Origin of the sequence: Sphingorhabdus sp. Alg231-15, assembly GCF_900149705.1 — a bacterium.
In the GTDB taxonomy this organism is placed as follows: domain Bacteria; phylum Pseudomonadota; class Alphaproteobacteria; order Sphingomonadales; family Sphingomonadaceae; genus Parasphingorhabdus.
This window is the reverse complement of the sequence record NZ_LT703001.1, coordinates 57,672-115,170: the sequence shown is the minus strand read 5'-3', so window position 1 is coordinate 115,170 and position 57,499 is coordinate 57,672. Positions and strand designations below refer to the sequence as shown.

General features: G+C 52.3%; 56 protein-coding genes and 1 other RNA gene (1 of these 57 running past the window's edge). 33 read left to right on the top strand and 24 right to left on the bottom strand.

Features of this window, described 5'->3' with window-relative positions:
- The 3 genes in view from DG177_RS00560 to DG177_RS00550 are tightly spaced (each overlapping or abutting the next) and all read right to left on the bottom strand, a layout consistent with a single transcriptional unit that may run on beyond the window.
- On the bottom strand, nucleotides 1-750 hold the beginning of the coding sequence (locus tag DG177_RS00560; RefSeq protein WP_108809707.1) for an RNA degradosome polyphosphate kinase. It extends 1,437 nt beyond the left edge of the window; the window shows 750 of its 2,187 coding nt (coding positions 1-750); the start codon lies at nucleotides 748-750; its stop codon lies beyond the left edge, outside the window.
- A complete protein-coding gene (locus DG177_RS00555) occupies nucleotides 751-1,377 on the bottom strand; it encodes a DnaA ATPase domain-containing protein (RefSeq protein WP_108809706.1) in 627 nt (208 codons plus the stop codon). It abuts the gene before it with no gap.
- The gene (locus tag DG177_RS00550; protein WP_108809705.1) at nucleotides 1,374-2,711 is read right to left on the bottom strand and encodes a hypothetical protein; all 1,338 of its coding nucleotides are present in this window, start codon (nucleotides 2,709-2,711) and stop codon (nucleotides 1,374-1,376) included. Before DG177_RS00550 ends, DG177_RS00555 begins: the two co-directional genes overlap by 4 nt.
- 62 nt (nucleotides 2,712-2,773) lie before the next feature.
- Here DG177_RS00550 and purM point away from each other — a divergent pair, with 62 nt between their 5' ends.
- Nucleotides 2,774-3,892: a phosphoribosylformylglycinamidine cyclo-ligase gene (purM, locus tag DG177_RS00545; protein WP_108809704.1), complete on the top strand. Its 1,119-nt coding sequence runs from the start codon at nucleotides 2,774-2,776 to the stop codon at nucleotides 3,890-3,892.
- Between the two features lie 6 nt (nucleotides 3,893-3,898).
- Nucleotides 3,899-4,864: a phosphoribosylglycinamide formyltransferase gene (gene purN, locus DG177_RS00540; protein WP_108809703.1), complete on the top strand. Its 966-nt coding sequence runs from the start codon at nucleotides 3,899-3,901 to the stop codon at nucleotides 4,862-4,864.
- Nucleotides 4,865-5,031: 167 nt separating this feature from the next.
- On the opposite strand, the gene DG177_RS00535 is transcribed toward purN, so the two are convergent.
- Nucleotides 5,032-5,616, bottom strand: coding sequence for a LuxR C-terminal-related transcriptional regulator (locus DG177_RS00535; protein WP_108812692.1), 585 nt, complete (start codon nucleotides 5,614-5,616; stop codon nucleotides 5,032-5,034).
- A gap of 287 nt (nucleotides 5,617-5,903) precedes the next feature.
- A complete protein-coding gene (locus tag DG177_RS00530) occupies nucleotides 5,904-6,677 on the bottom strand; it encodes a glucose 1-dehydrogenase (RefSeq protein WP_108809702.1) in 774 nt (257 codons plus the stop codon).
- 84 nt (nucleotides 6,678-6,761) lie between these two features.
- Here DG177_RS00530 and DG177_RS00525 point away from each other — a divergent pair, with 84 nt between their 5' ends.
- Nucleotides 6,762-7,259 (top strand): nuclear transport factor 2 family protein, encoded by a 498-nt coding sequence (locus DG177_RS00525; protein WP_337658345.1) that lies wholly within the window; start codon nucleotides 6,762-6,764, stop codon nucleotides 7,257-7,259.
- Nucleotides 7,260-7,308: 49 nt separating this feature from the next.
- On the opposite strand, the gene ndk is transcribed toward DG177_RS00525, so the two are convergent.
- From ndk to DG177_RS00505, 4 genes are all read right to left on the bottom strand, one after another.
- The gene (gene ndk, locus DG177_RS00520) at nucleotides 7,309-7,731 is read right to left on the bottom strand and encodes a nucleoside-diphosphate kinase (RefSeq protein ID WP_108809700.1); all 423 of its coding nucleotides are present in this window, start codon (nucleotides 7,729-7,731) and stop codon (nucleotides 7,309-7,311) included.
- 102 nt (nucleotides 7,732-7,833) lie between these two features.
- Nucleotides 7,834-8,337, bottom strand: a complete 504-nt coding sequence (locus tag DG177_RS00515) for a hypothetical protein (RefSeq protein ID WP_108809699.1) — start codon at nucleotides 8,335-8,337, stop codon at nucleotides 7,834-7,836.
- Nucleotides 8,338-8,418: 81 nt separating this feature from the next.
- Nucleotides 8,419-8,856 (bottom strand): DNA polymerase III subunit chi, encoded by a 438-nt coding sequence (locus tag DG177_RS00510; protein ID WP_108809698.1) that lies wholly within the window; start codon nucleotides 8,854-8,856, stop codon nucleotides 8,419-8,421.
- A 24-nt stretch (nucleotides 8,857-8,880) separates the two neighbouring features.
- Entirely contained in the window at nucleotides 8,881-10,338 is a 1,458-nt protein-coding gene (locus DG177_RS00505) for a leucyl aminopeptidase (protein ID WP_108809697.1), read from the bottom strand.
- 251 nt (nucleotides 10,339-10,589) lie between these two features.
- Here DG177_RS00505 and DG177_RS00500 point away from each other — a divergent pair, with 251 nt between their 5' ends.
- The 4 genes from DG177_RS00500 (at nucleotide 10,590) to rsmA (ending at nucleotide 16,129) form a co-directional block, all read left to right on the top strand.
- On the top strand, nucleotides 10,590-12,815 hold the full coding sequence (locus DG177_RS00500) for an LPS assembly protein LptD (protein WP_108812691.1): 2,226 nt from the start codon (nucleotides 10,590-10,592) through the stop codon (nucleotides 12,813-12,815).
- A 108-nt stretch (nucleotides 12,816-12,923) separates the two neighbouring features.
- Complete coding sequence (locus DG177_RS00495; protein ID WP_108812690.1) at nucleotides 12,924-14,279, top strand: peptidylprolyl isomerase; 1,356 nt, start codon at nucleotides 12,924-12,926, stop codon at nucleotides 14,277-14,279.
- 3 nt (nucleotides 14,280-14,282) lie between these two features.
- Nucleotides 14,283-15,302 carry a 4-hydroxythreonine-4-phosphate dehydrogenase PdxA gene (pdxA, locus tag DG177_RS00490; protein WP_108809696.1) on the top strand — a complete coding sequence of 340 codons (1,020 nt, stop codon included), beginning with the start codon at nucleotides 14,283-14,285 and terminating at the stop codon, nucleotides 15,300-15,302.
- A 32-nt stretch (nucleotides 15,303-15,334) separates the two neighbouring features.
- Nucleotides 15,335-16,129: a 16S rRNA (adenine(1518)-N(6)/adenine(1519)-N(6))-dimethyltransferase RsmA gene (gene rsmA, locus DG177_RS00485; RefSeq protein WP_337658339.1), complete on the top strand. Its 795-nt coding sequence runs from the start codon at nucleotides 15,335-15,337 to the stop codon at nucleotides 16,127-16,129.
- Here the strand turns inward: rsmA and DG177_RS00480 are convergent.
- The gene (locus tag DG177_RS00480; protein ID WP_108809694.1) at nucleotides 16,126-18,240 is read right to left on the bottom strand and encodes a malate synthase G; all 2,115 of its coding nucleotides are present in this window, start codon (nucleotides 18,238-18,240) and stop codon (nucleotides 16,126-16,128) included. The genes rsmA and DG177_RS00480 overlap by 4 nt on opposite strands.
- A 156-nt stretch (nucleotides 18,241-18,396) precedes the next feature.
- Here DG177_RS00480 and DG177_RS00475 point away from each other — a divergent pair, with 156 nt between their 5' ends.
- From DG177_RS00475 to DG177_RS00455, 5 genes are all read left to right on the top strand, one after another.
- A complete protein-coding gene (locus DG177_RS00475) occupies nucleotides 18,397-18,840 on the top strand; it encodes a hypothetical protein (protein ID WP_337658337.1) in 444 nt (147 codons plus the stop codon).
- Nucleotides 18,841-18,900: 60 nt separating this feature from the next.
- Nucleotides 18,901-20,109, top strand: a complete 1,209-nt coding sequence (locus DG177_RS00470; protein ID WP_108812689.1) for a hydrolase — start codon at nucleotides 18,901-18,903, stop codon at nucleotides 20,107-20,109.
- Entirely contained in the window at nucleotides 20,106-21,122 is a 1,017-nt protein-coding gene (locus tag DG177_RS00465) for an arginine N-succinyltransferase (RefSeq protein WP_108809692.1), read from the top strand. Before DG177_RS00470 ends, DG177_RS00465 begins: the two co-directional genes overlap by 4 nt.
- 8 nt (nucleotides 21,123-21,130) lie before the next feature.
- Nucleotides 21,131-22,393 carry an N-succinylarginine dihydrolase gene (locus DG177_RS00460; protein ID WP_108809691.1) on the top strand — a complete coding sequence of 421 codons (1,263 nt, stop codon included), beginning with the start codon at nucleotides 21,131-21,133 and terminating at the stop codon, nucleotides 22,391-22,393.
- 101 nt (nucleotides 22,394-22,494) lie between these two features.
- Nucleotides 22,495-22,725, top strand: coding sequence for a hypothetical protein (locus DG177_RS00455; RefSeq protein WP_108809690.1), 231 nt, complete (start codon nucleotides 22,495-22,497; stop codon nucleotides 22,723-22,725).
- A 91-nt stretch (nucleotides 22,726-22,816) separates the two neighbouring features.
- Here DG177_RS00455 and ssrA read toward each other — a convergent pair.
- Both ssrA and mscL read right to left on the bottom strand, forming a co-directional pair.
- Nucleotides 22,817-23,160, bottom strand: a transfer-messenger RNA (tmRNA) gene (ssrA, locus tag DG177_RS00450).
- 74 nt (nucleotides 23,161-23,234) lie between these two features.
- Nucleotides 23,235-23,654, bottom strand: coding sequence for a large conductance mechanosensitive channel protein MscL (gene mscL / locus DG177_RS00445; protein WP_108809689.1), 420 nt, complete (start codon nucleotides 23,652-23,654; stop codon nucleotides 23,235-23,237).
- A gap of 142 nt (nucleotides 23,655-23,796) precedes the next feature.
- On the opposite strand from mscL, the gene DG177_RS00440 reads away from it, so the two are divergent.
- The 5 genes from DG177_RS00440 to DG177_RS00420 are packed head-to-tail and all read left to right on the top strand — an operon-like array spanning nucleotide 23,797 to nucleotide 26,988.
- Complete coding sequence (locus DG177_RS00440; RefSeq protein WP_108809688.1) at nucleotides 23,797-24,387, top strand: LemA family protein; 591 nt, start codon at nucleotides 23,797-23,799, stop codon at nucleotides 24,385-24,387.
- A gap of 3 nt (nucleotides 24,388-24,390) precedes the next feature.
- Nucleotides 24,391-24,978: a TPM domain-containing protein gene (locus DG177_RS00435; RefSeq protein ID WP_108809687.1), complete on the top strand. Its 588-nt coding sequence runs from the start codon at nucleotides 24,391-24,393 to the stop codon at nucleotides 24,976-24,978.
- Nucleotides 24,975-25,778: a TPM domain-containing protein gene (locus tag DG177_RS00430; protein ID WP_108809686.1), complete on the top strand. Its 804-nt coding sequence runs from the start codon at nucleotides 24,975-24,977 to the stop codon at nucleotides 25,776-25,778. Before DG177_RS00435 ends, DG177_RS00430 begins: the two co-directional genes overlap by 4 nt.
- Entirely contained in the window at nucleotides 25,778-26,464 is a 687-nt protein-coding gene (locus DG177_RS00425; protein WP_108809685.1) for a hypothetical protein, read from the top strand. The genes DG177_RS00430 and DG177_RS00425 overlap by 1 nt, the downstream gene beginning before the upstream one ends.
- A complete protein-coding gene (locus tag DG177_RS00420; RefSeq protein WP_443216403.1) occupies nucleotides 26,461-26,988 on the top strand; it encodes an NUDIX hydrolase in 528 nt (175 codons plus the stop codon). The genes DG177_RS00425 and DG177_RS00420 overlap by 4 nt, the downstream gene beginning before the upstream one ends.
- Nucleotides 26,989-26,997: 9 nt before the next feature.
- Here DG177_RS00420 and DG177_RS00415 read toward each other — a convergent pair whose 3' ends face one another.
- Both DG177_RS00415 and DG177_RS00410 read right to left on the bottom strand, forming a co-directional pair.
- Nucleotides 26,998-27,276 carry an NADH dehydrogenase ubiquinone Fe-S protein 4 gene (locus tag DG177_RS00415; RefSeq protein ID WP_108809684.1) on the bottom strand — a complete coding sequence of 93 codons (279 nt, stop codon included), beginning with the start codon at nucleotides 27,274-27,276 and terminating at the stop codon, nucleotides 26,998-27,000.
- Nucleotides 27,277-27,302: 26 nt separating this feature from the next.
- Entirely contained in the window at nucleotides 27,303-28,316 is a 1,014-nt protein-coding gene (locus DG177_RS00410) for a polyprenyl synthetase family protein (RefSeq protein WP_108809683.1), read from the bottom strand.
- Between the two features lie 142 nt (nucleotides 28,317-28,458).
- On the opposite strand from DG177_RS00410, the gene DG177_RS00405 reads away from it, so the two are divergent.
- On the top strand, nucleotides 28,459-28,743 hold the full coding sequence (locus DG177_RS00405) for a chorismate mutase (protein ID WP_108809682.1): 285 nt from the start codon (nucleotides 28,459-28,461) through the stop codon (nucleotides 28,741-28,743).
- Here the strand turns inward: DG177_RS00405 and DG177_RS00400 are convergent.
- The 4 genes from DG177_RS00400 to DG177_RS00385 all read right to left on the bottom strand — a co-directional run bounded on the left by DG177_RS00400 (nucleotide 28,740) and on the right by DG177_RS00385 (nucleotide 32,477).
- Nucleotides 28,740-29,942, bottom strand: coding sequence for an FAD-dependent monooxygenase (locus tag DG177_RS00400; protein ID WP_108809681.1), 1,203 nt, complete (start codon nucleotides 29,940-29,942; stop codon nucleotides 28,740-28,742). The two genes, DG177_RS00405 and DG177_RS00400, sit on opposite strands and share 4 nt — an antisense overlap.
- 34 nt (nucleotides 29,943-29,976) lie before the next feature.
- Nucleotides 29,977-31,293, bottom strand: coding sequence for an ATP-binding protein (locus tag DG177_RS00395; protein WP_108812687.1), 1,317 nt, complete (start codon nucleotides 31,291-31,293; stop codon nucleotides 29,977-29,979).
- A gap of 95 nt (nucleotides 31,294-31,388) precedes the next feature.
- On the bottom strand, nucleotides 31,389-32,054 hold the full coding sequence (locus DG177_RS00390) for a response regulator (protein ID WP_108809680.1): 666 nt from the start codon (nucleotides 32,052-32,054) through the stop codon (nucleotides 31,389-31,391).
- Between the two features lie 114 nt (nucleotides 32,055-32,168).
- A complete protein-coding gene (locus DG177_RS00385) occupies nucleotides 32,169-32,477 on the bottom strand; it encodes a hypothetical protein (RefSeq protein ID WP_108809679.1) in 309 nt (102 codons plus the stop codon).
- Nucleotides 32,478-32,728: 251 nt separating this feature from the next.
- Here DG177_RS00385 and DG177_RS00380 point away from each other — a divergent pair, with 251 nt between their 5' ends.
- Nucleotides 32,729-34,540 (top strand): ATP-binding cassette domain-containing protein, encoded by a 1,812-nt coding sequence (locus DG177_RS00380; RefSeq protein WP_108809678.1) that lies wholly within the window; start codon nucleotides 32,729-32,731, stop codon nucleotides 34,538-34,540.
- 7 nt (nucleotides 34,541-34,547) lie between these two features.
- Here the strand turns inward: DG177_RS00380 and DG177_RS00375 are convergent, their stop codons facing one another.
- From DG177_RS00375 to DG177_RS00365, 3 genes are read right to left on the bottom strand one after another with little or no spacing between them, the layout of a single operon-like run.
- Nucleotides 34,548-34,682: a DUF2474 family protein gene (locus DG177_RS00375; protein ID WP_108809677.1), complete on the bottom strand. Its 135-nt coding sequence runs from the start codon at nucleotides 34,680-34,682 to the stop codon at nucleotides 34,548-34,550.
- Entirely contained in the window at nucleotides 34,682-35,677 is a 996-nt protein-coding gene (cydB, locus tag DG177_RS00370; RefSeq protein WP_108809676.1) for a cytochrome d ubiquinol oxidase subunit II, read from the bottom strand. The genes DG177_RS00375 and cydB overlap by 1 nt, the downstream gene beginning before the upstream one ends.
- A 5-nt stretch (nucleotides 35,678-35,682) precedes the next feature.
- A complete protein-coding gene (locus DG177_RS00365; RefSeq protein ID WP_108809675.1) occupies nucleotides 35,683-37,116 on the bottom strand; it encodes a cytochrome ubiquinol oxidase subunit I in 1,434 nt (477 codons plus the stop codon).
- A 149-nt stretch (nucleotides 37,117-37,265) separates the two neighbouring features.
- Between DG177_RS00365 and DG177_RS00360 the strand changes: the two genes are divergently transcribed.
- Nucleotides 37,266-37,811 carry a DsrE family protein gene (locus DG177_RS00360; protein ID WP_108809674.1) on the top strand — a complete coding sequence of 182 codons (546 nt, stop codon included), beginning with the start codon at nucleotides 37,266-37,268 and terminating at the stop codon, nucleotides 37,809-37,811.
- On the opposite strand, the gene DG177_RS00355 is transcribed toward DG177_RS00360, so the two are convergent.
- Entirely contained in the window at nucleotides 37,808-38,812 is a 1,005-nt protein-coding gene (locus DG177_RS00355) for a TIR domain-containing protein (protein WP_108809673.1), read from the bottom strand. The genes DG177_RS00360 and DG177_RS00355 overlap by 4 nt on opposite strands.
- 358 nt (nucleotides 38,813-39,170) lie before the next feature.
- On the opposite strand from DG177_RS00355, the gene DG177_RS00350 reads away from it, so the two are divergent.
- From DG177_RS00350 to DG177_RS00330, 5 genes are all read left to right on the top strand, one after another.
- A complete protein-coding gene (locus DG177_RS00350; RefSeq protein WP_108809672.1) occupies nucleotides 39,171-39,452 on the top strand; it encodes a hypothetical protein in 282 nt (93 codons plus the stop codon).
- A 117-nt stretch (nucleotides 39,453-39,569) separates the two neighbouring features.
- Nucleotides 39,570-39,875: a hypothetical protein gene (locus DG177_RS00345; RefSeq protein ID WP_108809671.1), complete on the top strand. Its 306-nt coding sequence runs from the start codon at nucleotides 39,570-39,572 to the stop codon at nucleotides 39,873-39,875.
- A 97-nt stretch (nucleotides 39,876-39,972) separates the two neighbouring features.
- Complete coding sequence (locus DG177_RS00340; protein ID WP_108809670.1) at nucleotides 39,973-40,794, top strand: matrixin family metalloprotease; 822 nt, start codon at nucleotides 39,973-39,975, stop codon at nucleotides 40,792-40,794.
- A 147-nt stretch (nucleotides 40,795-40,941) separates the two neighbouring features.
- Complete coding sequence (locus DG177_RS00335) at nucleotides 40,942-41,865, top strand: tetratricopeptide repeat protein (protein ID WP_108809669.1); 924 nt, start codon at nucleotides 40,942-40,944, stop codon at nucleotides 41,863-41,865.
- Nucleotides 41,838-42,770 carry a hypothetical protein gene (locus DG177_RS00330; protein ID WP_108809668.1) on the top strand — a complete coding sequence of 311 codons (933 nt, stop codon included), beginning with the start codon at nucleotides 41,838-41,840 and terminating at the stop codon, nucleotides 42,768-42,770. The genes DG177_RS00335 and DG177_RS00330 overlap by 28 nt, the downstream gene beginning before the upstream one ends.
- A 76-nt stretch (nucleotides 42,771-42,846) precedes the next feature.
- On the opposite strand, the gene DG177_RS00325 is transcribed toward DG177_RS00330, so the two are convergent.
- A complete protein-coding gene (locus tag DG177_RS00325; protein ID WP_108809667.1) occupies nucleotides 42,847-44,439 on the bottom strand; it encodes an isocitrate lyase in 1,593 nt (530 codons plus the stop codon).
- A gap of 200 nt (nucleotides 44,440-44,639) precedes the next feature.
- Here DG177_RS00325 and DG177_RS00320 point away from each other — a divergent pair, with 200 nt between their 5' ends.
- The 4 genes from DG177_RS00320 to DG177_RS00305 all read left to right on the top strand — a co-directional run bounded on the left by DG177_RS00320 (nucleotide 44,640) and on the right by DG177_RS00305 (nucleotide 52,639).
- Nucleotides 44,640-46,061 carry a short-chain fatty acyl-CoA regulator family protein gene (locus DG177_RS00320; protein WP_108809666.1) on the top strand — a complete coding sequence of 474 codons (1,422 nt, stop codon included), beginning with the start codon at nucleotides 44,640-44,642 and terminating at the stop codon, nucleotides 46,059-46,061.
- 245 nt (nucleotides 46,062-46,306) lie between these two features.
- Nucleotides 46,307-48,934, top strand: a complete 2,628-nt coding sequence (locus DG177_RS00315) for a TonB-dependent receptor (protein WP_337658318.1) — start codon at nucleotides 46,307-46,309, stop codon at nucleotides 48,932-48,934.
- Nucleotides 48,935-49,010: 76 nt separating this feature from the next.
- Entirely contained in the window at nucleotides 49,011-51,008 is a 1,998-nt protein-coding gene (locus tag DG177_RS00310; RefSeq protein ID WP_108809664.1) for a sulfotransferase, read from the top strand.
- Complete coding sequence (locus DG177_RS00305) at nucleotides 51,005-52,639, top strand: BCCT family transporter (protein WP_337658316.1); 1,635 nt, start codon at nucleotides 51,005-51,007, stop codon at nucleotides 52,637-52,639. Before DG177_RS00310 ends, DG177_RS00305 begins: the two co-directional genes overlap by 4 nt.
- A gap of 98 nt (nucleotides 52,640-52,737) precedes the next feature.
- On the opposite strand, the gene DG177_RS00300 is transcribed toward DG177_RS00305, so the two are convergent.
- Nucleotides 52,738-54,237 carry a replicative DNA helicase gene (locus DG177_RS00300; RefSeq protein ID WP_108812685.1) on the bottom strand — a complete coding sequence of 500 codons (1,500 nt, stop codon included), beginning with the start codon at nucleotides 54,235-54,237 and terminating at the stop codon, nucleotides 52,738-52,740.
- A 156-nt stretch (nucleotides 54,238-54,393) separates the two neighbouring features.
- On the opposite strand from DG177_RS00300, the gene DG177_RS00295 reads away from it, so the two are divergent.
- From DG177_RS00295 to DG177_RS00280, 4 genes are all read left to right on the top strand, one after another.
- Nucleotides 54,394-54,876, top strand: a complete 483-nt coding sequence (locus DG177_RS00295) for a UPF0262 family protein (RefSeq protein ID WP_108809663.1) — start codon at nucleotides 54,394-54,396, stop codon at nucleotides 54,874-54,876.
- Nucleotides 54,877-54,941: 65 nt separating this feature from the next.
- Nucleotides 54,942-55,634: a glycoside hydrolase family 25 protein gene (locus DG177_RS00290; protein WP_337658313.1), complete on the top strand. Its 693-nt coding sequence runs from the start codon at nucleotides 54,942-54,944 to the stop codon at nucleotides 55,632-55,634.
- Between the two features lie 44 nt (nucleotides 55,635-55,678).
- Nucleotides 55,679-56,233: a dCTP deaminase gene (gene dcd / locus DG177_RS00285; RefSeq protein ID WP_108809662.1), complete on the top strand. Its 555-nt coding sequence runs from the start codon at nucleotides 55,679-55,681 to the stop codon at nucleotides 56,231-56,233.
- A gap of 46 nt (nucleotides 56,234-56,279) precedes the next feature.
- The gene (locus DG177_RS00280; protein WP_108809661.1) at nucleotides 56,280-57,461 is read left to right on the top strand and encodes a saccharopine dehydrogenase NADP-binding domain-containing protein; all 1,182 of its coding nucleotides are present in this window, start codon (nucleotides 56,280-56,282) and stop codon (nucleotides 57,459-57,461) included.
- The last annotated feature ends 38 nt before the right edge of the window (nucleotides 57,462-57,499 follow it).

Below are 57,499 nucleotides of genomic sequence, written 5' to 3'. Positions count from 1 at the left end.
ATCACTGTCGCGAATGATCCGGAAAAGGCCGCTGCTGGAGACATCATAGCCGGGGAAAAGTTGATCAGAGTAACACTGAATAACCGATTCAACCGAAACATAGGTTGCTGTTTCCCCAGGCACTCTAATGAACCGAGGCAGGCCCGACGGGATCATCACCAGTTCGCGGATACGCTGACTGTCCGATTGCCGGACGAGATCGAATACCAGACTCAACCCCTTGTTCGGAATAAAGGGAAAAGGATGTGCTGGGTCGAGAGCTTGCGGCGTCAACACCGGAAATATCTGATCGAGGAAATGCTGCTTAAGCCAATTGCCCGCTTCCCGATCCAGTTTGTCTGCGGTGAGTACAAAAATATCATCGCCCGCTAGCGCGTCAGTAAGCCCGTTCCAGACCTTCTGCTGATTGCCCATCAGCTTGTCACTATGGGCGGCAATAGCTTGCAACTGCTGTTTCACAGTTAAACCGTCGGCAGAGCGCTCTTCGATATTCTGACGGAATTGACCCACTAGTCCGGCGAAGCGGACCATGAAAAATTCATCCAGATTATTCCCCGAAATCGACAAAAATCGAAGCCGCTCAAGCAATGGGTGTGAGCTATTTTGTGCTTCTTCGATAACGCGATCATTAAAACCAAGCCAGCTCAGCTCGCGGTTAAAATAGCGTTCTGAACCGCCTTCATCAAAATGAGCGAGCTTCTCATTTTCCTCTTCATCGGTATCTGGTGCCTTGGGGATTAGACTGTCCATTCAACCTTCCTCAATTTCCGGTTTTGCAGATTCAGCTTCATGCTGCGCCAGCGCTGCCTTGGCGATGGCCCGTGTGATTGGCTTTTTCCTCTCTATAGCAAGAACATTCATTTTTTGTGCCAAAAGCTGAACATTTTGATAACTGCGTTCCATCCGTTTCCCCAGATATGACAAGGCATCTTCGGATATGGATAACCCGCGCAAAGCAAAGTATTTCTGGAACAAACCAATGATCATCGCTTCATCAGGTGGGCCGATTTCTATCAATATTGAGGCCGCTAAACGGGACTTAAGATCAGGCAACTGAATATCCCAACGCGACACGTCGCGGGATGATATCAATAGCAGCGGCTGCTTGTCCGACTGGGACTGATTCCAAAGATGAAAAAGTTTATCGTCGGCAACACCATGCGCATCTGCGACATATCGACCTCCGCTTTGGCTAACGAATTTCCGAGCCATGGCTTGTTTGCCAGCACCATGTGAACCGATCAATATCGCGGTTCCATTGGGCCAGCGGTCCCATTGCTCCAACTGTCGATGCGTCTGCAAGTTGCAGTCTGTCACCAGATAGCCCGTATCCTCATGAGCGGAACCAATATCTAAAGGAAGGGCGAACTGGCTCACTGATTTTGCTCATCACTCCCGGAATCGGATCCGTCAGCAGGCGGTGGATTTGCTGGGGTACCCCCGCCACGACTGATTCGGAGCGCACCTGCCCCTTGCTGAACCTGCCAGCCTTTCGCACGCAGCGCCGACGCCAGAGTAGTCAGATTGCCTGCATAGGAGACCTGCATGACTGAAACACCCCCAAGAGCCAGACTCGCCGTGGAAGCAGAAGATACGCCAGCCACAGACCGTACTGAAGACTCTCCACGACTAACTGCACTGACATCCGGCGTATCAAATTGCACCGAAACCGTTATCGTCGGCCCAGTAGGGGCGACAGCGGTGCTTGCCTCGCTCACGGCATCCGCTGCACCTGCGTTGGATGATTCGCTGCTTTCCGCGCTGCCTTCAGCGGCCAATTCTGCCTCTATTTCGAGTTCCAGCGCGGCCAAATCAAAATCATCTTCGATCACCAAAGATGTGTCCGTCTTTAAAATACCTCGCGACAATGCACGGGTATATATGGTGTCCAACCGAGCAATCGCCTGATCCATCATCGCGGGGATCGCGTCGGTCGATTTCGTTTTCAGTGAAAAGCTGTCGATAAACTTACTATCTGGACCATAGCGCGCTGAAAAATGTGCTGTCACCGGTCCTCCTGGATATTCTCGCTCCACACGCACAATCGGGATGATGACATCGGCAGCGCTGAATTGATCCAGAATCGTCCGCCACCATCTGCGATCGCGACGCTCTGCCTGCCCTGCGGTCAGCACCAAGGACTCGCTGTCAGTGCCATAAGGACGGACATAATCAATCGCACTGTCACCCGATCTAAAACGCGCCCATGCTTTTTGCCATTCGGTTTTATTTTCAAAGACCTGAGGAGAGCCACCGCTCCACATTATCGGCAAAACGAGCAATGGCGGTGACCGCAAACGTCGTCCGCTTACACCCAGAATCTGACCAGCGCGGGCGCGATCAAACATCACACCAAGCGTTGCGATATACCGTTTGGGTCCTATTTGCTCTTCTTCGACGATGATCGCGGAAACGATATTGTTGAGAGCGCCATCGGATAAGCCCCCTGTCTTGCCGCCCTGGGTCCGCGCATATAACATTTTCCAAGCCTTGCGCTGGGCTTCTTCCCAACCATTTTTCCGCGCCTCAAAAGCATTGCTGCCTTTGGTATCAACCTCAACACCGAAGACCTCAAAATCCCCGGTGCTTGCCAACGGCGCCACACCGCGATCACTGCCTTCCAATTGCGCATAGACAACGCCGGCCAAGGTCAGACCAAGCGCCGTAACAATTGCGATCAAATATGTTTTAAAACTGGTAAAAAATCTCATTTCCGCTCTTTTGACGATTATGACGTGGAAATCCACCCACGACTTGTCTAATCGCCTATTTTATGAATGATAAACAGAATCACGGCCGAAATGAACCGGAATCATACACCTATGCGAAAGCCGGTGTGTCGATTGAGGCAGGAAACGCTCTGGTCAAGGCGATTGCCCCACTTGCAAAAGCAACGGCACGGCCAGGGGCCAATGCTGAGCTCGGTGGGTTTGGTGGTTTTTTTGACCTGAAATCCGCTGGTTACAATGACCCCTTACTGGTTGCGGCCAATGATGGCGTTGGTACCAAACTAAAACTGGCTATCGATCATGACCGCCACGACAATGTCGGCATTGATTTGGTCGCGATGTGTGTGAACGACCTCATTGTTCAGGGCGCCGAACCATTATTTTTCCTCGACTATTTCGCGACCGGAAAACTTGAAAACGGTGTTGCCGAGAGAGTTGTTGCTGGCATTGCAGAAGGCTGCAAAATGGCAGGTTGCGCGTTGATAGGCGGCGAGACCGCCGAGATGCCTGGCATGTATGCCGATGGTGACTATGATTTGGCCGGTTTTTGTGTCGGTGCTGTTGAGCGCGACAAGGCGGTTACCGGGGCGCAGCTTGAAGATGGTGATATCCTTATAGGTCTATCATCATCGGGCATCCATTCGAATGGTTATTCCCTTGTCCGCCGTCTTGCCGAAGATAAAGAATGGAAGCTGGATCGCCCGGCTCTTTTTGATCCTGACATACTGTTGATCGAGGCCTTGATCGCGCCCACACGGATATATGTGAAGTCTTTACTGCCGCTGATGCAATCCGGCAGAATCAAAGCACTGGCGCATATAACGGGTGGTGGCCTGCTGGAAAATGTCCCCCGCGTGCTGCCAGAAGACCTTCATGCTCATGTGGATGCTACAAGCTGGCAGCAGCCACGCCTTATGGCATTCCTTCAGGCACAGGGGAATATTGAGCCCGAAGAAATGGCACGCACATTCAATTGCGGTATCGGAATGATAATAGCCGTGTCTCCGGATGAACTGGTGTCTGTTTCCCGCGACCTCGAGGCAGCCGGAGAAACCGTACATCAGGTGGGCGTGATTAGAACAGGAACCAAAGGCTGTACCGTTTCAGGCAACGCCGGAACATGGTCTGCGCGTAGCGATTGGACCGCCAGTCATGCAGGCTGACACCTGATGAAGGACCGGGTAAAAGTCGCTGTACTGATATCCGGCCGCGGGTCGAATATGGCTGCGCTTGTCTATGCTGCCAAAGCAGATGACTGCCCGTTCGAAGTGGCCCTTGTGGCTTCGAATGTACCCGATGCTCCTGGCCTTCTGCTCGCCAAAGCGGAAGGCATTGATATATTTACACATACGCATCATGGATTGAGCCGCGAAGAGCATGACCAGATCATGCACGATGCCATTGTTGAAGCCGGTGCCGACTATATCGTCTTGGCAGGATATATGCGGATCTTAAGCGATGAATTTGTCGGCAAATGGTGCGACCATATGCTCAACATTCATCCCAGCCTGCTGCCCAAATATAAAGGTTTGAATACGTATCAGCGCGCCTTGGACGCAGGTGACGAGCATGCCGGGTGCAGCGTACATCTCGTCACGCCCACACTGGATGACGGCCCCGTTCTGGCGCAGACAGAAGTTGCGATCTTGCCGGATGATGACGCTGAGGTTTTGGCTGATCGTGTACTGATCGCCGAGCATCAGCTTTATGCTTCTACCCTCGCACAATATATAACGCGGGAGGCCGACCCGGACTGGATATTGAACCAGGTTCGCAAACATGCGCTGGCTTTGGAAGAAACTTACGAGCGGCCGAGTTTCGGCACGCCGGGCTGGCGCGTTGGCAGCGAAAAAACCGGGAAATATTTTGCATATTTCTCGCTGCGTCATTTTGGTGAAAGTGGAACCTCTGTATTTGTTAAAACCAGTGGGTTGGACGAACAAAGCGCGCTTCTAGATGCCGACCCCGATCTCTATTTCGCACCGAAATTTTATGGCAAGTCCGGTTGGATTGCCATTCGACTGGATACCGGTCACACCGATTGGGACCATGTCGCCGACTGGCTCAAGAAAAGCTGGCGCATGGTTGCACCGAAAAAGCTCACCAAAATGATGGATATCGCGGAAGAATTTTAAGGATATTCGCATCGCGGGGCGGAACAACAAATTCGAGCGACAAGGAGGAGGGAGGATTTGTCGACCGTATTTTGAATCTGGGATGACAGTTCCGACCGCGATGCTTACAAACTTATTAGTCCAATTTCACAAGTTTACAGATACGGTATTTGGGCCGTAGTTTACTTTTACATGCCCGCTTCAACGGCAAGCCGCACCATATCGGCCGCACTGGGTGCATCCAATCGCTTCATTAATATTGCCCGATGCATTTTGATGGTGCGTTCACTAAGATTCAACTCGTGCGCAATTTGTTTATTTAACAAACCTTTGGCAATGTATTTTAAGACTTCACGTTGCCTTTTGGACAGATCCTTGACGATCTCCGTTGCACGCATACGCCTAGCTTTCGCGAGACTCGGGCCGTCACTATCAATCTCCACCTGGGATCCCAGAAAATATTCCAGTTCGCCATCGTCATCAAAAAATGGGGCAACCAAAACAGCATTTTGAAATGGCGTACCGTCTTTCTTGTAGTTTAGTATTTCCACTAGTACCGGCTTGCGTTCCCGCACACCGCGGCGGATCTCTTCGGTTAACCAGGGTTCGGTTGCTGGTCCTGCCAAAAACCGGCAGTTTCGCCCCATAATAAAGTCAGGATCATAGCCGGTAAGATCAGAAAAAGCCTGATTGGATGCAACGATGGGGTTATCCGGTAAACGCGGATTGCTGATGACCGACGCAATTGGACTGCTCTCAATGAGCGCTCTCATTGAGCTATTGGGCAAATCGACCCTGGGAACTGCCTGCTGTTCTGCGTTCTTATTCCCGTTGTCTACGTTCATGTGTTAAACTTAGTCTATCCCAACCCGTTATAGCAAGTGGAATGCCTTATCCATTTATAGCATACTTACCCCTGCGAGACCCTGAGCAAGGTTCGACATCACCAAAAGCTTCGCCCCTTTGTTCAGCGGGTAAAGGACCGATTGAGGCCCGACCAGATATTCCATCGAAAATGTCGGCTTAACAATTCCCATCGGACCGGCATCTGATACCGTTTCTATGGAACGACGCCCTCCACTACCGACTTGGCATTATCGACACGAATCGCCGCTCCGTTAATAAATTTCGACTCGTCGGAGGCCAGAAACAACACCGTGTTGGCAATATCGTCCGGTTCACCCAGCGCACTGGCCGCCGGTCCCTCGCTGGCCGGACGCAAATCGGTGCGGTCCATCATCTTGGGTCCAATTTCTTCCACCATGGGCGTCAAAATTCCTGCGGGATGAACACTATTGCAGCGGATATTATACTGGTTGTTGGCGCAATGGACCGCGATGCTGCGCGACAGGCTTTCCACAGCACCCTTTGCGGCTGCATAGGCCGCAACCACGGGCTCCCCCTGAACCGATGCGATTGACGCCATATTGATGATTGAACCGCCGCCGGAGGCTTTCATCGCTGGTACAGCATATTTACATCCAAAAAATGTGCCATCGGCGCTAACCGCCATCACAAACCGCCATTCGTCGGCCGTTTGCGTCTCGATAGTGCCTGGCTCCACGACGCCGGCATTATTGACCAGAATATCAAGCTTTCCATATCGCGACACGACATCGGCGATCAAGTCTTCCCATCCGGCTTCATCACGAACATCCTGCATCTGAAATTCGGCTGCATCACCAATTTCTGCGGCGACTCTGTTGCCATTGTCTTGATCCATATCCGTCAGAATGACCTTCGCACCCTCGCGCGCGAACATGCGGGCATCGGCCTCACCTAATCCCTTTGCTGCCCCAGTGATGATTGCTACTTTGCCGTCCAGCCTGCCCATTTTTATCCCTCTCTTTTTTGCCAACTATCCTTTGATTAGCAGCACATGCTACGCACTGGCCCTAACAATATGAGGGAGAGCAGGATGGACAAGGTCGAAGAGCTGTTGGCGCGAGAGGAAATTCGCGACATTCTGCATCGTTATTGCAAGGGCATCGACCGCCGCGATTGGAAACTGGTTCGATCCTGTTTTGCCGATGACCATATTCACAAGCATGGCGACTATTCGGGGCCGCCCGACGAGTTTATAGGTTTCGCAAGCGAAGTACTGGAAAAAGTGCCTGACACCCACCATTCCATCGCGAATGTGCACTTCACATTTGACGAGAATGGCACAAGTGTGTCGACCGAAGCGAATTTTGTCGCTTATCACTATGTTCAGGAGGGAACCCCTGAATTCGGCCCCGTACCGACAAATGGCAAGGCCACCGACTGGATCGTCGCTGGTCGCTATTGCGACAAATTTGAAAAGCGCAATGGTCAGTGGATTATTGTCCGACGCGAAGCATTCCACGATTGGGAACGCTATGACGAAGCCAATCCCGCACCAGCGGATATGATCGGAAAAGCGACCGACGAGTGAAATCAGAAAAGGGAGAAGGCCAGCAAAAGCCGGCCTTCCGGTTTTAGGATTACCCTACAATTTCGTCTTCGTTGAAGAAGTAAGCAATTTCGATTGCTGCATTTTCATCGCTGTCAGAACCGTGAACGGTGTTAGCTTCAATGCTTTCGGCCAACTCCTTGCGAATGGTGCCGGGAACAGCATCTGCAGGATTGGTTGCCCCCATGATGTCGCGGTTACGCTGCATGGCATTTTCGCCTTCCAGCACCTGTACAACAACCGGACCGCTGATCATGAAATCTACCAGTTCGCCAAAGAAAGGCCGTTCTTTATGAACCGCGTAAAAGCCCTCAGCCTGATCGCGAGTCATGTGGATGCGCTTTGAAGCGACAACCCGCAGGCCAGCTTCTTCCAGCATTTTGGTGACCGCACCGGTCAAATTGCGCTTGGTAGCGTCTGGTTTGATGATCGAAAATGTCCGTGTACCGGCCATGATTTTGCTCCGTAATAGGGGTATGAAATAAGTTTGCGCCGCCCCTAGCCGGACTTTTACAGCATAGCAAGTTTTGTCAGACTCACCGACCGATTTAACTGTCTAGCGATTGCCTCCGGCAAGCAAAGTCGTGGTTACGCCGCCTTCGTCATCCTTAATAACAGAGATATTGAGCCCCTCGCCATCGGCGCTCTCTCCCCCTATCATCTGCATGTCACCTGCTTTGACCTCAGTCTGGACTTCAATACCCTTATCTTTCATCTGATCCTTGTAAAAAGCGATCACATCGTCCTGGTCGTCAGAGCTTTTGAACACAATCATGGCACCAGATTTGCCGTCGCCCATGCCGGTCATGCTGCTTTGAATATCTGCGCCAGGGTATAATTCTATGCCCATGGGCAGTTCGGAAACCGCTTTCGACCCGGTTGCGATCCGCACTTCTCCATCGCCCGATTTGATCACCGTTTCGCTATCATCGCCATCACCGCTGATTGAATAACTGCCTTCGCCACCCTCTCCATCATCAAACGTGCCGGATGCGACCTCATCATTGCTACCGCAGGACATGGCCGCCAACATAATGGGAAGGATAAGAAATTTGTTCATGAATAAGCCTCCATCAAAATATGGCGCGACCCGGCTCAGGATTTTAAGAGCAACAGTGAAAAAGCGCAAACGGGAATTGTGTCAGGGCCCTTCAACCCAACGACCGCCATCTTGTTTCCAATATCGCGGTGTTACATCATCCCTTGCCGAAAGCGCGCGCCAGGCGGACCGAGCATTGTCAATTTGTTCCGCAGTGAAGAGATAGAATGCACGATCAAAACCAAGCGCTTCGTCACGCCATTCACCGTCCGTCAGCGCGACATATTGCGCGCCATTTGCCGCGATACATTCACCTGAAATCAGGATCGGCTGCGCATCATCTCGCTCGCTTCCGGCCAGACCATGGGCCAGAAAACTGGCCGGCCCGGCCTGCCATAATGCTTTACTGAGCTTCTCCAACTGTCCGACAAAACTCGAAACCAGCAGCATTTTTTGCCCGCCATCCAGAGTTTTCTGAGCCAGCACGGTTACCAGCTTTTCTGCCGGATCGCGGGTCAAATGATAGAAATCGACCTGCACCGGTCACATGCCCTTCAGCTTAGCCTATTTTTCAAAGTTATCGGCGACATATTGGTCAAGCAAGCGCACGCCAAAGCCTGTTGCACCTTTGTCCCAAACCGGCCCTGGCTTGTCAGCCCAGACCATGCCCGCAATATCAAGGTGAGCCCATTTGACGCCGTCTTTGATAAAGCGTTTGAGAAATTGTGCAGCCGTAATCGATCCCGCACCCTTGCCACCGACATTTTTCATATCCGCAATTGGCGAGTTGATCTGCTTGTCATAAGCTGCGGTTAGCGGGAAGCGCCACAATGGGTCACCCGCTGTCTTGCCGGCGGCCAGAAGCTTGTCCGACAAGCCGTCATCATTGCTGAAACAGCCAGCATGTTCATTACCAAGAGACACAATGATTGCACCAGTAAGTGTCGCCAGATTGACAACAACTTCGGGCTCAAATGTCTCCTGCGCCCAATGGAGGGCGTCGCACAAGACCAAGCGTCCTTCCGCATCCGTATTGATCACTTCAATTGTCTGGCCACTCATGCTGGTGACGACATCTCCGGGACGTTGCGCATTGCCATCCGGCATATTCTCGACCAGGCCGCATATCCCGACGACATGGGCTTTGGCCTTACGGCCCGCCAACGCCTTCATGGTTCCTGCGACCGCACCGGCACCGCCCATGTCCCATTTCATGTCTTCCATACCGCCAGGTGGCTTCAACGATATACCGCCCGTGTCAAAGGTCACACCTTTACCGACAAGAGCGAGCGGCCTTTTTTGTGCGCCATCGGTGCCATCCCAACGCATCGCCAACATGCGAGGCGGCCGAACCGAGCCTTGGGACACGCCCAACAGCGCGCCCATGCCGAGCTTCTCCATTTCTTCCTGACCCAATATGGTGAACTCTACCCCCATGCTTTGCAGCTCTTCACAGCGTGCCACAAAGCTTTCCGGGTAGATCACATTGGCTGGCTCCGACACCAGCTCACGGGTTAAGGATACGCCATCGGCCACGGCCGATAGTTCCTGCCAAACCGGTGCGGATTCCATATCGGTATCGAGCACGGTGATTGCTTCCAGCGTCGGTTTGGCATTTTCCGGCATTGTCGTGCGGTATTTATCGATTCTCCAGCTGCGCAGCTTTGCGCCGAATAACAGGCGCGCCAATTGATCTTGGGCGAGACCGTCACCACTAATCGCAAGATGTTTCACACCTGATGTCATCAGTTTGGCAATAATAGCACCGCCAGCCGTCTCGCAATCACTGCGCTCCCCTTTGCCAACCCCGGTGAGAATGACTTGGATCACGGCATCGCCTTCGGCGACAAATGTCTGGAAAGTCTGACCAGTTTTACCCTTGAATCGAGCCGCTTTGGCGGCAGTGCGCACCATATCTGCTTGCTCTAGTGCAATCTCTGCATCGCCCAGCCCGTCTTTACCTATGGCAAAGGCCATCGCATCTGGTGTGGAAGAAGGGCTAACTGCAAATGTGAATTTCATGGGTTGGACGTCCTTATTAAACGATCAATCACGCTGTTGCGGCTGATATTTTATCTTCTGTTCAGCATGGATCAATGAAAGATTGGCTCTGTATTTGCAATCATCATTTCATTCCATTTATGGGATTGTGAAAATTCTGACACGGAAAATTTGCAGCAAACGCAATCTGATGCAATAGGGCGATGGTTGAGTTGGCGGCACAAATAAAAGCGCCGATATTTCATGGGGCCAAAGGTAGGTTAATCTCGTCAATGAAATCGTCTATCGCATTGATTGCTCTGGCTATTCCTTTGGCAAACCCGCAAGGCGCAATGGCCCAATCCGATCTGGATGAACCTGCGCCAATTGCTGAAAAGGCAACAGCGCCATCCGACGACATAGAATTCAGCGCCGATACTATCGACTATGATTTTGAGAATGACATCGTCACGGCAAAAGGCGACGTATTGCTTAACCGCGACGGATATAAACTCCGCTCTGATACAGTAACTTGGAACCGTAAAACCGGTGTCGTTGAGGCACAAGGCAACATTCGGTCAACAAGCCCTGACGGCGACACCGCTTATGGCGACAGCATAATACTCACCGACAGCTTGCGTGATGGTATTGTCGATAACCTACTGCTTGTGCTGGAAGACGGCAGCCGTTTGGCCGCTCGAAAGGGAGAGCGCTTCGCCGACGGTTCGCTGGCACTGGACAATGCCGCCTATACGGCTTGCGCGGTGACAACCGACGACGGTTGTCCCAAAAACCCAAGCTGGGAGATCAAAGCCGTAAAAGTGCGCTATGATCCGATTAAAAAACGTGTCAGCTACGATGGGGCAAGGATTGAGATATTTGGGCTGCCCGTCATTCCATTACCTGGCCTTTCTCATCCGATCAGCAATGAAAACCGTAGCGGTATTCTGGTCCCTAACCTGAGGTTCGATTCGACGAACGGAGTGGCGGTTTCCGTACCTTATTACTTCAATATTGCCCCCAATCAGGATGCAACCGTGACGGCTCAGGTGTTTACTGAAGTTGCACCACTGATCAGTGGAACGTTCCGCAGTCTGGATGACAAGGGTGCATTCCAAATGACCGGCTATGCCACCTACGGCTCACGGATTCCGACTGGCGCCTCTGGACCATTGCCCGATTCAGAAAGGGATTTCAGAGGCTATTTTGCAACCAGTGGCCGGTTCATTCTCGACGAGAACTGGACGATTTCACAGTCTGCCCGAATTGCATCAGACCGCACTTTTCTGCGCCGCTATGACATAAGTGACGATGATAGCTTGCGTTCAACGATTAATGTCGAACGGATTGACGACAGCAGTTATTTCTCACTCGCCGGTTGGGCATTTCAAACACTGCGAGCAGGCGACCCGCAGAACCAGGTTCCGGTAGCCCTTCCTGTGGTTGATTATCGCAAGCGCTTCGCACAGCCGATCCTCGGTGGAACGACACAGATTCAGCTAAACAGCCTAGCCATTGGCCGATCCGAAGGACAAGATACGCAGCGCGCTTTTGCGTCTGCTCGCTGGGAATTACGCAGGCTGACGACTTTGGGTCAGGAAATCACACTTACCGGCTTTGCCCGCGGGGATGTTTATAACAGCGAAGACAATGCCCTCAACGAAACAGTGATTTATCGAGGGGATTCAGGGTGGCAAACCCGCGGTATCGTGACCGCTGCAGTTGATGTTAAATGGCCTTTTGTTGGTCGGGCCTTTGGCGGCACTCAGACCTTAACCCCACGCTTTCAGGTCGTTGCAACACCCGCCATCTCGAACCTAGATGTCCCGAATGAGGATTCACGCTCGGTCGATCTGGAAGACACAAATCTTTTCGCGCTGAACCGCTTTCCTGGATATGATCGCTATGAAGACAACGTCCGTGCCACCTATGGCGTGGAATGGAATCTGAGTCGCCCTAGCCTGTCTATCAATGCGATAGTTGGTCAAAGCTATCGACTGGCCAACAAAAGCAATATTGTTCCTGACGGGACCGGCTTGTCGGAGCGCTTTTCTGATATAGTAGGGCGCACGGAGGTGCGTTTCAAAGATATCGTCAAGTTCACCCACAGATATCGGCTGGACAAAGATAGCGTAGCGGTGAGACGCAACGAAATTGATGCAACCGTCGGTTCAAAAAACACCTATGCACAAATTGGTTATTTACGGCTCAACCGAGATATTGGAGCCGGACTGGAAGACCTCAGCGACCGCGAGGAAGTTCGGATTGGCGGGCGCTATCAGATCGATCAATATTGGTCCGTTTTTGGGTCCGCGATCATCGATCTTACCGATGCTCGCGAAGATCCTCTTTCATCGGCTGATGGTTTCGAGCCGGTTCGGCACCGGATCGGAGTCGCCTATGATGATGGCTGTCTATCTCTCGGTGTGACCTGGCGCTATGATTATGATGACACCGGAGATGACCAACGCGGTAGCACTTTTCTCTTCCGACTGGCCTTACGCAATTTGGGTGTGTAAAGGGTTTATTCATCATGCAGGAGCGCTCATATTAGGTTCAGCCCAAATATGATAAAAGCAGCGTTCAAAATGTTCTTAGAGTTTGAAAAGAAACGAAAAATGAATTTTATGCGTACCATAATATCTAGCAAAAAAGCGAAAATCGCCTTTGCTGCTGCCGCTGCGGTTTTGGCCGCAACTCCATCGACCAGTCAGACAGTTTCGGACAATAGCGTTCCACAGGCCGGTCTTGATATTCCTGAGCAGTTGACCATTTTTGGAGAAAATGATCCAAATGTCCGTCGGGCAACCGCTTTGGTCAATGGTGATATTATTACCGGTACCGATGTCGGGCATCGTCTTGCTTTGATCGTTGCAGCCAATGGCGGCACGGTATCTCCGGAAGAAAAAAAACGTCTGCGCCTGCAGGTGCTTCGCAACTTGATCGATGAAACCCTCCAGATTCAGGAAGCAGAAGCCAATGAAATTGTCATTTCTCCTGCCGAGATTGATCAGACATTCAATCAGGTGGCTCAACAAAACTTCAAGCAGGACATACAAGCATTTGATAGTTTTTTGCGGACCAAGGGTTCCTCCACCGACACGTTGAAACGACAGATAAAAGGCGAATTGGCTTGGAGCCGACTGCTGCGCCGGAACATTCAACCTTTCATCAATGTCGGTGACGAGGAAGTAAACTCCATCATCGAACGCCTCAACGCATCGAAGGGCACCACGGAATACCGCATTGGCGAGATTTATATGTCAGCTGCACCAGATGCAGTGGAACAGGTTGCGGCAAACATGCGCAATATACTGGATCAGATTCGCCAAGGTGGCTCTTTTGTTGCTTACGCGCGACAATTCTCAGAAGCCTCAACAGCAGCCACCGGCGGTGACCTTGGCTGGGTTCGACCAGCGCAATTGCCGCGATCGCTTGCCGAAGCTGCCGTTCAGATGCAGGTTGGACAGGTTGTTGGCCCGGTCGAAGTCCCGGGTGGATTTTCTATCCTTTATCTTATCGACGAGCGTCAGATTTTAACGGCTGACCCAAGAAACGCCATTTTAAGCCTCAAGCAACTTGCTATCAGCTTTCCGGAAGGCACGACGGAAGCACAAGCAACAGCTCGTGCGGCACAGTTTGCAACGGCAACGCAGAACATCAAAGGCTGCGGTGCCGCTAATGAAGTAGCAAACAACATCGGCGCTACGATCGTTGACAATGATCAGGTTCGGTTGAAAGATCTTCCAGGACCACTGCAGAATACAATTGCCAATCTGAATATTGGGCAGGCCAGTCAGCCCTTTGGTTCTGTAGTCGACGGTGTCCGGGTCCTGATCCTGTGTGGTCGTGATGATCCGCAAACGGCTGCAGCACCGTCCTTCGACCAGATCATGTCTCAGTTGGAAAATGAGCGCGTCAACAAACGTGCCCAAATCTATTTGCGCGATTTGCGACGTGACGCCATTATCGAATATAATTGATCGATGCCCGGGGCTTTAAGACCCTTCGCCGTCTCTTGCGGTGATCCTGCTGGAATTGGGCCCGAAATAATCTGCAAGAGCTGGCAAGAGAGAAGAAGCCATGGCTTAAAGCCCTTTTTTGTTGCCGGTAATTATGATGATTTCGTCACCCCTGATGGCGATGGTCTTGGCGGCATTCCTGTGGTCAAGATATCGGAACCGGCAGAAGCCGACAGCCTGTTTGATACAGCGTTACCGGTGTTTCATATCCACAATGGCGAACAGACGGTGCCTGGAGAACCCAGTCTCGACGGCGCCCAATGTGCTCTTCATGCATTGGAGATCACCTGCGGTCTGGCCCGATCAGGTGATGCCGGTGCAGTCATTACAGCGCCAGTGTCAAAATCGCAGCTGTACAAGGTTGGATTCCGCTATCCCGGACAGACAGAGTTTGTTTCCGAACGGTGCGGAATCGCGAGAGAAAATGCCGTTATGATGTTGGCGGGCCCGTCTCTACGCGTCATACCGATGACCACCCATATTGCTTTGTCCAAGGTACCGGAACTACTCTCGCAAAAACTGATAATTGCACGTGCACAAGCTGCGCAGAAGGCGATGATCCGCAATTTTGGAGTAGAGAAACCTCGGATAGCCATTGCCGGACTCAATCCGCATGCGGGGGAGAATGGCAATCTCGGCGACGAAGAAAATCTGGTTATGCGTCCCGCCATCGATGCCCTTTTGGCGTTGGGTCTTGATGTAACTGGCCCCCTGCCCGCAGACACAATGTTCCATGAAGAGGCGCGATCACAATATGACGTAGCCTTGTGTCCCTATCATGATCAAGCATTGATACCCCTGAAAACCTTACATTTTTTCGATGGGGTAAACATGACTCTAGGCCTTCCTATTGTTCGCACCTCTCCGGATCATGGCACTGCGTTCGGGATTGCTGGAAAAGGCATTGCTGACCCAAGGTCAATGATTGCAGCAATCCAGATGGCGGCCACCGCCGTATCCAATCGCGAAAAATACGACCTTTGAACAAGACTCCATCCCTGCCCCCGCTGCGGGAGGTGATCAAAAAACATGGTCTGACCGCAAATAAAGCGCTTGGGCAGAATTTCTTGCTCGATACCCAGCTACTATCGCGCATCGCTTCAGTTCCTGGTGATCTGCAGGACAGCCTGGTATTTGAAGTCGGCCCCGGGCCTGGTGGGTTAACACAGGCACTATTGCAAGCCGGCGCCAAGGTTAAGGCAGTCGAACGGGATGAGCGGTGCCTGCCTGCGCTGCAAGAGCTATCAAACCATTTTCCTGACCAACTGAATGTCATCAACGAAGATGCCCTGAAAATCGACCTGTCTCAGTTGTTCGACACGCCATTTCATATTGTCTCTAACCTACCTTATAATGTCGGATCGGCTCTGTTGATCAAGTGGCTGTCGAGTGCAGATTGGCCTCCGGCATGGCAATCCTTGACGCTAATGTTCCAGCGAGAAGTCGCAGACCGAATTGTCGCCAAGGAAGGCTCCAGTGCCTATGGGCGGCTTTCGATTTTGGCGCAGTGGCGCTGTGATGCCAAACTCGCCATGTCCGTACATCGGTCAGCCTTTACACCACCGCCAAAGGTCATGTCCGCCATTGTGCATCTCACACCGAAAGAACAGCCCGAGAGCGTGAGCCCGGAGATGCTGGCGAAACTGACCCAGACCGCCTTCAGCCAACGCCGCAAAATGCTTAGGCAGAGCCTAAAAAGCCTGCCGGGCGGATTGGATGCTCTGAAAACCGTCGGCATCGACGGCGCCCGTCGCCCCGAAACCGTTAGCGTGGACGAATTTGTTACGCTCGCACGTTGTTTGTCTGCCTAGCTTCCGGCTTTCAATTTCAGGCGATAAGCGTGCAAAAGTGGTTCTGTGTATCCACTTGGCTGCTCGACGCCCTTAAACACCAAGTCCCGCGCAGCCTGGAATGCCAGACTGCCAGCCGGATCACTCGCCATTGGCTGATATAAGGGATCACCAGCATTTTGGCCGTCAACCTTCGCCGCCATACGCAGCAGAGCTGCATCGACTTGCTCCGCCGAGCAGACACCATGCAGCATCCAGTTGGCCATGTGTTGGGATGAAATTCTGAGGGTCGCACGGTCTTCCATCAGGCCGACATCATGAATGTCCGGAACCTTGGAACAGCCAATGCCCTGATCGACCCAACGCACCACATAACCCAATATGCCTTGCGCATTATTGTCTAACTCACGCTCAATCTCTTCGTCCGACCAGTTATGGCCTTGCGCCAGCGGAACTGTGAGCAGTCTATCCAGCGAAGGTATTCCGTCACCCGCCACATCTTTCTGCCGCGCAAACACATCGAGCCTATGATAGTGGATGGCGTGCAAGGTTGCTGCGGTTGGGCTGGGCACCCATGCGGTATTTGCACCGGTCATCGGATGGCCAATTTTCTGCTCCATCATATCGGCCATCATATCGGGCGCTGCCCACATGCCTTTTCCGATCTGAGCCTTGCCCGACATGCCGCATGCCAAACCAATAGCGACGTTGCGTGCTTCATAGGATTGAATCCAGTCGCTGGATTTCATGTCCGCCTTGGCGACCATTGCGCCGCCTTGCATGCTGGTATGAATTTCATCACCCGTGCGGTCGAGGAAACCAGTGTTGATGAATACGATTCGGTCTTTGACCGCATGAATACAGGCCGCAAGGTTCGCAGAAGTCCGGCGCTCCTCGTCCATTACGCCAACCTTGATTGTGTTGCGGTCCAATCCCAACAAGTCCTCGACTGCATCGAACAGATCATTGGTGAAGGCACATTCCTCGGGGCCATGCATTTTTGGCTTTACGATATAGATGGATCCGGCGTTGCTATTGCCCAGGTCTCCCAAGCCTCTTAAGTCATGCATTGCAATCAGGCTGGTAAACACGCCATCGAGTAGGCCCTCGGGCGCTTCAGATCCGTCGTTCAGCAAAACCGCAGGATTGGTCATCAGATGTCCGACATTGCGAACAAACATGAGGCTCCGGCCTGGCAGTGTGAAGGCATTGCCATCCTGATCAACATACTCGCGGTCCGGATTGGCACGACGCTCTGCCTCGTTGCCACCTTTCATAAATTTGGCGGCCAAATCCCCCCGCATCAAACCAAGCCAATTGGTATAGGCCAGCACCTTGTCTTCTGCGTCAACGGCTGCGACAGAATCTTCCATATCGATGATCGTCGTAAGCGCCGCTTCCAGATAGACGTCCGCAATGTTCGCCGGATCATCCTTGCCGATCGGATGATCTGCATCAAAAATAACATCAATATGCAGACCGTTATGCTTGAACAGACATCCGTTGTCATTCCATCCAGCGCATTGCGAAGGATCTTTTAGCGGGATGCCGTTTTCTTTGACATCAGTCAGGTCGGCCCAGCTGCCGTTCGACAGCGGCAATGTCTCATCCAGAAACGCCTTAGCCGCCTTGATCACTGCGGCTCCTCGCACCGGATCATAGCCACCTGCTTCGGCCGGAGCCGCATCCAGTGCATCCGTTCCGTAAAAGGCATCATAGAGACTGCCCCAACGTGCATTGGCGGCATTGAGTACGAAACGGTCGTTCAATGAAGGTACTACCAGTTGCGGCCCCGCCATTGTCGCTATTTCCGGATCGACATTTTCCGTCGTGATGGCGAATGGTGCCGGCTCTTCCACCAGATATCCAATTTCCTTCAGAAATGCTTGATAGGCCACCTGATCAATGGGCTTGCCCTTGTTGGCGATGTGCCAGTCATCAATCTGTGATTGCAGTTTTTCCCGCTTGGCGAGCAGCTCGGCATTGCGTGGCGCAAAGCGGGCCAGAAGATCTGCAAAACCGGACCAGAACCGCTCTTGGTCCACACCCGTGCCAACGAGCGCGCGTTCGTTGATAAAATCAAACAATAAAGATGAAATCTCGACACCGTTTTGACGGACATATTCGGACATGAAGGGTTCCTCTTGTTCACAAAAAGCATAGCACGCCCCCGACATCATTGCCTGAGCGCAAAAGCAGATAATCCGGGGAGGAATCGGTCGCATCCTATGGCGTGTGACTCGGTTTTTGTAAATGCTGGAAATCAAATCCTTGCCGACGGAATAAAGATGGTCCAAAAATCGTCATTGATGATCCTGGATGAAAAAATAACGTTGCTGGAAACAAGTCTCGAACGGACAGCTGAAAAGCTGGGTGATATCACGGCTCCGGTCATGAAGCGTTATTATGAGATACATCCCGGTGCGCGTGCTTCTTTCCGTGAACATGGCCTCGGGAACACGGTCAAACTCGAAGCCGAAATGGTGGAAAGTGTCGTCTACTGCTTGATGAACTGGCTCGAGCGACCGCAGGAAATCCGCATCATGTTTGGCAGCACCGTTCCGCATCATGAGGAAACGCTGCATGTGAATACTGATTGGTTCAACGGGCTGGTCGATGCGGCCGTGCATGTCATTGCCGAAACCATCCCGATTACGCAGCAGGACGAGCACAACCTGTTAGAGGAAATTCATCAGGGCATTAACAACCTGATCGCAGATGCTCGCTTTTAAGCCTGCAGTCGCTGCTGGAAACAGGTGACAGAGATTGATTACAAATGCTATCAGTTTCAAATGAAAGCAAATCCTCTTCCCGAAAGCGCTATTTTAGAAATTGCGGAAACCCTGCCCCTGCTGGACCGCACGGAAACTTGGTCCAGAGTCAATAGCGGCACCACCAATCTGGACGGCCTGAAGACCGTAGCCGGGCAATTGGCAGACGCCTTTTCGGTATTGCCTGGTGATATCGCATTGGTTGAGCCAGATCCTGTCGAAGCGGTGCGTCCTGACGGTTCCGTTGACAAGGTCCAGCGCGGTCAGCATCTCAGTGGTTCCATCCGTCCGGATGCGTCTGTACGGATATTGCTCACCGGCCATATGGATACTGTTTTCGCTGCCGATCATCCTTTCCAGAATCTCGAATGGATCGAAGATGGCGTGCTCAACGGTCCAGGAGTCGCCGACATGAAGGGCGGTTTATCAGTCATGCTCGGTGCGCTGCAATTGCTCGAGCAAAGCGAACAAGCCAGTCGCATCGGCTATGACATCATGATCAACAGTGATGAAGAAGTGGGTTCTGCTTCTTCTGCGGCGCTCATCGAACGTTGCGCCAAAGGCAAAGTGGCTGCCCTCACCTACGAGCCCGCCCTGCCTGATGGTACTCTGGCGGGCGAACGCGGTGGCAGTGGTAATTTTTCCATCATCTTCACCGGGAAAAGCGCTCATGCTGGCCGTAATCCGGACGAAGGCCGCAATGCGTTGGTCGCTGCGGCCGATATGGCTCTTCAACTCAAGGCACTACACCGTGAAGGTCTGAGCGTTAATCCAGCCAAGATTGAAGGCGGTGGTCCGAACAATGCAGTGCCGGATCATGCAATCCTACGGGTCAATTTCCGCCCCAAATCGCTGGAAGATCAGCAAGAGGCGCAAAATACTCTCGACAGTCTTGTCGGCATCATCGCGCGCGGGCATGATCTCGATGTCCATTGTCATGGTGGCTTTGGTCGCCCGCCTAAGCCGATTGATGGCCAAGCGGAAAAATTGTTCCAGCTGGTCAAAAGCTGCGGCTCCGATCTTGGGCTTGAAATAAACTGGCGCGGAACTGGCGGTGTTTGTGACGGCAATAATATCGCTGCTTGCGGTGTCCCGGTTGTTGACACAATGGGGGTCCGCGGCGGTGCCATTCACAGCGCGGACGAATTTCTGATCAGCGAAAGCCTCGTCGAACGCACGCAGTTATCCGCACTCACCATTATGCGGATCGCCGAAAAGGGGGGATTATGAGTTTTAAGATACGGGCCGCGCGGATTGATGACCTGCAGCATCTTTACGAGATGGCCAAGCTGACCGGCGGCGGCTTTACCAATCTACCTGCCGACAAGGATAGCTTAACCGCCAAGCTTGGGCGTTCCACACGGGCTTTCGACCGGACCACAGACGAACATGGAAACGACCTGTTCGTCATGGTACTTGAAAACGTAGAAACCGGAGCGGTACGCGGGACGTCGCAACTCTTCACCATGGTCGGGCAGAGCTGGCCCTTCTATTCCTATCGCCTCAGCACATTGTCACAGACGAGCAAGGAACTCGACCGGACGTTCAGTGCCCAAATGTTGACGTTGGTCACTGATCTGGAAGGCGCAAGCGAAGTTGGCGGCCTATTTCTGCACCCCGGAGAACGGGCGGGCGGACTAGGCATGTTGCTCGCACGCAGCCGCTATTTGTTCATCAAGGAACATCGATCTCGTTTTGGCGATCGCCTGTTTGCGGAATTGCGCGGCGTGATTGATGAAGCCGGTGGCTCGCCGTTCTGGGATGGCCTGGCTGGCCGCTTTTTCGGGATGGGTTTTCAGGAAGCCGACTATTTCAATGCCATTCACGGCAACCAGTTCATCGCCGATCTAATGCCCAAACATCCCATATATACTGCGATGCTGAGTGAAACCGCTCGTGCCGCCATCGGGATTCCTCATCCCAATGGGCGCGCCGCGATGCGAATGCTGGAGAACGAGAATTTCTCCTATGATGGATATGTCGATATTTTTGACGGCGGCCCAACCATGATTGCCAAAACCGACAATGTTACCAGCGTTAAAAACACAAAATCAGATAAAATCATAGGTATCACCGCATCAGGAGCCGGCCTGAAATCGATCATTTCGCACGGTCGCTTGCACGATTTTCAAGCGACTTACGCGTTTATCGGAGAAGTTGAAGGGGGCGTGACAATTGATGAGGATGCAGCCGCCAATCTCGGCCTCTCGGCAGGCGATACGATCTGGCATATTCCAAGGTAAAGAACAGCATGACCAAGCTTCGGGAAATTAATTTTGACGGGATTATTGGTCCCAGTCACAACTATGCCGGCCTCAGCCTCGGCAATCTCGCCTCGTCAACCAACGCGGGTGAAAGCTCTCATCCGCGCGAGGCAGCGTTGCAAGGCATTGCCAAGATGCGTCACAATATTGATTTGGGGTTGGCACAGGGATTTTTCATGCCTCTCGATCGACCGAATATCGGTTGGCTCAAAGCACTGGGAACCACACTCGCCAGCGCAGAACCGCATATCCGCGCTGCCGCTTATTCAGCATCGTCGATGTGGGCAGCTAATGCTGCAACCGTCTCTCCTGCCCCCGACAGCGAAGATGGCAAATGTCATTTAACCGCCGCTAACCTGCAAACCATGCCACATCGCAGTCATGAATGGCGGGGAATCTTTGCACAGCTGAAACTGGCCTTTGCTGATCAGCAGAATTTTACCGTTCATAACCCTGTACCCCCTCCTTTCGGCGACGAGGGTGCAGCCAACCATATGCGGTTGTGCGCAAGTCACGGTGAGACCGGGATCGAAATATTTGTTTATGGCAAAAGCGGTGGCCCCTTCCCTGCCCGCCAACATCAAGAAGCCAGTAAGGCCGTCGCCAGAAAACACGCGTTATCTGATGATCGCATCATATTTGCGGAGCAGTCTGAAAAGGCCATTGCCGCTGGTGCGTTTCACAATGATGTCGTGGCAGTCGCTAACGAGCGCGTTTTATTTGCGCATGAAGATGCCTTTGCCCATCGCGAAGAACTATATGCAGAGATACAGTACAAATTTCCCGAAGTGGAGATCATCACGGTTCCAACGGACAAAGTAAGCCTCGAGGATGCGATCAAATCCTATTTGTTCAATGCGCAGCTCGTCACACTACCAAAGGACGGCGGCATGGCTCTGATCCTGCCGACCGAGGCAGAAGCGACACCGTCTGTCTGGAGCTATCTTCAGGATTTGATTGCCGGAAATTGCGCAATCCAGACCCTATGCCCGGTTGATGTCCGCCAGTCGATGGCCAACGGTGGTGGTCCGGCATGCCTGCGCTTGCGAATTGTGGCTGATCCAGATGTTATTGATCCACGTTTCCTGGCGACACCTGAAAAACTTGATGCAATCTCTGCGGTTGTCGAAAATTACTGGCCGGAAACCATTACTCCCGATCAGTTACTGGATACCAGTTTGCAAGACACCGTGAAAAATGCGCGCAAGGCGCTGCTGCAGGCCTGTGCACTGACAGAGCTAGAAAGCTAATACCTTTCCGCAGTGTCGAATTAACTTACAGTTAACCATGTTGCATATGAAGAAACTCCCACTTTTCTGGGCTTGGCACAGGCCTTGCTACCTATTTTTACATGTGGAAAAAATTCAAACGCTTGTTCATCATCAAGACGAAATTTGAAGCGTTTCTGATTACTTATGCGCTGGCAACAGGCGCAATTGCACGGGGTGAGGACTATCTTGTTCAATATCCTGGCTTTGGCGGCATCCTGCTTTTTCTCGCCTGTACAGGGTCCGTATTCATGGCTGGTGCCAAAATGCTCGAAGCCATCGAATATCACAAAAACTTCGGTGAGGATTACTAACCCACGCCGACGCATGTCGAAACTTCTGTTGCTCGGTGCTCAGCGTTTTTTGAAGGTTGGGGGTTTCTGTTGCTCGGCACCCCCAGGCCGCCGGTATCCCTTCTGTTGCCCGGTGGGTCCAACCGCGCTTTAACTTCTTAAGTTACAACCGTGAGGTCGTTGGCTTAAGCCGCTACTGCGAGTGCTTCGTTATCGTTTGCACTTATAGTTTTTGAGCAATCACGGCATACTCAGGCCGGGTAAAAATAATGCTTTTCAACACACGTCGATCCTGGTTCGGCCCCATCAACCAAGATGTCTGAAAACATCTCAAATGGTGGAGCCGCCGGGTACTGCCCCCGGGTCCGTTGTGCCTATTGCACATCACAATTTATCACCATAGTCCGCCGAAGCAGACAGGCCCTATATAAGCGCTTAATCCTGAATGAAAAGAGAATGCCGCAAAAATATGGGCGCGGATATTGCTATCCACGCCCACAAATATCGCTTCTAAGCGACTGAATTAGTGACTATTTTTTCAGATTATCGCGAATTTCAGTCAATAGATCAATTTCGCTTGGACCGGAAGGAGCTTCTTCTTCAGCCTTTTTCACGACCTTGTTAGCGTAGCGCACTATCATGAAGATAATGAATGCCAGGATCACAAAGTTGATCACAACAGTCAGGAATTGCCCCCAACCCAACATAGGAACACCTGCTTCTTTCAGCGCAGCATAGTCGGTTGATCCCGCCAATTCCGCTGGTGGTGTGGCGAGCAAAATGAACATTTTGGAGAAATCTGGTGTACCGAAAATCGCGCTTACAATCGGCATGATCACGTCTTCAGTCAATGATGTTGTAATAGTGGCAAATGCCGCACCGATGATGACCGCAACTGCCAAATCCAGCACATTGCCTTTCAGGATAAACTCTTTAAATTCTGCAAACATAGCAATACTCCTCTTCCCCGTAAGAAGATGGTTAAATGCCTGAAAAGCTCCGAATTGTCGAGGGAAGTCATTGCAATTCCCTGTTTTCGTACCTATTTTTACATTTGATGAGGCGATCAACTGAACGTGGGAGAGAATCAACATGCGTGGCAAGATAACTAAATTTTTGATGGTACCGGTTTTGGCTCTAGCGCTCAGTGCCTGCGGCATTAACAGCGTCCCAACGGCGGAAGAGCAGGCCAAGGCAAAATGGGCCGATGTTGAAAGCACTTATCAACGCCGCGCTGATCTGATCGAAAATCTTGTCAACACAGTTAAGGGAGCGGCTGCTAGCGAACAGGAAATTCTTACTGGCGTAGTCGAAGCGCGCGCGAAGGCGACTTCCATTCAGGTTAATGCTGACGATCTTGGTGATGCATCAAAAATTCAGGAATATGCTGCAGCTCAAGGTGCTCTAACCCAGAATCTTGGCCGCCTTCTTGCGACCGTTGAGGCTTATCCAAACATACAGTCCAACCAAAATTTCCTTGCTCTACAAAGCCAGATTGAAGGCACAGAGAACCGCATCAATGTGGCGCGCCGCGACTATAACGAGGCGGTCCGACAGTATAATACAACCATCCGGACCTTCCCCGATATTATCGGCGCAAAAATCATACATGGTGCAGAGCCGATGGAACCATTTGCCGCTACCTCTGAAGGCGCAGATGAAGCCCCAACGGTCGCCTTTTAAACGGTGATCGAAAACGGTTTAGCACGGTTTTCTGCAATCACGCTAAGCGCATTTGTCATGAGCGGGTGTAGTCCGACATCCGTATCACCGGATGAAAGCGAGAAGGATGATACAGAACCGTCTTTGCAACTGACCGGTAGAGTGGTTGACCAAGCCGGGCTGCTTGATGAGGAGGCAGAAAAGCTGTTGGCCACGAGGCTTGCTCAGCTTGAAAGGGAGACGGGGCCACAATTTGTTGTTGCGACAACAGATAGCCTCGATGGAATGTCGATTGCGGACTATTCTTTGCGCTTGGGCAGAGGTTGGCGTTTAGGCCATTCGAAGCGTGATGACGGGGTTATCCTGTTAGTGGCTCCGAATGAAAGAAAGGTAAGAATTGAGGTCGGCTATGGGCTGGAGGGATCACTAAACGATCCTTTTTGTGCCAAAGTGATCAGAGACAATATACTACCTGAATTCCGCGATGGTAAGTTCCAAGAGGGCATAATGGCAGGAGCAAACAACTTGATTGCCAAAATGCAGATGAGTCCCACCATCGAACTGAATGATAACGAGCCATCAACGGCTTCCGAGGAGAAACTGGCTTCATGAAACTGATACGCTCTATGTTCATTTTAGTATTATGTGCGCTTTCGGTGCCTGCCACGGCGCAAAGCTTCCCTGAGCTGACCGGCCGTGTAGTCGATCAGGCCAATCTGCTTGATCCTGCACAGGAGGCTGCAATAGCCGCCAAGCTGGAAGCTCTGGAAGTCAATTCAAACCGGCAGATGGTGGTTGCTACCACGCCCGATCTCCAAGGCTATGACATTGCCGACTATGGCTACCAACTTGGCCGAACTTGGGGCATCGGACAAGATGGCGATGGTGAAGCGGAAAAAGATAATGGCATCATATTGCTGGTTGCTCCGAATGAGCGGAAAGTCCGGATAGAGGTCGGCTATGGCCTGGAAGGGGTTATGACCGATGCCCTATCCGGGATTATTATTCAGAACGAAATCCTCCCGCGCTTTCGCGATGGAAACATGGCAGGAGGGATCGAAGCCGGCGTCGACAGGATTGTCACGCACCTCGCTCTGCCGGAGGAAGAGGCACGCGCTATTGCCTCCCAAGCGTTCGTCCAACAGCGTGAGCGGGCCAATGACGGAGAAGGCGGACTTATACTATTCTGGATCATCGTCGGGATCGTAATTATCGTTATGTCCATCTCCAGCTCTCGCGGCGGGAGACGATATCGCGGTGGCGCAGGTCCGGTCGTGATCTGGGGCGGCGGCAGCGGTTCCAGTGGATGGGGAAGTTCCGGCGGAGGATTTAGTAGCGGCGGCTTCGGCGGCGGCGGATTTAGTGGCGGCGGAGGCAGCTTCGGCGGCGGTGGCGCATCGGGAGGATGGTAATGAAAAAAGTAAATCAGCTTTCCGAGGCGGACCACAAGCTAGTCACCGAAGCCGTCGGCGAGGCCGAGAAATCTACTGATGGAGAAATTGTCACAATCGTAACCGATCTTTCGGACAAATATCACGACGCGGGATTGCATTGGGCAATTGGAATGACATTTTTGTTTCTGTCAACACTGGCCATTTTTCCAGCCTTTTATCAGTCGATCATCACTGGTCTGTTTGGTGGATGGGAACAGGATTTCACGACGGCTGGCGAGATGATGGCGATACTCTTTATTGCCAGCGTTACTTTGTTTCTGATCATGCGCTATCTGTTTGCATGGATGCCATTGCGCCTTCTGGTAACGCCAAAAGCAACCAAGCAGCGACGCGTGCGCAGGCGCGCAATTGATTTTTTCAAGGTGGGTGCCGAACGCCGGACTATCGGTCTGACAGGGATTTTGATTTACGTTTCGTTGAAAGAGCATCGCGCTGAAATAGTAGCAGATGCGGCGATTGCCGAGAAGGTTTCGCCAGAAGTTTGGGGCGACGCTATGGTTGCGCTGATCGATGAAATTCGCGCCGGTCAGCCCGGCAAAGGAATGGCCGCCGCTGTCCAGCATGTCGGTGTTGTTCTTCACGAACATTTCCCCAAAACCGACCACAACCCCAATGAACTACCGGATCGGTTGATCGAGCTTTGAGCAATATTGATGCTGACGCACCCATCGAGACAATGTGGGAAGGCCGTTTCATCACGGCCAAACGGCAAGGCCGCTGGGAATATGTATCCCGCAGCCGAGGGATACGCGCCGCAGTTATTCTTGCAATAGAAAACGATCATGTTCTCTTGGTAGAGCAATATCGGGTGCCACTTGGCAAAAACTGCATTGAGCTACCAGCTGGCCTCGTCGGGGATGGAGATGACAATAGCGATGAAGATGCCTCGATCGCTGCGATCCGGGAACTGGAAGAGGAAACCGGATATCGCGCAGAAACAATGGAAGATTGTGGGGAGTTTTATTCCTCTCCGGGCATGGTGTCAGAGAGCTTCTCTCTGTTCAAAGCTAGCGACCTGATCAAAACTGGCGATGGTGGCGGTGTTGAAGGTGAGAATATCACAGTGCATCGCATTGCACTGCCGGACTTGGGAAGCTTTATCGAGCGCAAGCGTATCGAAGGTGCTGCAATCGACGTTAGACTATTGTTGCTTCTCCAGCCTCGTTAGACGGTAAATCTATCGAAAATTATCCGCATACGCTTGTAATTTTAGAGTTTTGTGAGGCGTTGGCACGACGGTATAGCTGATACCATATTTGTCAGCATAAGCTTTTGCCGCATCTACGGTGGGAAATTTCATAGTGACCTGCCGCTGCGTATCGCCAGACCCGGCCCAACCGGTCAGCGCATCAGCTTTGCGGGCTTCCGACGGTTCAAATTCCAGTACCCATTTATCGGTCAGGGCTCTGCCTGACTGCATAGCGTTCATGGGTATTTGATAAATCCGTGCGGCCATCACATTTTCCTTAGTTGATGATCGCCTCAATAAGCGCGTGATATCGCAAATTCAACTGCTTCAGTCATCGCCGCCTTCGCTTTACCGGAAGGGAAAGCGCCCAAGGCATCTATCGCCCGTTGCCCATAATGGCGGGCGCGGGAGATCGTGTCATCAATCGCACCAGTTTTCTTGAGCAATTCCGTTGCAAAATTGAGATCATCATCAGATGTTCTGTGTCCGATAATCGCGTCTTTCCAGAATTTGCGATCCGCGTCATCGCCGCGCGCATAAGCCAATATAACCGGCAATGTGACTTTTCCTTCACGGAAATCATCGCCCGCATCTTTACCCATGGTTTTGCTGTCCGATGAATAGTCGATGGCATCATCAACCAGCTGAAAAGCAACACCGAGATTACGGCCATAGCTGTCCAGCGCCAATTCAGTTTCTTCATCTCGTTCCGCAACAACGGCTGAAATGCGACTTGCCGCTGCGAAAAGCGCCGCAGTTTTCGAACCGATGATGTCGAGATAACGATCTTCGCTGGTGTCAATCTTGCGTTGGGCGGTCAGCTGGTTGACCTCACCTTCCGCAATAATCGCAGATGCGCTGGAGAGGATTTTCAGAACCTTGAGCGATCCATCTTCCACCATCAATTCAAATGAACGACTGAACAAAAAGTCACCCACCAACACCGTGGCCGGGTTTCCGAAAACCAGATTGGCAGTGGTCTTGCCGCGTCTAAGGTCGGAACCGTCGACGACATCATCGTGCAACAACGTCGCCGTATGGATAAACTCAACCGCAGCCGCTAGTTTGAAATGCCGATCCCCTTCATAGCCGATCAACTTGGCAGCAGCCAAGGTCAACATCGGCCGCATCCGTTTCCCTCCGCCAGCGATCAGATGACCAGCCAACTCGGGGATCAATGGGATTTCCGATTGCATCCGATCGAGAATCACGCTGTTCACCTGATTCATATCACTGGCGACAAGCGCCATTAGCGGTTCTAGCGACGGGGTAGATTCACGACCCAAATGGTGGACTGTTGCAGACATGTTAGAGGCGATGTGGCAAGGGAACTGTCAGAAGGCAAGTGAAATCAAAGCAATACCAGTTCAGTTTTTTGAGTTACCTTTGCAAATCTTGTTGGCACGTCTATCAGACGGTTAAACATTCAGAGAAATCAGGCAGCGCTTCATGGACGAAAAGCTTCAGCAATACCGCCAAAGCATCAACAACATAGACGCCGCTTTGGTGTTTATGCTGGCGGAACGGTTCAAGGTAACTCAGGCTGTTGGCGAGTATAAGGCCGAAAATAGTCTTCCTCCCGCTGACCCCGGCAGAGAACAAGAACAGATTGCACGGTTGCGACAGCTCGCCAGCGATGCCAATCTCGATCCTGAATTTTCAGAAAAATTCCTGCGCTTCATCATCGATGAAGTCATTCGTCATCACGAACAGATCCGTGACGAAGCTGGCTAATTTCTCCTTTGGCCGAATAATTTCAACCCCAATACGCCCGATACAGTATATGTTATCAGGCTGCGCACCAAGGGCAGTCGAGCAAAATTGTGGATCGCAACGTCGCGGATAAACGGTAAAAATCGGCCATTTGACTGGTAGAGCGGAGTGAATATAACGCTTAGCAATTGGTAGAGATTGATGTGGAATGACCGCGACCGACGATAGCTTCTGGAGATATCCTTGGTGGTCTCTGCCCTTTCGATCGCCTTGGCCAAAACTTTGGCATCCAGAAGCGCCATGTTCGCCCCCTGCCCTAATTGCGGACTTGTACAATGCCAGCTGTCACCAACGCTATACAAACGAGTTGATGTATCAGGGCGACCCGTACGATGCTCGTAGACAGCCATAGTCAGTTCATCCATGGAACCAATCTGCGCAACAAATGGCTCTGCCTCGGGCCACAGGCTAACAAATTCCGACCTGAAACGCTCGATACCCGCATTTATCACCTGATCCGTATTCTCCGGTTTCTCTGACCAGAATATTGCCGCTCCCGGATTACCAGTTGCCGGATTAATCCCGACCGGCATGATACCGGCCATTTTACTGGCATGCCAGTAACGCTGGTCAAGTGCATTCGGAGCTATCTGATGCTTTGCAGGCATGTCTACGGTGGCCCAAAAAGCGCCGTAGCTCAGCTTTCTGATACGTCCAGTTGCAAGCGGAGTACGTGCACCACTCGCATCAATCAGCAAGTCAAAGGTCCCATCGTGACCGCCGGTTGAGAATAGTGGCTTAATGTCTGAACCACTTTCGTTCACACCAATGAACTCGTTGTTGACCTCTATCGGAATTTTCATCAGCCGCACGGCTTCGATCAGAACATCAAAAAGGCTGGCGCGATGAATACCGAGCGCAGAGACCGGTGCTTTTGCATGCTTGTATTGCATATCGAGGGCACGGCGACCCTTGTGCGTAGAAATCCCGTGCAACTGATGCACCGGGCTCGCCAACCGCTTGATCTCTGGTAGCAAACCCAGTGATTCCAGCACATCCTGCCCGGACGGTTGAATGAGCAAACCTGATCCCAGCGGTTTGGGTTCAGAAAAGCGCTCAAATAATGTTACTTGGTGGCCCTGCCTTGCCAGAAACATCGCTGAAGCCAGCCCACCTGGACCGCATCCGACGATAGCAATATTTTGAAAAGCCAGCCCCACAGCGCGAATACCCGTTAAGTCTTACAAAAATGGCTCAGGAGGTCACTGCGGACCTGGGCAAGCACAGCCGAACCATCAGGCCTCCCAAATCCTCGCTTTCTTCCAACGATACCGTGCCGTGATAAATTTCGGCGACATCCCGGACGATCGCAAGCCCCAGACCAGTACCTGGCTTCCCAGTATCCAGGCGAGCGCCGCGATCAAATATCCGCTGGCGCTCTTCGGCCGGAATTCCCATACCGTCATCCTCAATCAACAGTTCGACAAATTCATCGCCCGGTTCGACCGTTACAAACACACTTCCGCCGCCATATTTCGCAGCATTTTCAACCAAGTTGCCGATCATTTCATCGAGATCCTGGCGCTCTACCGACACGGCTGCGTCTTTGTCTCCATCAATGTCGATTCGAACGTGTTTGTATAATCGTCCGACTGCGCGCTCGACCGCTTGCAGGCTTGGCCACACACGGGATCGGCTATGCGCATGACCACGCCTGCCAACCGCTCGTGCGCGAGCGAGATGATGGTCCACCTGACGACGCATCACACCAGATTCCCTGATCACCGTGTCGGCAAGATCATCCGCTTTCGCGGTTGCACTATTCATGATCACGGTCAGCGGCGTCTTGAGAGCATGGGCAAGATTACCTGCGTGCCGGCGCGCTTCTTCTGCCTGCTTCTCATTATGGTCGAGCAACTCGTTTAGTTCATCAACCATGGGGGTCACCTCATTGGGCATGGGTTCACTGACCCGTTTTTGCTGACCGGTCCGCATCTCACCAATGGCCTTGCGGATTTTGCGCAGCGGCCAAAGACCATATAATGTTTGAAGAGCAGCCATGCCAATCAGACCGAGGGCCAACAGCAGAAAGCTGTTGATCAGTATTGATCGGATCTCGCTGACTTGCGCATCCAGCCCCTCACGGCTCTGTCCGACCTGGAAAGTCCATCTCACTTCAGAGTCCGGCAGAGTTACGCTGCGCTCGACCATCCGTAGCGGTTCGTCAGCAAACTGGTTGCTATCATAAAGGTGGGTTTCCAAATCGTCGTGCGGTTCACTTTGCTCCAAGGCCCGGTCCCATAAGGAACGAGAGGTAAAATCCTCATGACCTACACCGCTAATCTGCCAATAAAGACCGCTATTCGGCTCAAGAAAACGCTGGTCACCCAATGGTCTATTGAAGAAGACTTCACCAGTCGGGTCGATCTCCGCTGATGCAATCATTGCCGTCAGTGTATATTCCAGCTGATTGTCAAAATTTCGAGTGACCGCATTAACGAGTACCCGATCCAGAGCCACCCCACCGCCCAGCAAAAGGACGATGATCCAGGCTGCGGCAATGCCGATCATCCGGCGGCTCAATGAACCGGTGGTTTGCGTGCCCAATGATGCCGATGGTTCGGCAACCGCAGAATCCTGCGGTAAATCTATTTTGCTACTCTCATTCAGCTGTCAGGATCCTCTAGACTATACCCCAGCCCCCTGATGGTCGAAATAACATCCGCACCCAACTTCTTGCGGATACGTGTAACAAATACTTCGATGGTGTTTGAATCGCGGTCAAAATCCTGATCATAAATATGCTCGATAAGCTCGGTGCGCGAAACGACTTTGCCCTTATGATGCATAAGATAGGACAAAAGCTTATATTCTTGAGCGGTCAGTTTCACCGGACTGCCATCAAGCGTTACCTTGCCCGAGCGGGTATCCAGCCTGACATCACCTGCCGTAAGCTCGGATGATGCGTTGCCCGAGGCACGGCGGATCAGCGCCCGCAAACGCGCAATAAGTTCTTCGGTCTGGAAAGGTTTGGCAAGATAATCATCAGCCCCGGCATCCAGGCCTGCCACCTTATCCGACCAGCTATCGCGTGCAGTCAAAACCAGCACCGGGAAATTTCGCTCTTCCTTACGCCAACGATCAAGAACCGTCAGGCCATCAATTTCGGGCAAGCCAAGGTCCAATATGACCGCATCATATTCTTCGGTAGAGCCCATAAAATGGCCATCTTCGCCGTCGGTCGAAAGATCAATTGCATAGCCATTGCTTTCCAGCGTCGATTTCAATTGTTGCCCCAATGTGGGTTCATCTTCGACTATAAGCACGCGCATAGAGTTACTCCAGAAAACCGTTTTTCATGATGATACAGCTATATCACCATCGTTCATTCTCACAATGATAAAGACAAAACGGTTTAGTACCGCAAACATGAGGGAATATGGTGGCTAGCGACGCTCACGGAGGATCGCTCCGGTTCGGCCATCCACGTCAACAAAAATCACACGGCCTTCCTGAATGAACTTTAACCGATAGACTTGCGCTCTGGGGTCATATTCAGGGCCGAGATACTGGCTGCCTGCCATTTTGGGGAGAACCCTGTTTTCAATCGAACGCAGAGACTTTCCCTTACCAGCCATCATTTGAGCCCGGGCCGCTTTTTGTTCATCGTCACGCTGCACAGCCTGCACAGGGACAACAGTCAACGCAAAGGCCGAAAAAGCACCAAGGGCTGAAAGAGCGATTTTGTTCAACATGGCAAATCTTTAGCTCCAGTGCTTTTAACATCACGTGAACGGGCAGTTCACCTAGGAACTATAGTGATTAACAAAAGGTTTTATAGTTAATATTGCGTCAATCGGTCGATCTGACTCCGTTTGATGCTCAAAACCAATTGTTTCCGTTTACTGCCTGATTGTTATTCTGTGAAAACTGGTCGCGCCGCTCTTCATCGTTTTTGAAAAGGAAACTTGAGCAATTCGTCACTTGCCCCTAACGCGCATAAACAATGTCACAACCGCCCATTTTTTCCTATGAGCAACTGGCCCTGCATCAGGGTGAAGGCTGGCTCTTCAAAGACCTGAACCTACATGTCGGCCCGCGTGACCGGCTTGCCTTAATCGGTCGCAATGGTGCGGGTAAGACCACGCTGTTGCGATTGATCGCCGATCAGATTGAGGCGGACAAAGGCAAGCGGATGATTCAGCCTGGCACCAATATCGTGATGCTGGAACAGGAGCCGGATTTCACACCTTTCGAAACGCTCCTAGATTTCGCTATTTCTGGTGACGACGGACCGGCAGAACATGAGGTACAATCGATTGCCGACCAACTATCGACAGATCTCTCGGTCCGCGCAGACAAGGCTAGTGGTGGTGAAAAGCGGCGGGCCGCGATCTGTCGTGCGCTGGCCCTGGAACCCGATTTGCTGTTGCTTGACGAGCCCACCAATCATCTCGATCTCAGTGCCATTGATTGGTTGGAAGATTGGCTGCGCCGTTACAAAGGTGCATTCATAACCATTTCACATGACCGAACCTTCCTAACCCGCTTGACCAAACAGACCATCTGGCTCGACCGCGGAGCAATTCGTCGTCAGGAGATCGGATTTGGCGGTTACGATGCGTGGATGGAAAAGGTCCATGCCGACGAAGCACAGGCCACACAAAAAATTGATGCCAAACTCAAACTGGAAGCACGCTGGCTAGAGCGCGGTGTAACCGCGAGGCGCAAACGCAACCAGGGGAGGCTTGAGAAGCTGTATCAAATGCGGGCCCAGCGCGCGGCGATGATCGGACCGGCCGGCACAGCCAATCTTAAAGCACAGAGCGACGATGTCCGTACCAAGTCCGTGATCACCGCGGAACATATCTTAAAAGCGTTTGGAGCAGGCGAGACCAAGCGTACGATCATTCGTGACTTTTCATTGCGTGTACAGCGCGGCGATCGCATTGGCATCGTAGGTGCCAATGGCGCCGGCAAAACGACGTTGCTGAAGATGCTGACAGGTGAATTGGCACCCGATAGCGGTTCGGTAACTCTGGCCAAAACCCTCAACGGCGTATTTATCGACCAGCAGCGCAGCCTTCTGGAAGGCAATAAGACCGTCCGCGAGGTTCTTGCCGACGGCAGTGATTGGGTCGACGTGCGCGGCAATAAAAAGCATGTTCAGGGCTATCTCAAAGACTTTTTGTTCGCGCCCAGTCTCATTGATTCCAAAGTCGGTACGTTGTCGGGGGGCGAACAATCCCGGTTACTGCTGGCCCGTGAATTTGCGCGCATGTCCAATTTGCTCGTATTGGATGAGCCGACCAATGATCTCGACCTCGAAACACTCGATCTGCTCCAGGAAGTGATTGCAGACTATGACGGCACCGTGCTGCTCGTTAGCCATGACCGCGACTTTCTCGATCGTACGGTAACGATCACGCTGGGCCTCGATGGTAGCGGTAAAGTGGACATTATCGCAGGCGGCTATGCTGAATGGGAAGCCAAGCGCAAAGCGGACGGTGCTGCATCAAAAACCAAAAGCAGTAGCAAGCCAACGGCAACAAAACCGGCGGTAAAATCGAGCAGCGCAGCGAAAAAACTGAGCTATAAGGATCAGCGCGACTATGACATGCTGCCCGGTCGGATTGAGACGATTGATGCTCGCATAGCGGAAATTGCGGAAGCCCTATCCGATGCTGATTTGTACAACTCAGATTATCCGCGCTTCGAAAAGCTTACGGCTGAGAATGCGGCCTTGATTGATGAGAAAGACGAAGCTGAAATGCGTTGGCTTGAGTTGGCCGAGCAGGTTGAAAAATTGCAAGGCTAGCGTCTCGTCAAGTGATCCACAGTCGCAATATATAGGCTACGACGCCGAGGACCGATATGCTCATGGCCCAGATAGCAACCATCCAGGCCAATCGTTTCCATAATGGCGCGTCGTCGGCGGATTGTCCGTCCGTCTGCCTCATCAATGATAGCCGTCCGAGCCTACCTTGCCGCGGAACACCCAATAGGCCCATCCTGTGTAAATCAGGATTAGCGGCACGGTAATCGCAACACCGACGAGCATGAAAATCTGACTGCTCTCAGGCACCGCGGCATCCCAGATGGTAATCTGATCAGGTACGATATAGGGAAACATCGAAATGCCCAATCCAGCCATGCCAAGGAAAAACAACCCCAGTGAAATGAGAAACGGCGCACCTTCCTGCCTCTTGTGCAATCCTCGAAACAGAAAATAGGTCAGGATTAGAACAAGTAACGGAACCTGCGCGGCGAACAGAATATTTGGCATCTCGAACCAGCGCGCCCAATATTGTCCATCCAGAAACGGCGTGTACAAACTGACAGCAGCCATCAGTCCCAAAGTTGCAATTGCGGCCGGTTTGGCGAGGCGATAGGCAGTCCGTTGTGCACCGTCTTCGGTTTTCCAGATTAGCCAAGTGGCACCGAGCAACGCGTAGCCGGCAACCGTTCCAACACCGGTCAGCAAAGTGTAAGGCGTGAACCAGTCAAACCAGCTGCCGGCATAGGCCCGATCCGCAACTTCCACCCCTTGCAACAAAGCACCCAAGATCATTCCCTGGGAAAAAGCAGCAGCCAAAGACCCTCCGGTAAAAGCGAAATCCCAAAAGGCACGATGATCGGGATCACGCCAGCGAAATTCGAAGGCAACACCGCGAAATACGAGGCCAAGGAGCATGATGATGATTAGCGGATAGGTGGCAGGTAAGATGATCGCATAAGCCAGTGGGAAAGCGGCAAGCAATCCACCGCCTCCAAGCACCAACCATGTTTCATTGCCATCCCAGACGGGCGCGATGCTGTTCATCGCCTGATCTCGTTCGTCACCAACCGTAAAAGCCGGAAACAATATGCCAATACCAAGATCAAAACCGTCCATAACGACATATGCGAAAACCGCGAACGCTATTATGAAAGCCCAGATAACGGTTAAATCCATGCGCCTTACTCCGCTCGTTTCGGTTCAAAAGCCGGCGTGTCTTGCTGCGCCGGTCCCGGCGCGATACCTGCGGTACGAACAGGCCCAGATTCGGTCGATTTGACACCCTTCTCTCCAACCTGAGGCACTTTGCTCATCAAGCGCATTATATACCATGTTCCGATGCCGAACACGGCAAAGTAAACAATGATGAAAGCGATCAACGATGCGGCAACTGCCGGGGCATCGAGTGGCGAAACACTGTCCGCTGTCCGCAGCAATCCATAGACTGTATAGGGTTGCCGCCCTACTTCCGTGGTGATCCAGCCCGCAATAACTGCAACAAAGCCAGAAGGCCCCACCACAATCGCCGCGCGGTGCAATAAGGGCCAATCGTAGAGTTTCTTGCGCACTCGGGCGAACAGGCTCCAAAGCCCCATGCCCAGCATCATAAATCCGATGCCGACCATGATACGGAACGACCAGAAAACCATACCTACAGGAGGTTCATCTGCATCCGGGATAGTATCGAGACCATCAAGCGGCGCATTGAGATCATGCTTCAGGATCAGCGACGATAATTTGGGTATCTCGATCTTATAGTCGACGCGCTTCTCTTCGCTGTTGGGAATGCCAAAGAGGATCAACGGCGCGCCGTCCGGATGGCTGTCATAATGCCCCTCCATCGCCATCACCTTAGCCGGCTGATGCTCCAGGGTATTAAGCCCGTGAAGATCGCCTGCGAAAATCTGTACCGGTGCCACTAGGGCAGCCATCCACATCGCCATGGAGAACATTTTCCGCGCATGAGCATTGGTCTTGTCTTTCAGCAAATGCCAAGCGCCAACACCACCAACGACAAAGGCGGTCGTTAGATAGGTCGCCATAAGTGTGTGGAACAACCGGTATGGGAAGCTGGGATTGAACACGATATCCCACCAGCTGTCACCCGGCACAAATTGACCATTTGCTGCAATCTCATGGCCGGTTGGTGTCTGCATCCAACTGTTCACGCTCAATATCCAGAATGCGGAAATGAACGTACCAATCGCCACCATTATTGTTGCGGTAAAATGAAGCTTCTTACCAACCTTGTTCATGCCAAAAAGCATGACGCCCAGAAAACCGGCCTCCAGGAAAAATGCGGTCAAAACTTCATAGGCCATCAGCGGTCCGATTACCGGCCCGGCTTTGTCAGAGAAGACCGACCAGTTCGTTCCGAATTGATATGACATGACGATTCCGGAAACCACGCCCATGGCGAACGTCACAGCAAATATCTTTATCCAATATTTGAACAGGTCCATGTAAACCTGCTTTCCGGTTTTTAGCCAAAGACCTTCCAGAACTGCCAGATAGCTGGCCAATCCAATAGAGAAAGCCGGAAATATGAAATGAAAGCTGATCGTAAACGCAAATTGTATGCGCGCTAATAGTATCGCATCAAACTGGTCAAACATCGTCGATTTGCCCCTTTATGGGTGAATCGTATTTGATTCTGTTGAAGCCCAAATAACCATCACCGCGCTCTTTCACAATCTTTGAGCGCTTGATAAGAAGCAAGCTGCAGTTGCATGACGCGCAACTAAAACCAAAATTGGGACAGATTATGAAAACTCTTAAGGCCGGAATATTCCTCGGAACTTTAATGCTCACCAATCCAGCATTGGCGCAGCTGGAAGGATTTGAGACGGGCCCTGTGTTTAAAAAATTTGGCCCCACTGCCCCGGTCCAAACAGACACCCCCCTAGCCGCAGAAGTCCAGTTTAGAATCGCCTTTGATGTTGCGAAAAAAGCGGATCCGGGCGCATTGAATCGTACCATTGAAAGCGCAGCCCGTTTCATCAATATGCATGTTGCAGCCGGTGTCGCGAGAGAAAATATAAAACTCGTCATAGTGGTTCACGGCGGAGCATCCGGGGATTTGATCAAGCAGGATATTTATGGTGCACGCAACGATGATGCGATCAATGGCAGCGCAGATGCAATTGCGGCCCTACAAAAGCATGGCGTCGAATTCCGCCTGTGCGGTCAAAGTGCAGCAGCCTATAAAATCAGCAATGCCGATCTTTTGCCTGGCGTAAAAATGGATCTCTCGGCGATGACCGCCCATGCGTTGCTGCAGCAAGAAGGCTACACGCTCAATCCCTTTTAGGTTGGGAGCTCATCTTCGCTGGCCATTGCTTTGCGCTTGCGCAGAATTTTCATGGTCATAAGTCCCGCCGGTAACGCCAGTGCGATGACGCCAAAGGCAATCCAGAAAACATCTCCCAGGCCGCCATAGCCCTTGATCAACTGGCTCAGTGGTTCCCAGACAAACTGAACCGCAACGACCCACAAGAGTAAGGTCACGTATAAAGCAACCTTGTCCTCCAAAACGATTCCCAATCCGGCTAGCCCACCATCATCAGTGCCCGATTTGCCGCCGGAGGCCTCACGAAAGCGCTCCAGTTCAGCTTCTGCTTCTTTTTGACCAGATTGCGCCTCATCCAATTCGCGGCGCAGACGCACCAGTTCGCGCGCATTGCTGGCAAATTCTCCAGCTTGCGCTTTTGACGCAGCTGTAAGTTCACCGAGCTCAGCTTCCATCGCGGCGCGTTTTGCGCGTTCGCCAGCCAATTGTTGGTTTGTGTCGGGCGTAGCACTCTCAATGATGCGGTCGATGACGCCCGGCGCTAATGGGTCAGCGGCATAGCGGCCCAGCCAAGCCTTCCAATCATCACTACTGCCCTTTTCGAGAAGCCGCGCATATTCGGCAAGGCCTGGACGATCCAAAAGCTCACCTATGCGAGTGAGTATATTGAGCCAGACCAGATTGTCAGTGCCTTCGGCGCCTTCCGCCAGTACTTCTGCCTGCACTGACCTGAATTCGAGAGGGAGTTGGCATTCCCGGAGTTGTACCGCGATTAATCCGCTGCGCTCCTTACCGGTTCGCGCTTCATTGCGCACCCAATCGGACTCAACCGACTCTTCGGTCCACAGTACCAGCAGTGCCTTGGCGGCCTCAATCTCACGTTCAATCTCGCGGTCGAAGGACGAACCGGCCCCGATCCCCGCGTCAAACCAGACGCTGACTTTCAACGCCTCAAGATGATCCCGGATCGCAGCGCAACGCTCCCGATCGTTTCTCGAGTAGCTGATGAAAATGTCTGCCATATCCGCCCCTTGTTCCGATATAATCTCGGTATAGTCCGGTGGTTATCGAAGAACAAGTGACGTGGATCAAATGCAAATGCACGAAAACAAAGAACGGCCTATGATCATATTATTTGCATCGACACGGCAAGGCAGTTCAGCAATTTTCTTAAATTGCTTGCCCACAGCCGTGAAAATTTCGGAGTCGCATCTGCCCATTTTTTCCGAAAGCGGGATGGATTGCACCCTATTATAGACGAATTTTCAACACTCTTCATTTGGACGCGCAGGCTGTTCCGCTTGCCGCTTACTTCTGGAATGTCGCCCGATAACCACCATTTTTTAAGCAGGCAGGGGGTTAACAATGGAGTTGAGTATAATGAAAAAACTGCCAATGATCGCAGCCGCTTTTGGCGCTGCTACACTAATCGCCGCCCCTAGTTTTGCGCAAGATGCTGGTGCTGAAGCACCAGAAGAAGGCGCAGCGGAAGCGGCCCCTGCCCCTGAGGCAGCACCTGCCACAATCGATACTGATGGTGATGGCACAATGGATGCCTGGGACCAACGTGGCGACGGCAAACCCGACAGTTGGGATACCGATGGCGATGGCGCTCCGGATGCCTTTGACCAAGATGGTGACGGCGCACCCGACCCTAAATAGTCAAAGCATGAACGGCCCATTCGGCCCAAGCTGTGCCTAACGTGTGCGGCCAATACGAGCAATTCTCCCTCCCTGCTCGGTTGGCCGCCACATATCTCTGACAAAGGAAGAGAGCTCATGAAAAAATTGATGAAACCAGCCCTGATACTCACCCCCGCAATTTTTGCGCTTGCGGCGTGCGATGCACCGCCAGCAGAAGATCCAGCCGCTGACGGTATGGAAATTGAAGACGGTGCAATGGAAGAGCCGGTTGATACCGGACCTCTCGATGACGTGGCCCCCGCAGATGGTGGCCTGGAAGGTGGAGCAGCTCCGGCTGACGAAATCATTCCTGAAATAGAAGAAACCGTACCACCCGCAGGTGAAGACAGCATGACAGAAGAACCAGCCGCGACTGAGGATGAAACAGCAACTACAGAATGATCTGCAAGCGCAGGTTTTGATCGCATTTTAGATCAAAAATGGCTATAGAATATCTGGGCGGAAACGGGGTTTAACTACTCAATTGGGAGAAGATCCTATGACCGCAATTCCAAATATCTCTCAACTGCCACTCAATGACATGCTCTACGAGCGTGATATGTCGGGAGATGAGATACAAGGTATTCAGAGCTACCTGCGTTACTATGGTTATTTGCAGGATCGATTTGGTACTCTGCATAGCGGTGAATATGACGATGCCACTCAAAAGGCTGTCAGGCTTTACCAAAACTGCTTCGGTCTTCCTGAATCTGGAGTGATAGATCAGGCGACCCTATGCGAAATGACAAAGCCGCGGTGCGGCTTTGTCGACATTCCACCCATGGGCGGGGCATTCACCACTGTCAGCCGCTGGGAGAAATCAGAGCTTTCATACAAGTTCAACAGCTTCTCAACAAAAATGGCTCAAGCGGACATCGAACGCGATGTAATCGCTGCCTTTGGTCTTTGGTCCGAGCAATGCGATCTTAGATTCTCCATCAGCACCGATGGAGCCGTCGACATTGAGATTGAGTTCGCCACTGGAGAACATGGCGACGAAAGTCCCTTTGATGGTCCGTCTGGTGTTCTTGCACATGCTTATTTTCCACCGCCAAATGGTGGCCCGCTGGCCGGCGACACCCATTTTGATGATGATGAAAACTGGACCTGCAATGTGAGTGATACCCAGGGTATCGATTTCCTTACGGTTGCGGCGCATGAATTTGGCCATGCCATTGGTCTCGGCCATAGCCGCCAGCGTGGTGCGCTGATGTTCCCTAGCTATTCGGGAACACAAAGGTTTTTGGCACCAGATGATATCGCCGGTTGTCAGTCACTTTATGGTCCGCCGGGCACATCTGACGCAGTCGATTGCGAGTGATTATCTGGTCCAGCGCGCTGACGATCAACCTCTTCGCCTTAATTTTGTAACCTTTTAGCTTAATTCTTCGAATTCCCGAATATCGGGCAAATTTCGCCTCTGGGGCATGTTTATGCTATTGGGCTAATCATAAGCAAAGGAAACAGAATGCACATATTCAAATCAGCCGCGATTCTTGGCGCAGCAACTACACTTGCCTTCAATCCAGGGTCGGCGATCGCAGCCGGCGGTGGCGGCGGAGGTGGCTCTGCCCCCAGCAGCAGCGCTCCGAGATATGATGCATCTGCCGAGTATCAAAAAGGTATTGCTGCCCTCAAAGCCAAAGATCACAAAAAGGCTGTTAAATCCTTCAAACGTTCGCTTAGCGTCGCACCGCGCAATGCCAACGCTCAATATCTGCTCGGCGTCAGCTATATTGGCATGGATAATTATAAAAAAGCACGCAAGCCACTAGAGAAAGCGGTCAAATATAACGGTAACTTGATCGGCGCACATCGCGATCTTGCTATTACTTACCACAAGCTCGATATGATGGACAAAGCAAAGGCTTCTCTCAACAAACTGACAGCTAAAGACAGCGCCTGCGGCAGCGGCTGTGCGGAAAAGGCCGAGCTGACCAAAGCGATCGCCAAAGTCAAAGCGGCGATGAACGGCAGCGGTTCCGCCAACTATCAGCCGGCCGATAGCATTGATTTTGCGAGCAATGGTAACGGCGATCTGGCCTATATGGGTGCCGTCGCATTGATCAATGAAAAGAAATATGAAGCAGCGATTGCAGAACTGCAACTGGCGTCGATGACCTTTGGCCCGCATCCCGACATATTGACCTATCTCGGCTTCGCCAATCGCAAGCTCAAAAATTTCGACAGCGCAGAGCAATATTATCAGACCGCATTAGCTGTTGCGCCTGACCATCGCGGGGCCACCGAATATTATGGCGAGCTGATGGTAGAACGCGGCGATCTTGTTGGCGCCAAGAAGAAACTGGCCAGACTGGAAAGCCTGTGCAGCTTTGGATGCTATGAAGCAGAGGAACTGCGCCGATGGATCGGCGAAGCGTCCGTCTCCTAAAATACAGCGCGGCGATCAGTTTAACCTGTGCAGCAGTTGCACATGCTGCTGATCGCCCGCTTGTTAAGGCTATGGCTTGGCTTGATCCGGCACAGCATCTCACTGCGCTGACCACTGAACCGCGGCGTGATGCAGCGGTTCAAGATCGGCAAATGTTGGCGGGTGAAGCCTTGTTTCATACACCAACATTGCTGGGCGGTCAGGCCGCCAAAGCGGGTCTGTCTTGTGCCAGTTGCCATGAAAATGGTCGCGACAATCCTGCCTTTCTGTTTCCCAATGTCTCTGGCGAACCGGGAACAGCAGATGTCACGAGCAGCTTTTTCAGTTCCTACCGTGGCAATGCTAAGTTCGATCCGGTGAAAATCCCTGACCTCACGGCTCCGGGCAAAATCTCTCGTGCCGACGAAAGTGAGGAGCTGGAAAAGTTCATCCGCGATTTGATTGTTGAGGAGTTTGACGGACAGGAACCGACGCCATCTATTCTGGCCGCCCTCGCCCATTATGTGCGATCCTTATCAGCTGACGCCAGCAATGATCGTGTAGCAGTAACGGTCGAAAGCCAGTTGGCGGCGGTCGATCAGGCAGTGTTTTCCGCAAAAGTGGCACGGCAAAGCAATGATCTGAAACTATCCCATTTACTGCTCGCCTCTGCACGTAACCGGCTTGGCCTGATCCACGAACGCTATGCGGGCAAGAAGCTCACCCGTCAGCGTAATGCGATTATGTCAGCTAGCCGGAAGCTTGGCGCTCTGCAGGATGTTAGGGAAAGCGGCGGCTTCGTTGAAGCCTTGGCACAATGGGAAAATGACTTTGCGAAGACCCGAAAGCTTGTGAGCGAGAAGCAACATTTGTCGCTCTACAATCCCAAGGTTCTACAGACCGCCCTCGCCCAACAGCCAAACTGACAAGCCGATGCAACAAAGAAAAACGGCCCGGAGATTTAATCTCCGGGCCGTTTCTATTCAATCTGTAGTCCGATGATTAGCCGAATTGGTTCATCGTATTATCTTCGCCGCCCGCTTTCAGGGCCGCATCACCGGCAAAATATTCTTTGTGATCATCACCAATGTCGGAACCGGCCATGTTCTGATGCTTCACGCACGCAATACCCTGGCGAATTTCTTCACGCTGAACGTTGAGAACATAACCCAGCATACCTTGCTCACCGAAATATTCTTTCGCAAGATTATCGGTCGACAGAGCCGCCGTGTGATAGGTTGGCAAGGTGATCAGGTGATGGAAGATACCAGCCCGTTTCGCACCATCAGCCTGGAAGGTCCGGATACGTTCATCCGCATCAGCCGCCAATTCGGTTCCATCATATTCTACGCTCATCAGATTCGCACGATCATAAGCAGTGACGTCTTTGCCTTCCGCTGCCCATGCATCATAAACCTGCTGACGGAAATTCAGTGTCCAGTTAAATGACGGCGAGTTGTTATAAACCAGCTTCGCGTTCGGCATAACTTCACGGATCCGGTCAACCATGCCAGCAATCTGCTCAACATGTGGTTTCTCGGTTTCGATCCACAGCAGGTCAGCGCCGTGCTGCAGCGAGGTAATGCAATCCAGCACACAACGATCTTCGCCGGTTCCTTCGCGGAACTGGAAGAGATTGCTTGGCAGACGCTTCGGACGCATCATCTTGCCATCACGGTTCAGGATAACATCGCCATTTTGCGCGGTTGACGGATCAATTTCCTCACAATCAATGAAGCTATTATATTGGTCGCCAAGATCGCCCGGCTCATTGCTGACTGCAATCTGCTTGGTCAGGCCAGCGCCCAGAGAGTCGGTGCGGGTGACGATGATGCCATCTTCGACGCCCAGTTCCAAAAACGCATAGCGACAAGCGCGAACCTTCGCGAGAAAGTCTTCGTGCGGTACGGTGACCTTGCCATCCTGGTGACCACATTGCTTTTCGTCAGACACCTGGTTTTCGATTTGCAGGGCACAGGCACCGGCTTCGATCATCTTCTTAGCAAGCAAATAGGTTGCTTCGGCGTTACCAAAACCAGCATCAATATCAGCAATGATCGGAACAACATGGGTTTGATGATTTTCAACTTCGTTCAGCAAACGCTTTTCAGTGACCATGTCACCGCTGTTACGGGCCGCATCAATGTCACGGAACATTCCGCCCAATTCACGGGAGTCCGCCTGACGCAGAAAGGTGTAAAGCTCTTCAATCAGCGCAGGTACGGATGTTTTCTCATGCATGGATTGATCCGGCAGCGGACCAAATTCGCTGCGCAAAGCGGCAACCATCCAGCCAGATAGATAAAGATAACGGCGCTTCGTGCTGCCGAAATGCTTCTTGATCGAGATCATCTTCTGCTGACCGATAAACCCGTGCCAGCAACCAAGTGACTGGGTGTAATTGGCAGGATCAGCATCATAAGCGGCCATATCTTCGCGCATGATTTTTGCGGTATATTTGGCAATGTCGAGGCCAGTGTGGAAGCGATTTTGCAAACGCATCCGGGCAACGGCTTCAGAATCGATACCGTCCCATGTTCCGTTCTGCTGCTGGATCAGCGCGTTCGTCTGATTGATATGTTCTTGATATGACATAGTCATGCTCCTTTAAAAATTCGGCAGTTAAAGCGGTGTCCGCGAATCGTTGTTCACGGAAGCTATGCCCCCTTTTACGCCGCACAGAGCCGGTTCCGAAGCGTTGTGAAGTTTAACTGTAACGCTTTACAAAATATTGTTGTATAGTTGTAAGGATATTACAAACAGCACGAGTCGAAAAAAAATGCGCAGAGCCAATCATGTCGAGTGAACGCCCCGTCTATATGGGCCCCCGCCTCAAAAGGCTCCGCCGTGACCTTGGTCTGACGCAGGCCGACATGGCCGCCGATCTCGAAATATCGGCTTCCTATGTCGCCCTGCTGGAGCGCAATCAACGGCCCTTTACCGCCGATATGCTGCTGCGCCTCGCGCGGACATATAAAATCGACATGGCCGAACTGGCCGGCGATGGCGGCGAGGAATATACCGCAAGGCTGGAGGCGGTACTCAAAGACCCGATGTTCGCGGACATTGATTTTCCGCAACTCGACACGGCGGATGTTGCGACCAGCTACCCCGGCTTTACCGAGGCCATGCTGCGCCTTTACACCGCTTATCGGGAAGAGCAATTGGCACTGGCTGACAAAGATACCAGCGCCCGCAGTGATGGCAGCAGCGTTGATCCGGACGCTGCCGATCCGGTGGCACAGGCTCGCCGGTATCTCGCCGCACGCCGCAACAGCTTCTCCAATATTGATGATGCCGCCGAACGGCTGGCTGAATCCGTCAATGGACTGGAAAGCATGATCGCTCATCTCAAGGATAATCACGGCCTGCAAGTCCGCCGCCTGCCTTCCGATGTCATGATGGGCGCAACCCGGCGCCTCGATCGCCACCGGCGCCAGATATTGATCGATGATCAGCTGGATAATGCAAGCCAGATGTTCCAGCTGGCCCTGCAACTGTCCTATCTTGAGTTGAACAGCGAAATCGATGCTGTGTTAAAGGAAGGCAGTTTTACAACCGAGAGCGGCGAGCGCCTGACCAAACGTGCCCTCACCGGCTATGCGGCGGCGGCTTTGCTCATGCCTTATTCCGCATTCGCCAAAGCAGTTGAAACACGCCATTATGACGTCGAGGCGCTCGCCCGCCAGTTCGGGACCAGTTTCGAACAAACCGCTCACCGATTGACCACGCTCCAGAAGCCGGGTCAGGAACGCGTGCCCTTCTTCTTCATTCGCGTCGATCCCGCTGGAAACGTGTCCAAACGGCTCGATGGGGCCGGCTTTCCTTTTGCCCGCCATGGTGGCGCCTGCCCTCTATGGTCCGTGCATCAGGCCTTCCGCAGTCCGCGTCAGGTGATCACCCAGTGGCTGGAATTGCCCGATGGAGAACGCTTCTTCTCGATTGCCAGAACCGTTACCGCAGGCGGCGGCGCCTTTGGGACACAGCGAGTTGAACGGGCGATTGCACTGGGCTGTGCCGCGGAACATGCTGACCGGCTGATCTATACCCGCGACCGCCCAGATATCAATCCGGACAACGCAACACCGATAGGGGTCACCTGCCGCCTATGCCACCGGACAAAGTGCCGTGCACGCTCTGCGCCGCCCATTGGTCGACAAATATTGTCTGACGACTTCCGTCAGGCCAATACGCCGTTTGGCTTTTCACACAGCTGAGTAGACGAGTTTTTGGCAGAAAACCTGATGCTGAAAAACATCAACCGCCGAAATTCTGGGGTATCTTAACCCATAAAACCAACACAGCGGTTCACAAACCCGAAATGATCGCTATACGGGCAGAGCATTTGAAGGCCGATATCGCAGGGGGACAACTTTTTTCGGCTTTGCAATGGATTCGATAGGTCTTCACTGGTCGGATGTATTTTTCCCTAAAATTGTAACGAGAACCACACGAGGGTTATTTGATTTATCTAAAAACGGGCGCATCGCTTGCGGTCATCGCAGCTATGGGCTGTGTTTCGGCACAAGCTCAGGAAACAGAAAACAACGAACAAGGCAGAGGCGTACAGGAAATTGTCGTTACAGCGACAAAACGTAGCGCAGATTTGCAGGATGTTGCTGTCGCAGTGCAGGCATTGGGGGAAGAAAGCCTCGATCAACTCGGCGTCACAGTATTTGACGATTATCTGCAGCAACTACCCGGCGTCACCGCTGGCGGCGGCGGACCAGGCCAAAGCACGATCTATATTCGCGGCCTCGCCTCCACAACACCAAATCTGACAACCGCTGGCGTCGCCGGCCTTGCTCCTAACGTGGCGCTGTATCTCGACGAGCAGCCGGTATCACAGCCCGGCCGTAACCTCGATGTTTACGCTGCCGATCTTGAACGTGTTGAAGTCCTGTCAGGGCCACAGGGTACGTTGTTCGGCGCAAGTTCGCAGGCAGGAACGGTGCGATTGATCACCAACAAACCTGTCATTGGACAGTTTCAGTTCAAAGCAAAAGCGGGCGTGTCGTTCACAAAAAGTGGCGATCCGAGCAATAACATCGAAGCCATGGTAAATGTTCCGGTCACCGACCGTTTCGCCATTCGCGCTGTAGGTTATTATGACAATAAAGGCGGCTATATCGATAATGTCGCTGGCACACGCAGCACTGCCGAAAGTGCACGCTTCCGTCCAGCTGGAACAGTCCGAGACAATGGCGTTCCGGTGAATGCCAACCGCGGCGGCCTGCAGGCCGGCGCTGATTTAACCGGCGTGAACTTCATTTTGGCGGACAATAGTGCACTGGTTGAAAAGAATTTCAACGATACGCAATATCTGGGTTTCCGGGTCAGCGGCAAATATGAATTTTCCGATGACTGGAACCTGACCGTGGCCCATGCCCGCCAGGGTCTGGATTCTGACGGTGTTTTCTTTGAAGATCCTACTTTGGATGATCTGGAAATTCAACGTTTTGAACGCGATGAGGTCGAGGATGATTTCAGCAATACCAGCTGGACTCTGGAAGGGCGAATTGGTGCGTTGGAGCTGGTTTACACCGGCGCTTATACCAAGCGTGAAACATCACAACGGGTCGATTATTCCGACTATCTGTTCGTTGGCCAATATCTGCCCTATTATATCTGTGATGGTTCGGTTTCCTATCCGGGCGGCGCTCCGACAGGCACCTGTCAGGCACCCAATTTATTCGTGAATTCCCGCACCGAAACCGAAGCCATGACGCACGAACTGCGTTTCAATACACCGGCCGATTATCCGATCCGGTTGACAGCTGGTGGTTTTTATAGCGATCTGGAACTGTTGGAGCTAAACGACTTCACTTATCCCGGCAGCACGGCGATTGATTTGTTCGGTGGTTCTTTCCCGCCCAACTTCTCACAACCCAATGCGTTTATCTCGGATACCAACGCTTATCCAGCGGGGGTTATATTCCGTAACGATATCCGCCGGACCGACAAGCAATTCGGCATATTTGGTGAAGCGACCTATGATATCTCGGATCAATTCGCCATTACCCTGGGCGCGCGTTATTATGACGTTGAAGTAGATCTGGAAGGCAGTGCAAACTCGTCTTTCTGTAACTCCAGCGGCGTTGATGAGAATGCCTTCGGCACGAATATTAGTGATCTTTATGATGGCGATGGCAGCTTCACCTTCATCGGTAGCTGTAATGATGCCCTCCGCCAGACGTTTACCCTGGGTCAATCGGTCGCCGATATTGAGGCAGCCGGGTTGAGTGCAGCGCAAGCGCAGCAAGTTTTTAATGCGCTAAACGCACCGGACAAGGCGACCACAGACGGCTTTATCTTCAAAGCCAACCTGACATGGACGCCGACCGAGGATTTGCTATTCTATGCAACTTATTCGGAAGGCTTCCGGCCTGGACTGTTGAACCGTCCGGGTGGCGCACAAGGTCCCAATGGCTTTAATGTACCGTTCGTGCTCGATACTGATGATGTGACCAACTATGAAATTGGTTGGAAAACGTCATTGTTCGACAACCAGGTGCGTTTTAACGGCAATGCCTTCTTTGTGGACATTCAGAATCTGCAAACGACCATCCTTGATCCGTCGATCACCAACCTTTTCTTCTCGGACAATGCGGCGGATGCAGAAATCAAAGGTGTCGAGGCTGATATAACCATCGCACCCTATTCTCTGGACGGTTTGACAGTCAGCGCGGCTTTCTCGATATTGGATACCGAAATTACCGATGTCCTCACGCCTACTAATGACGTGGTTGAAGGCCGCAGTCTGGCTTTTGCCCCGAGTTTCCAAGGTAATTTGCGGGCCCGCTATGAATGGAATGTCTTTGGTGATTGGACCGCACATGTTCAGCCACAGGTCACCCATTCTGCATCGGCTGCGACTGACATTATCGAGATTAACCGGATCAATCTGGACAGTTGGACAACATTCGCTCTGTCGGCTGGTATTACCGATGACAAATGGTCGTTCGAGATATTCGGGGAAAACCTGACTGACGAACGCGCTGAAGTTAGCGGCAATTTCGTCAATGATCGCGCACGCATCATCGTCAATCGCCCACTGACTGTGGGCGCACGGGTTTCCTTCACTTATTAAGGAACAATACAACAGGGGGAGGCTAACCAACGGGTTAACCTCCCCTTTTTTCAAAAGGACAGAAAACCGGGACGAAATGTCTGAAACGAGTCTCGATATTGCCGAACTGCAAAAACAGGCGCGCACTCAAATGTATGAGGGGCGCTTCAAGGCTGCGCTAAGTACAGCAGAGATGGTCTTGCAGAATGACGCTGAAAATATCGACGGGCTGTACATGAAAGCAGTTTGCGAGCGCTATCTGGGGCAGAATGAGACAGCCCTTACAAGTGTCGAACAGCTAAAAAGCCTCTCTCCGGATTTTGGCCGCGCCTATCAGGAAGAAGGTCATATATTCAGAGCAATTGGCGATGATGAACAGGCCATGGCTGCCTATCGCCGTGCATGCCAATGCAATCCCGTGCTGCAAGCCAGCTGGAAAGCACAAGCGGACATTCTCGAAAGCTGGGGTCAACGCGCTGCTGCGGTGGAGATGCGCGGACAGGAACAGCGCATTGCTGCCATGCCCAAGCCGTTAGTCGCCGTGTCACATCTGCTGCATGAAGGTAAGTTAATCAAAGCGGAGACGGCCTGCCGCCATTTCCTGCAAACCAATCCCCATCATGTAGAAGGGATGCGTTTGCTTGCCGATATTGGCACGCGCCTTGGAATTTTGGAAGATGCTGATTTTCTGCTCGAAAGCGCAATCGAATTTGAACCGGACAATATTCAGGTCCGGATCGATTATATTCAAATCCTGCGTAAGCGTCAGAAATTTGCCGAAGCCCTGAAGCAAAGCGAAATATTATATCAGCGCGATACCGCCAACCCGGTCTTTCAGTCGCTATACGCGATCGAATCTATGCAGACCGGCGACTATGAGCGCGCATTGGATCTGTTTGAGCAAGTCCTGCAGAAACTTCCGGATGACCCCGTCACCTTAACCTCCAAAGGCCATGCGCTAAAGACATTTGGACGTCATGACGAGGCTGTCGATTCCTATCAGAGAGCGTTTCAATCCGACCCCGGTTACGGTGATGCCTATTATGGACTGGCGAACCTCAAAACCTATCGTTTCAGCGATGAAGAGCTGCGCCTGATGGAAGCGCAAGAGCAAGGCAATGGGCTGAGCTACCAAAACCGCATTCATATCTGCTTCGCACTGGGCAAGGCTTATGAAGACCGAAAAGACTATGACACTTCCTTCGGCTTCTATCAGCGCGGCAACGAGCTGAAACGGGTGCAGTCACGCTATGATGCCGATCAGATGACGGCAGAACTGCATAACCAGATCACCGCCTGCACCCCTGCCCTGTTTGCGAAGCAATCGGGCAAGGGATGTGATGCGCCCGACCCCATATTCATATTGGGTCTTCCGCGCGCGGGCTCGACATTGCTCGAACAGATACTCGCATCCCACAGCCAGATTGACGGCACACTGGAACTGCCAAATATATTGTCGCTCGCACACCGGTTGCGGCGACAGAAACACGCAAGCAATGATTCTCTATATCCCGATAATCTTCATGATCTCGATGCCCAGCAGTTACGCGACATGGGACAGGATTTCATCGACAGCACACGCATCCACCGTCAAGGGGCGCCGTATTTCATCGACAAGATGCCCAATAATTTTCGGCATATCGGCCTGATCAAACTCATTCTGCCCAATGCAAAAATCATTGACGCGCGACGGGAACCGATGGCGTGCTGCTTTTCCGGGTTCAAGCAGCTCTTCGCCGAGGGCCAGGAATTCACCTACGGTTTAACCGAAGTCGGCCGCTATTACAGCGACTATGTGCAATTGATGGCCCATTGGGACGCCGTGCTGCCGGGAGCGGTGCTGCGTGTTCAACATGAAGATGTGCTGGATGATCTTGAGGGCCAAGTTCACCGGATGCTCGATTATCTCGACCTGCCTTTCGAGCAAGCCTGTATTGATTTTTACCGGACAGAGCGCGCCGTCCGCACCGCCAGTTCAGAACAGGTCCGCCAACCCATCACCAAAGCAAGCGTCGACCTATGGCGCCATTATGAATCACATTTAGAGCCGCTGAAAGATGCGTTGGGACAGAGTATATTGGAGCCTCAAAAGTGAGCGGAACAAAGACAGCGACAGCCAGTGCAACGGCAGACGTCTCAGGAAAAATGATCGATGGCGATTATCAAACCGACTATGAAGCGGGTCAGGATAATGTAAATCCTTTCGGCCTGGAAATGCACAATCCGGTGTTTTTCATCAGTGCCGCTTTGACAATGACATTTGTGGTTTTGGCTCTGGCCTTTCCAGAAACCGCCAATACCGGACTAGAAGCAACCAAAGCGTGGACACTTGAGCATTTTGACTGGTTCTTCGTAATTGCATCCAATTTCGTGCTGCTTTTCTGCGTCGCAGTCGCGATCTCGCCATTGGGCAAAATCCGCCTGGGTGGATCAGACGCCAAAACCGAATTCGGAACTGCCTCGTGGATCGCCATGCTGTTTTCTGCAGGCATTGGGATTGGCATGGTCTTTTATGGGTCGGCAGAGCCAGTGGCTTATTATACGAACTGGGGCGGAACCCCGCTCAATGTTGAACCGCGCACACCGGAAGCGATGAATCTGGCGCTTGGCGCGACAGTCTTTCACTGGGGCCTGACGCCCTGGGCAATATATGCCGTAATCGGCCTAGCCCTTGCCTTTTTTGCATTTAACAAGGGGCTACCGCTCACCATTCGGTCTGCATTTTATCCTTTGTTGGGCGAACGCATTTGGGGCTGGCCCGGTCATCTCATTGATATTCTTGCAGTCATTGCCACTATTTTTGGATTGGCAACGTCTTTGGGACTTGGCGCACAGCAAGCCGCAACCGGCCTGTCTTTTCTCTTTGGAATTGAGGCCAATTTAACCTCACAACTCTTGCTCATTGCAGTCATTACCGGACTTGCGACCGTTTCGGTCGTGCGCGGAATGGATGGTGGCATCAAACTGCTGAGCAACATCAATATGGTTTTGGCGGCATCGCTGCTCGCCTTTGTTTTTGTAGCGGGTCCAACGTTACAGATAATGAGCGGCTTTGGTGCGGCTATCGCAAGCTATGCTGAATATGCGGTTCCATTAAGCGATTGGACGGGGCGCGAGGACAAAGCCTGGTATCACGGCTGGACGATCTTCTATTGGGCTTGGTGGGTGAGCTGGTCACCTTTTGTTGGCATGTTTATCGCCCGCATTTCCAAAGGCCGCAGCATCCGTGAGTTTTTGACGGTGGTGCTGGTGGTCCCGGTGATTGTTGCAATCATATGGTTCACAACATTCGGTGTGACCGCAATAGAACAGATAAAGGATGGCATCGGCCAGCTGCCAGCGGGCATCAGCGAAGCCCCGCTTGTATTGTTCCAGATGCTGGAGAACATGCCTTTTCCCTATATTGCCTCGTCGCTCGCCATCATTCTGTTGATCGTGTTCTTTGTCACATCATCTGATTCCGGATCTTTGGTCATTGACGCCATAACCGCTGGCGGCAGAACAGATGCGCCTGTTGCGCAGCGTATTTTCTGGGCCATATTGCAAGGACTGGCCGCAGCCGCGCTGCTGGTTGGTGGAGGTGCCGGCGCGCTTGGGGCAATGCAGGCGGGCACGATTGCCAGCGGCTTGCCCTTTACGCTGGTTTTGTTGGTATGTTGCTACAGTCTGTTCAAAGGCCTGATGTCAGAATATTCCATGCTGAAAACCCAAAGCGGCGCCGTTTGACGAGAGGTCACTTCCCGATCACTTACCGGTGCTCCGTCATGGATTTCCCGAAGGACTGGCGTGAGAGCAGCCTTGATGCCGAAAGCCGGTGATATTAGCTAATATTCCTCGGGTCCATCGCCATAGGCCAGATCACCAAATTTGGTAAACTCACTCAGGAAGCTCAGTTGGATATTGCCGGTTGAACCTTGGCGGTTTTTGGCAACGATCACGGTCGCTTTTCCGACCTTGCTTTGATGGTCGGTTTCCCAGGCAAGATATTTGGCTTTTTGTTCCTCGGTCGAATTTTCGTCAGGATCGTCCGGTTTCACGGCGAGGTGGTAATATTCGTCGCGATAAATGAACATCACAATATCGGCATCCTGCTCGATCGAACCGGACTCACGCAAATCGGACAGCTGCGGACGTTTGTCTTCGCGGCTCTCCACCTGGCGAGAAAGCTGGGAGAGAGCAACCACCGGACAATTGAGTTCCTTGGCGAGAGTCTTGAGACCTCGGCTAATCTCCGAAATCTCGTTAACGCGGTTATCATTAGCCCGGCCCGAACCCTGCAGTAGCTGAAGATAATCGACGACAATCAAGTTGATGTCACTGCGCCTTTGCAAGCGCCGTGCCCGCGTGCGCAAGGCTGCAATGGTCAAGCCGGGCGTGTCATCGATGTAAAGCGGCAAATCCTGCAATTCCCGGGACGCTAGCGCCAGGCGGTGCATTTCATCTCGACTGATCGCACCCATACGCAGTTTTTCCGAGCTAATCTCTGCCTGCTCGGACAGGATTCTCGTTGCCAGCTGGTCCGCCGACATCTCAAGGCTGAAAAAAGCGGTTTTGGCACCCAACGTATCTTCAGGCGCTATCCCATCTTGAACATCGCGGCGATAGCGGTTCGCGGCATTGAAAGCGATATTGGTGGCAAGCGAGGTTTTACCCATGCCTGGACGGCCCGCCAAAATCAGCAAGTCAGACCGGTGCAGGCCGCCCATTTTGGCATTGAGATCGGTCAGGCCCGTGGTAATCCCAGATACTTTGCCGCCGCTGTTAAAAGCGCGTTCAACATTGTTCAGCGCTTCGGTCGACGCGGCCAGGAAGGATTTGACGCCGCCTTCCTGCGCTTCACCTTCAGAGACGCGGTAGAGCGACGATTCGGCTTCCTCAATCTGGGTTTTTGGATCGACCGTTTCGCTGGTATCCAGCGCATTATCCACCAAGGTTCGGCCAACATTGACCAGTTCCCGCAGCAGCGCAAGATCATAAATCTGATCCGCAAAATCTCGCGCACCAATTAATCCGGCTCCATCACCCGTCAATTTGGCAAGATAAGATGGGCCGCCGAGGACCTTCATCGCCTCATCGGCTTCAAAATACGGCTTTAACGTGACCGGTGTGACGACCATATTTCGGTCGAGCAGCTTTAGTGCCTGTTCGTAGATCCGGCCATGCAACGGTTCATAGAAATGTTCTGGCCGCAATTTGATCTGCACATCCTCAGCAACGCGGTTATCAATCAGTAACGCGCCCAGAAATGTCGCCTCTGCCTCGACATTGCGGGGCAGGCGCTGGGATTCTTCTTCAACTGCATCAAATCGAACTAACTCGGCCATGGCTGCATCATTCACGCTCAAACGATTCTGAGCAAGGGGCGTTCCGGTAATTTTCTCAAACAAGCGGGGACAGACTTGTGGATAAATGACTTTTGTTTTTCTACCGCACTGCAAAAAAACTTGTCCTAGCCCCAGTGCTGCGGCAACAGAGCCTGAATGTCGGAACCGCGCATCATAAATGTTGAACTAGACGAGGCCACCATCTTGTGGCGCAATGCCGATATTGAGCAGGAGCGGCGCATTGCGATCTTCGATCTGATCGAGGAAAATCACTTTAAACCCCTACGGGAACACGAAGATGGCTATGTCGGCCCCTATAATCTTCACCTAAGTGTGCAGGAAGGCCGACTGGTCATTTCCATTTCCCGTGAAAATGGTGAGCCACTTGAAACCCTGATCCTGGCATTGGGCCGATTCCGCCGCCCGATCCGCGACTATTTCGCGATTTGTGACAGTTATTACCAAGCCATTCGCAAGGCCACAGCACAGGAGATTGAGACGATCGATATGGCGCGTCGCGGCGTGCATGATCATGGTGCGGAGTTGCTCACCGACCGGCTCGAAGGAAAAATCGAAGTCGATTTCAAAACCGCCCGTCGCCTCTTCACATTGATCTGTGTATTGCATATCAAGAATTAGTCGATTCTCTGCCAGAAAGAGCAGTTTGCTAATTGAGTAGTTGATGAGTGCGTCAGGGAAATAGGGTGGCCAGTCAAAACAGAAAAAAAACCGTGCTGCGGGTCGGCCTGATCATCATCGCCTTGATGATCATCGCCTTTGTCCTTCGCAATCTCGCCATAGGATGGGCTCCGCCACGCGATCAATATCCGGTTCAGGGCATCTCAGTGGATGCGAGCCATGGTGACATTACCTGGCATGTGGCTGGCGCAACTGGTGTTGATTTCGCCTATATTCGGGCAACCAACGGCGCTGAAGATCGCGACCCGGCATTCGCTGCCAATATCAAAGGCGCGCGCGACGCAGGTATTCGCTATGGCGCGGTCCATGAATATAGCTTGTGTCGCCTGGCCACGGATCAGGCTACAATATTTGTCACTACGGTGCCCCGGGAAGAAAATATCCTTCCCCCAGCCGTCCGGCTTGCCTTTGATAATGGCTGCAAGGACAGACCGGGACGAGCCTTGGTTCTCAGCGAACTGAACACATTCCTGAACCAGATTGAGGGCCATAGTGGCAAACCGGCGGTCATCATCATCTCTCAGGAGTTTGAGGAAGACTATAATATCAGCAGCGGGATCAGGCGCACGTTCTGGCTCGAAAGCAATTTCTTTCCCCCCGACTACGCAACCAAGCCATGGGTTATGTGGCGGGCATCAGACATGCGCCGGGTCAGCGGCATTGACGGGCCGGTTAACTGGAATGTTGTGCGGCCCTAATCTTGCTGGCATGAAGCGGGCATAATTCCAAAAGAAAGACAGACATGAGCATACTTTCCGACAAATGGATCCGCCAGGAAGCCAATCAAAGCAGAATGATCGAACCGTTTGTGGAAGGCCAGAAGCGCGATGGCTGTATCAGCTATGGCCTCTCCTCCTATGGCTATGACGCCCGGGTTGCCGACGAGTTCAAGATTTTCACCAATGTGAACAGCGCAGTGGTTGATCCCAAACAATTTGATGCCAACAGCCTGGTCGACCGGAAAACCGATTGCTGTATCATCCCGCCGAACAGCTTTGCCCTGGCCCGTACGGTTGAATATTTCCGAATCCCGCGCGATGTTCTGGTCATCTGCCTTGGCAAATCAACCTATGCCCGCTGCGGTATCATTGTGAATGTAACGCCTCTCGAGCCGGGCTGGGAAGGTCATGTCACGCTCGAATTTTCCAATACCACACCCCTGCCCGCAAAAATCTATGCCAATGAAGGCGCCTGCCAGTTCCTGTTTCTAAAGGGCAACGAACCCTGTGAGACCAGCTATGCCGAGCGCTCGGGCAAATATATGGGGCAAAGAGGCGTGACTCTGCCAAAACTCTAAGTCATAAGACCGTTTCGAAACAAAACCGAAAATCAGGAGGGGCGCTATGTCCGACGCACGGGAATTTGATGTCATAATCTACGGATCAACAGGCTATACAGGCCGTCTGGTCGCCGAATATATGGCGCAGCAATATGGCGTTGGTGGAGATGCTCCGAAATGGGCAATGGCCGGTCGATCCCAGGAAAAGCTCGAAGAAGTTCGGGACCTCATCGGCGCGCCAAAGGAAACGCCATTGGTTGTGGCGGATTCCGATGATGCGGCCTCCATTGATATGCTGGCAAGCCGGGCCAGCGTTATTCTGACCACTGTGGGCCCATACCAGCTTTACGGTGATGGATTGGTCGCAGCCTGTGTTCAGCATGGCACCCACTATGTCGATCTGTGCGGTGAACCTGGCTGGATGCGTGAGAAGATTGACGAGCATCAGGAAGCCGCCGAGAAATCTGGTGCGCAGATTTGTTTTTCATGTGGCTTTGACTCCATTCCATTCGATCTGGGTGTTCTGGCACTGCAGAAAGAGATGAAGAAATGCTTTGGCAAGCCAGCAACCCGCGTAAAAGGCCGGGTACGTGCAATGGAAGGCACCTTCTCCGGCGGCACGGCAGCGAGCCTCAAGGAAACCATGAAAGCCATTGCCAAAAACCCCGGTCTTGTGAAGATTCTGGCGAGCAGCTTTGGTCTCACACCTGGATTTGAAGGGCCAGATCAGCCTAATATGATGATCCCGAAAAAGGACAAGGCACTGGATAGCTGGGTCGCACCTTTCATCATGGCACCGATCAACACCAAAAATGTCCACCGCACCAATTTCCTGCTCGATTTTCCTTATGGTGAAGACTTCCGATATGACGAAATGGTCGTCACCAGCCCCGGTGAATTGGGCAAGCAGGCCGCGGAAATGCTAGCGAAGGCCAATCCAATGGGGGGTGATGATGCGCCGAAACCCGGTGAAGGTCCGACCAAGGAAGAGCGCGAAAACGGCTTTTATGATGTACTGTTTCTGGGCGAAACAGCGGATGGTGAAACCGCAACCCTTTGCGTGAAGGGCGACAAGGATCCTGGCTATGGCTCAACGTGTAAAATGATCGCCGAGTCCGCCTTGTGTATTGCCTTGGACGGCAACAAACATGGTGGCGGCGTATGGACGCCCGGCGCCTTGATGGGGAAAAAGCTCACCAAAAGGCTGGAAGCCAGTGCGGGCCTCAGCTTCACGGTTGAAAGCTAATATTCTAAACTACCCATTCATCCAAAAAACTATATAGG

Coding starts and splice junctions, on each gene's coding strand:
- DG177_RS00550 (WP_108809705.1), bottom strand. CDS start 2,711: ATGAGATTTTTTACCAGTTTTAAAACATATTTGATCGCAATTGTTACG.
- purM (WP_108809704.1), top strand. CDS start 2,774: ATGAATGATAAACAGAATCACGGCCGAAATGAACCGGAATCATACACC.
- purN (WP_108809703.1), top strand. CDS start 3,899: ATGAAGGACCGGGTAAAAGTCGCTGTACTGATATCCGGCCGCGGGTCG.
- DG177_RS00535 (WP_108812692.1), bottom strand. CDS start 5,616: ATGAGAGCGCTCATTGAGAGCAGTCCAATTGCGTCGGTCATCAGCAAT.
- DG177_RS00530 (WP_108809702.1), bottom strand. CDS start 6,677: ATGGGCAGGCTGGACGGCAAAGTAGCAATCATCACTGGGGCAGCAAAG.
- DG177_RS00525 (WP_337658345.1), top strand. CDS start 6,762: ATGGACAAGGTCGAAGAGCTGTTGGCGCGAGAGGAAATTCGCGACATT.
- ndk (WP_108809700.1), bottom strand. CDS start 7,731: ATGGCCGGTACACGGACATTTTCGATCATCAAACCAGACGCTACCAAG.
- DG177_RS00515 (WP_108809699.1), bottom strand. CDS start 8,337: ATGAACAAATTTCTTATCCTTCCCATTATGTTGGCGGCCATGTCCTGC.
- DG177_RS00505 (WP_108809697.1), bottom strand. CDS start 10,338: ATGAAATTCACATTTGCAGTTAGCCCTTCTTCCACACCAGATGCGATG.
- DG177_RS00500 (WP_108812691.1), top strand. CDS start 10,590: ATGAAATCGTCTATCGCATTGATTGCTCTGGCTATTCCTTTGGCAAAC.
- DG177_RS00495 (WP_108812690.1), top strand. CDS start 12,924: ATGCGTACCATAATATCTAGCAAAAAAGCGAAAATCGCCTTTGCTGCT.
- pdxA (WP_108809696.1), top strand. CDS start 14,283: ATGCCCGGGGCTTTAAGACCCTTCGCCGTCTCTTGCGGTGATCCTGCT.
- DG177_RS00480 (WP_108809694.1), bottom strand. CDS start 18,240: ATGTCCGAATATGTCCGTCAAAACGGTGTCGAGATTTCATCTTTATTG.
- DG177_RS00475 (WP_337658337.1), top strand. CDS start 18,397: ATGGTCCAAAAATCGTCATTGATGATCCTGGATGAAAAAATAACGTTG.
- DG177_RS00470 (WP_108812689.1), top strand. CDS start 18,901: ATGAAAGCAAATCCTCTTCCCGAAAGCGCTATTTTAGAAATTGCGGAA.
- DG177_RS00465 (WP_108809692.1), top strand. CDS start 20,106: ATGAGTTTTAAGATACGGGCCGCGCGGATTGATGACCTGCAGCATCTT.
- DG177_RS00460 (WP_108809691.1), top strand. CDS start 21,131: ATGACCAAGCTTCGGGAAATTAATTTTGACGGGATTATTGGTCCCAGT.
- DG177_RS00455 (WP_108809690.1), top strand. CDS start 22,495: ATGTGGAAAAAATTCAAACGCTTGTTCATCATCAAGACGAAATTTGAA.
- mscL (WP_108809689.1), bottom strand. CDS start 23,654: ATGTTTGCAGAATTTAAAGAGTTTATCCTGAAAGGCAATGTGCTGGAT.
- DG177_RS00440 (WP_108809688.1), top strand. CDS start 23,797: ATGCGTGGCAAGATAACTAAATTTTTGATGGTACCGGTTTTGGCTCTA.
- DG177_RS00430 (WP_108809686.1), top strand. CDS start 24,975: ATGAAACTGATACGCTCTATGTTCATTTTAGTATTATGTGCGCTTTCG.
- DG177_RS00425 (WP_108809685.1), top strand. CDS start 25,778: ATGAAAAAAGTAAATCAGCTTTCCGAGGCGGACCACAAGCTAGTCACC.
- DG177_RS00415 (WP_108809684.1), bottom strand. CDS start 27,276: ATGGCCGCACGGATTTATCAAATACCCATGAACGCTATGCAGTCAGGC.
- DG177_RS00410 (WP_108809683.1), bottom strand. CDS start 28,316: ATGTCTGCAACAGTCCACCATTTGGGTCGTGAATCTACCCCGTCGCTA.
- DG177_RS00405 (WP_108809682.1), top strand. CDS start 28,459: ATGGACGAAAAGCTTCAGCAATACCGCCAAAGCATCAACAACATAGAC.
- DG177_RS00395 (WP_108812687.1), bottom strand. CDS start 31,293: ATGATCGGCATTGCCGCAGCCTGGATCATCGTCCTTTTGCTGGGCGGT.
- DG177_RS00390 (WP_108809680.1), bottom strand. CDS start 32,054: ATGCGCGTGCTTATAGTCGAAGATGAACCCACATTGGGGCAACAATTG.
- DG177_RS00385 (WP_108809679.1), bottom strand. CDS start 32,477: ATGTTGAACAAAATCGCTCTTTCAGCCCTTGGTGCTTTTTCGGCCTTT.
- DG177_RS00380 (WP_108809678.1), top strand. CDS start 32,729: ATGTCACAACCGCCCATTTTTTCCTATGAGCAACTGGCCCTGCATCAG.
- DG177_RS00375 (WP_108809677.1), bottom strand. CDS start 34,682: ATGAGGCAGACGGACGGACAATCCGCCGACGACGCGCCATTATGGAAA.
- cydB (WP_108809676.1), bottom strand. CDS start 35,677: ATGGATTTAACCGTTATCTGGGCTTTCATAATAGCGTTCGCGGTTTTC.
- DG177_RS00365 (WP_108809675.1), bottom strand. CDS start 37,116: ATGTTTGACCAGTTTGATGCGATACTATTAGCGCGCATACAATTTGCG.
- DG177_RS00360 (WP_108809674.1), top strand. CDS start 37,266: ATGAAAACTCTTAAGGCCGGAATATTCCTCGGAACTTTAATGCTCACC.
- DG177_RS00355 (WP_108809673.1), bottom strand. CDS start 38,812: ATGGCAGACATTTTCATCAGCTACTCGAGAAACGATCGGGAGCGTTGC.
- DG177_RS00350 (WP_108809672.1), top strand. CDS start 39,171: ATGAAAAAACTGCCAATGATCGCAGCCGCTTTTGGCGCTGCTACACTA.
- DG177_RS00345 (WP_108809671.1), top strand. CDS start 39,570: ATGAAAAAATTGATGAAACCAGCCCTGATACTCACCCCCGCAATTTTT.
- DG177_RS00340 (WP_108809670.1), top strand. CDS start 39,973: ATGACCGCAATTCCAAATATCTCTCAACTGCCACTCAATGACATGCTC.
- DG177_RS00335 (WP_108809669.1), top strand. CDS start 40,942: ATGCACATATTCAAATCAGCCGCGATTCTTGGCGCAGCAACTACACTT.
- DG177_RS00330 (WP_108809668.1), top strand. CDS start 41,838: ATGGATCGGCGAAGCGTCCGTCTCCTAAAATACAGCGCGGCGATCAGT.
- DG177_RS00325 (WP_108809667.1), bottom strand. CDS start 44,439: ATGTCATATCAAGAACATATCAATCAGACGAACGCGCTGATCCAGCAG.
- DG177_RS00320 (WP_108809666.1), top strand. CDS start 44,640: ATGTCGAGTGAACGCCCCGTCTATATGGGCCCCCGCCTCAAAAGGCTC.
- DG177_RS00310 (WP_108809664.1), top strand. CDS start 49,011: ATGTCTGAAACGAGTCTCGATATTGCCGAACTGCAAAAACAGGCGCGC.
- DG177_RS00300 (WP_108812685.1), bottom strand. CDS start 54,237: ATGGCCGAGTTAGTTCGATTTGATGCAGTTGAAGAAGAATCCCAGCGC.
- DG177_RS00295 (WP_108809663.1), top strand. CDS start 54,394: ATGTCGGAACCGCGCATCATAAATGTTGAACTAGACGAGGCCACCATC.
- dcd (WP_108809662.1), top strand. CDS start 55,679: ATGAGCATACTTTCCGACAAATGGATCCGCCAGGAAGCCAATCAAAGC.
- DG177_RS00280 (WP_108809661.1), top strand. CDS start 56,280: ATGTCCGACGCACGGGAATTTGATGTCATAATCTACGGATCAACAGGC.